60 protein-coding genes (2 of these 60 running past the window's edge) are annotated in these 54,548 nt (G+C 69.7%); 24 read left to right on the top strand and 36 right to left on the bottom strand.

Going from position 1 to position 54,548, the window contains the following annotated elements:
- From tatC to hisB, 10 genes are all read right to left on the bottom strand, one after another.
- Window positions 1-689 carry the 5' portion of a twin-arginine translocase subunit TatC gene (gene tatC / locus LWW89_RS11765; RefSeq protein ID WP_293264360.1) on the bottom strand. It extends 76 nt beyond the left edge of the window, so the window shows 689 of its 765 coding nt (coding positions 1-689); its start codon is at window positions 687-689; its stop codon lies beyond the left edge, outside the window.
- Window positions 690-743: 54 nt separating this feature from the next.
- Entirely contained in the window at window positions 744-1,313 is a 570-nt protein-coding gene (gene tatB / locus LWW89_RS11770) for a Sec-independent protein translocase protein TatB (protein ID WP_293264361.1), read from the bottom strand.
- A gap of 69 nt (window positions 1,314-1,382) precedes the next feature.
- Window positions 1,383-1,616, bottom strand: a complete 234-nt coding sequence (gene tatA, locus LWW89_RS11775) for a Sec-independent protein translocase subunit TatA (protein WP_293264362.1) — start codon at window positions 1,614-1,616, stop codon at window positions 1,383-1,385.
- A gap of 11 nt (window positions 1,617-1,627) precedes the next feature.
- Window positions 1,628-1,978, bottom strand: coding sequence for a histidine triad nucleotide-binding protein (locus LWW89_RS11780; RefSeq protein WP_293264363.1), 351 nt, complete (start codon window positions 1,976-1,978; stop codon window positions 1,628-1,630).
- Window positions 1,979-2,007: 29 nt separating this feature from the next.
- Entirely contained in the window at window positions 2,008-2,337 is a 330-nt protein-coding gene (locus LWW89_RS11785) for a phosphoribosyl-ATP diphosphatase (RefSeq protein ID WP_293264364.1), read from the bottom strand.
- The gene (gene hisI, locus LWW89_RS11790; RefSeq protein WP_293264365.1) at window positions 2,334-2,744 is read right to left on the bottom strand and encodes a phosphoribosyl-AMP cyclohydrolase; all 411 of its coding nucleotides are present in this window, start codon (window positions 2,742-2,744) and stop codon (window positions 2,334-2,336) included. Before hisI ends, LWW89_RS11785 begins: the two co-directional genes overlap by 4 nt.
- A 31-nt stretch (window positions 2,745-2,775) precedes the next feature.
- A complete protein-coding gene (hisF, locus tag LWW89_RS11795) occupies window positions 2,776-3,537 on the bottom strand; it encodes an imidazole glycerol phosphate synthase subunit HisF (protein ID WP_293264366.1) in 762 nt (253 codons plus the stop codon).
- Between the two features lie 29 nt (window positions 3,538-3,566).
- The gene (gene hisA / locus LWW89_RS11800) at window positions 3,567-4,316 is read right to left on the bottom strand and encodes a 1-(5-phosphoribosyl)-5-[(5-phosphoribosylamino)methylideneamino]imidazole-4-carboxamide isomerase (RefSeq protein ID WP_293264367.1); all 750 of its coding nucleotides are present in this window, start codon (window positions 4,314-4,316) and stop codon (window positions 3,567-3,569) included.
- An 87-nt stretch (window positions 4,317-4,403) separates the two neighbouring features.
- Window positions 4,404-5,045 (bottom strand): imidazole glycerol phosphate synthase subunit HisH, encoded by a 642-nt coding sequence (hisH, locus tag LWW89_RS11805; RefSeq protein ID WP_293264369.1) that lies wholly within the window; start codon window positions 5,043-5,045, stop codon window positions 4,404-4,406.
- Window positions 5,045-5,632, bottom strand: a complete 588-nt coding sequence (gene hisB / locus LWW89_RS11810) for an imidazoleglycerol-phosphate dehydratase HisB (RefSeq protein ID WP_293264371.1) — start codon at window positions 5,630-5,632, stop codon at window positions 5,045-5,047. The genes hisH and hisB overlap by 1 nt, the downstream gene beginning before the upstream one ends.
- Before the next feature lie 135 nt (window positions 5,633-5,767).
- Between hisB and hisC the strand changes: the two genes are divergently transcribed.
- Window positions 5,768-6,874 (top strand): histidinol-phosphate transaminase, encoded by a 1,107-nt coding sequence (hisC, locus tag LWW89_RS11815; RefSeq protein WP_293264373.1) that lies wholly within the window; start codon window positions 5,768-5,770, stop codon window positions 6,872-6,874.
- 253 nt (window positions 6,875-7,127) lie between these two features.
- On the opposite strand, the gene LWW89_RS11820 is transcribed toward hisC, so the two are convergent.
- The 17 genes from LWW89_RS11820 to LWW89_RS11900 all read right to left on the bottom strand — a co-directional run bounded on the left by LWW89_RS11820 (window position 7,128) and on the right by LWW89_RS11900 (window position 20,449).
- Complete coding sequence (locus tag LWW89_RS11820) at window positions 7,128-7,655, bottom strand: chromate transporter (RefSeq protein WP_293264375.1); 528 nt, start codon at window positions 7,653-7,655, stop codon at window positions 7,128-7,130.
- Window positions 7,652-8,272, bottom strand: coding sequence for a chromate transporter (locus LWW89_RS11825; protein WP_293264377.1), 621 nt, complete (start codon window positions 8,270-8,272; stop codon window positions 7,652-7,654). The genes LWW89_RS11820 and LWW89_RS11825 overlap by 4 nt, the downstream gene beginning before the upstream one ends.
- Before the next feature lie 22 nt (window positions 8,273-8,294).
- Window positions 8,295-9,599, bottom strand: coding sequence for a histidinol dehydrogenase (gene hisD / locus LWW89_RS11830; protein ID WP_293264379.1), 1,305 nt, complete (start codon window positions 9,597-9,599; stop codon window positions 8,295-8,297).
- Window positions 9,596-10,240 (bottom strand): ATP phosphoribosyltransferase, encoded by a 645-nt coding sequence (gene hisG, locus LWW89_RS11835; RefSeq protein ID WP_293264381.1) that lies wholly within the window; start codon window positions 10,238-10,240, stop codon window positions 9,596-9,598. The genes hisD and hisG overlap by 4 nt, the downstream gene beginning before the upstream one ends.
- A gap of 91 nt (window positions 10,241-10,331) precedes the next feature.
- Window positions 10,332-11,612: a TRAP transporter large permease gene (locus LWW89_RS11840; protein ID WP_293264383.1), complete on the bottom strand. Its 1,281-nt coding sequence runs from the start codon at window positions 11,610-11,612 to the stop codon at window positions 10,332-10,334.
- Entirely contained in the window at window positions 11,612-12,148 is a 537-nt protein-coding gene (locus LWW89_RS11845) for a TRAP transporter small permease (RefSeq protein WP_293264385.1), read from the bottom strand. Before LWW89_RS11845 ends, LWW89_RS11840 begins: the two co-directional genes overlap by 1 nt.
- A 2-nt stretch (window positions 12,149-12,150) precedes the next feature.
- A complete protein-coding gene (locus tag LWW89_RS11850) occupies window positions 12,151-13,191 on the bottom strand; it encodes a DctP family TRAP transporter solute-binding subunit (RefSeq protein ID WP_293264387.1) in 1,041 nt (346 codons plus the stop codon).
- A gap of 149 nt (window positions 13,192-13,340) precedes the next feature.
- The gene (gene murA / locus LWW89_RS11855; protein ID WP_293264389.1) at window positions 13,341-14,606 is read right to left on the bottom strand and encodes a UDP-N-acetylglucosamine 1-carboxyvinyltransferase; all 1,266 of its coding nucleotides are present in this window, start codon (window positions 14,604-14,606) and stop codon (window positions 13,341-13,343) included.
- Window positions 14,599-14,844 (bottom strand): BolA/IbaG family iron-sulfur metabolism protein, encoded by a 246-nt coding sequence (locus tag LWW89_RS11860; RefSeq protein ID WP_293264391.1) that lies wholly within the window; start codon window positions 14,842-14,844, stop codon window positions 14,599-14,601. The genes murA and LWW89_RS11860 overlap by 8 nt, the downstream gene beginning before the upstream one ends.
- Window positions 14,845-14,846: 2 nt before the next feature.
- Window positions 14,847-15,662 carry an ABC transporter permease gene (locus tag LWW89_RS11865; RefSeq protein WP_293264393.1) on the bottom strand — a complete coding sequence of 272 codons (816 nt, stop codon included), beginning with the start codon at window positions 15,660-15,662 and terminating at the stop codon, window positions 14,847-14,849.
- Window positions 15,655-16,563 carry an ABC transporter ATP-binding protein gene (locus tag LWW89_RS11870; protein ID WP_293264394.1) on the bottom strand — a complete coding sequence of 303 codons (909 nt, stop codon included), beginning with the start codon at window positions 16,561-16,563 and terminating at the stop codon, window positions 15,655-15,657. The genes LWW89_RS11865 and LWW89_RS11870 overlap by 8 nt, the downstream gene beginning before the upstream one ends.
- A 58-nt stretch (window positions 16,564-16,621) precedes the next feature.
- Complete coding sequence (locus tag LWW89_RS11875; RefSeq protein WP_293264395.1) at window positions 16,622-16,903, bottom strand: STAS domain-containing protein; 282 nt, start codon at window positions 16,901-16,903, stop codon at window positions 16,622-16,624.
- Window positions 16,900-17,529 (bottom strand): ABC transporter substrate-binding protein, encoded by a 630-nt coding sequence (locus LWW89_RS11880; RefSeq protein ID WP_293264396.1) that lies wholly within the window; start codon window positions 17,527-17,529, stop codon window positions 16,900-16,902. Before LWW89_RS11880 ends, LWW89_RS11875 begins: the two co-directional genes overlap by 4 nt.
- Window positions 17,530-17,607: 78 nt before the next feature.
- The gene (locus LWW89_RS11885) at window positions 17,608-18,321 is read right to left on the bottom strand and encodes a VacJ family lipoprotein (protein ID WP_293264397.1); all 714 of its coding nucleotides are present in this window, start codon (window positions 18,319-18,321) and stop codon (window positions 17,608-17,610) included.
- Window positions 18,322-18,388: 67 nt separating this feature from the next.
- A complete protein-coding gene (gene mlaD / locus LWW89_RS11890) occupies window positions 18,389-18,862 on the bottom strand; it encodes an outer membrane lipid asymmetry maintenance protein MlaD (RefSeq protein ID WP_293264398.1) in 474 nt (157 codons plus the stop codon).
- Window positions 18,862-19,647, bottom strand: a complete 786-nt coding sequence (gene mlaE, locus LWW89_RS11895) for a lipid asymmetry maintenance ABC transporter permease subunit MlaE (protein WP_293264400.1) — start codon at window positions 19,645-19,647, stop codon at window positions 18,862-18,864. Before mlaE ends, mlaD begins: the two co-directional genes overlap by 1 nt.
- Window positions 19,640-20,449, bottom strand: coding sequence for an ABC transporter ATP-binding protein (locus LWW89_RS11900; protein ID WP_293264402.1), 810 nt, complete (start codon window positions 20,447-20,449; stop codon window positions 19,640-19,642). The genes mlaE and LWW89_RS11900 overlap by 8 nt, the downstream gene beginning before the upstream one ends.
- Before the next feature lie 404 nt (window positions 20,450-20,853).
- Here LWW89_RS11900 and LWW89_RS11905 point away from each other — a divergent pair, with 404 nt between their 5' ends.
- The 11 genes from LWW89_RS11905 (at window position 20,854) to rfaE2 (ending at window position 33,536) form a co-directional block, all read left to right on the top strand.
- Window positions 20,854-22,647, top strand: a complete 1,794-nt coding sequence (locus tag LWW89_RS11905) for a type II and III secretion system protein (RefSeq protein WP_293264404.1) — start codon at window positions 20,854-20,856, stop codon at window positions 22,645-22,647.
- Between the two features lie 326 nt (window positions 22,648-22,973).
- Window positions 22,974-23,732, top strand: a complete 759-nt coding sequence (locus LWW89_RS11910) for a tetratricopeptide repeat protein (protein WP_293264406.1) — start codon at window positions 22,974-22,976, stop codon at window positions 23,730-23,732.
- Between the two features lie 23 nt (window positions 23,733-23,755).
- Window positions 23,756-25,477: a GspE/PulE family protein gene (locus tag LWW89_RS11915; protein ID WP_293264408.1), complete on the top strand. Its 1,722-nt coding sequence runs from the start codon at window positions 23,756-23,758 to the stop codon at window positions 25,475-25,477.
- 2 nt (window positions 25,478-25,479) lie between these two features.
- Window positions 25,480-26,697 (top strand): type II secretion system F family protein, encoded by a 1,218-nt coding sequence (locus tag LWW89_RS11920; protein WP_293264410.1) that lies wholly within the window; start codon window positions 25,480-25,482, stop codon window positions 26,695-26,697.
- A gap of 10 nt (window positions 26,698-26,707) precedes the next feature.
- Complete coding sequence (locus LWW89_RS11925) at window positions 26,708-28,273, top strand: hypothetical protein (protein WP_293264412.1); 1,566 nt, start codon at window positions 26,708-26,710, stop codon at window positions 28,271-28,273.
- Window positions 28,270-28,863 (top strand): hypothetical protein, encoded by a 594-nt coding sequence (locus LWW89_RS11930; RefSeq protein WP_293264414.1) that lies wholly within the window; start codon window positions 28,270-28,272, stop codon window positions 28,861-28,863. Before LWW89_RS11925 ends, LWW89_RS11930 begins: the two co-directional genes overlap by 4 nt.
- Entirely contained in the window at window positions 28,860-29,261 is a 402-nt protein-coding gene (locus LWW89_RS11935; protein WP_293264416.1) for a hypothetical protein, read from the top strand. Before LWW89_RS11930 ends, LWW89_RS11935 begins: the two co-directional genes overlap by 4 nt.
- A complete protein-coding gene (locus LWW89_RS11940; RefSeq protein ID WP_293264418.1) occupies window positions 29,258-30,811 on the top strand; it encodes a hypothetical protein in 1,554 nt (517 codons plus the stop codon). Before LWW89_RS11935 ends, LWW89_RS11940 begins: the two co-directional genes overlap by 4 nt.
- A complete protein-coding gene (locus LWW89_RS11945) occupies window positions 30,808-31,554 on the top strand; it encodes a type II secretion system protein (RefSeq protein WP_293264420.1) in 747 nt (248 codons plus the stop codon). The genes LWW89_RS11940 and LWW89_RS11945 overlap by 4 nt, the downstream gene beginning before the upstream one ends.
- A gap of 255 nt (window positions 31,555-31,809) precedes the next feature.
- Window positions 31,810-33,048, top strand: a complete 1,239-nt coding sequence (locus LWW89_RS11950) for a GGDEF domain-containing protein (protein ID WP_293264422.1) — start codon at window positions 31,810-31,812, stop codon at window positions 33,046-33,048.
- Window positions 33,045-33,536, top strand: coding sequence for a D-glycero-beta-D-manno-heptose 1-phosphate adenylyltransferase (rfaE2, locus tag LWW89_RS11955; RefSeq protein ID WP_293264424.1), 492 nt, complete (start codon window positions 33,045-33,047; stop codon window positions 33,534-33,536). Before LWW89_RS11950 ends, rfaE2 begins: the two co-directional genes overlap by 4 nt.
- A gap of 139 nt (window positions 33,537-33,675) precedes the next feature.
- Here rfaE2 and LWW89_RS11960 read toward each other — a convergent pair whose 3' ends face one another.
- On the bottom strand, window positions 33,676-34,701 hold the full coding sequence (locus LWW89_RS11960; RefSeq protein WP_293264426.1) for a bile acid:sodium symporter family protein: 1,026 nt from the start codon (window positions 34,699-34,701) through the stop codon (window positions 33,676-33,678).
- 140 nt (window positions 34,702-34,841) lie between these two features.
- On the opposite strand from LWW89_RS11960, the gene LWW89_RS11965 reads away from it, so the two are divergent.
- The 3 genes from LWW89_RS11965 to LWW89_RS11975 all read left to right on the top strand — a co-directional run bounded on the left by LWW89_RS11965 (window position 34,842) and on the right by LWW89_RS11975 (window position 36,959).
- On the top strand, window positions 34,842-35,603 hold the full coding sequence (locus tag LWW89_RS11965; RefSeq protein WP_293264428.1) for a helix-turn-helix transcriptional regulator: 762 nt from the start codon (window positions 34,842-34,844) through the stop codon (window positions 35,601-35,603).
- Between the two features lie 223 nt (window positions 35,604-35,826).
- Window positions 35,827-36,213 carry a CidA/LrgA family protein gene (locus tag LWW89_RS11970; protein WP_293264430.1) on the top strand — a complete coding sequence of 129 codons (387 nt, stop codon included), beginning with the start codon at window positions 35,827-35,829 and terminating at the stop codon, window positions 36,211-36,213.
- Complete coding sequence (locus tag LWW89_RS11975; protein ID WP_293264432.1) at window positions 36,213-36,959, top strand: LrgB family protein; 747 nt, start codon at window positions 36,213-36,215, stop codon at window positions 36,957-36,959. Before LWW89_RS11970 ends, LWW89_RS11975 begins: the two co-directional genes overlap by 1 nt.
- A 97-nt stretch (window positions 36,960-37,056) precedes the next feature.
- On the opposite strand, the gene LWW89_RS11980 is transcribed toward LWW89_RS11975, so the two are convergent.
- The 3 genes from LWW89_RS11980 to LWW89_RS11990 all read right to left on the bottom strand — a co-directional run bounded on the left by LWW89_RS11980 (window position 37,057) and on the right by LWW89_RS11990 (window position 39,069).
- Window positions 37,057-37,581, bottom strand: coding sequence for a cupin domain-containing protein (locus LWW89_RS11980; RefSeq protein WP_293264434.1), 525 nt, complete (start codon window positions 37,579-37,581; stop codon window positions 37,057-37,059).
- Window positions 37,582-37,631: 50 nt separating this feature from the next.
- Window positions 37,632-37,955: a YciI family protein gene (locus LWW89_RS11985; RefSeq protein ID WP_293264436.1), complete on the bottom strand. Its 324-nt coding sequence runs from the start codon at window positions 37,953-37,955 to the stop codon at window positions 37,632-37,634.
- Between the two features lie 76 nt (window positions 37,956-38,031).
- Window positions 38,032-39,069 carry a quinone oxidoreductase gene (locus LWW89_RS11990; RefSeq protein WP_293264438.1) on the bottom strand — a complete coding sequence of 346 codons (1,038 nt, stop codon included), beginning with the start codon at window positions 39,067-39,069 and terminating at the stop codon, window positions 38,032-38,034.
- A gap of 213 nt (window positions 39,070-39,282) precedes the next feature.
- Between LWW89_RS11990 and LWW89_RS11995 the strand changes: the two genes are divergently transcribed.
- Window positions 39,283-40,182 carry a LysR family transcriptional regulator gene (locus LWW89_RS11995; protein ID WP_293264440.1) on the top strand — a complete coding sequence of 300 codons (900 nt, stop codon included), beginning with the start codon at window positions 39,283-39,285 and terminating at the stop codon, window positions 40,180-40,182.
- Window positions 40,183-40,419: 237 nt separating this feature from the next.
- Here the strand turns inward: LWW89_RS11995 and leuA are convergent, their stop codons facing one another.
- Window positions 40,420-42,129: a 2-isopropylmalate synthase gene (leuA, locus tag LWW89_RS12000; protein WP_293264442.1), complete on the bottom strand. Its 1,710-nt coding sequence runs from the start codon at window positions 42,127-42,129 to the stop codon at window positions 40,420-40,422.
- 556 nt (window positions 42,130-42,685) lie between these two features.
- Between leuA and LWW89_RS12005 the strand changes: the two genes are divergently transcribed.
- From LWW89_RS12005 to LWW89_RS12035, 7 genes are all read left to right on the top strand, one after another.
- Window positions 42,686-44,308, top strand: coding sequence for a diguanylate cyclase (locus LWW89_RS12005; protein ID WP_293264444.1), 1,623 nt, complete (start codon window positions 42,686-42,688; stop codon window positions 44,306-44,308).
- A gap of 174 nt (window positions 44,309-44,482) precedes the next feature.
- Window positions 44,483-46,105, top strand: a complete 1,623-nt coding sequence (locus tag LWW89_RS12010) for an MFS transporter (RefSeq protein ID WP_293264446.1) — start codon at window positions 44,483-44,485, stop codon at window positions 46,103-46,105.
- Window positions 46,106-46,321: 216 nt separating this feature from the next.
- On the top strand, window positions 46,322-46,639 hold the full coding sequence (locus LWW89_RS12015; protein WP_293264448.1) for a hypothetical protein: 318 nt from the start codon (window positions 46,322-46,324) through the stop codon (window positions 46,637-46,639).
- 79 nt (window positions 46,640-46,718) lie between these two features.
- Entirely contained in the window at window positions 46,719-49,079 is a 2,361-nt protein-coding gene (locus LWW89_RS12020) for a TonB-dependent receptor (RefSeq protein ID WP_293264450.1), read from the top strand.
- Window positions 49,080-49,302: 223 nt separating this feature from the next.
- Window positions 49,303-49,752, top strand: coding sequence for a MotA/TolQ/ExbB proton channel family protein (locus tag LWW89_RS12025; protein WP_365781651.1), 450 nt, complete (start codon window positions 49,303-49,305; stop codon window positions 49,750-49,752).
- Window positions 49,739-50,143, top strand: coding sequence for a biopolymer transporter ExbD (locus LWW89_RS12030; protein ID WP_293264452.1), 405 nt, complete (start codon window positions 49,739-49,741; stop codon window positions 50,141-50,143). The genes LWW89_RS12025 and LWW89_RS12030 overlap by 14 nt, the downstream gene beginning before the upstream one ends.
- Window positions 50,133-50,843, top strand: a complete 711-nt coding sequence (locus tag LWW89_RS12035; RefSeq protein ID WP_293264454.1) for a TonB family protein — start codon at window positions 50,133-50,135, stop codon at window positions 50,841-50,843. The genes LWW89_RS12030 and LWW89_RS12035 overlap by 11 nt, the downstream gene beginning before the upstream one ends.
- A 21-nt stretch (window positions 50,844-50,864) precedes the next feature.
- On the opposite strand, the gene LWW89_RS12040 is transcribed toward LWW89_RS12035, so the two are convergent.
- Window positions 50,865-51,626 carry a TSUP family transporter gene (locus LWW89_RS12040; protein WP_293264456.1) on the bottom strand — a complete coding sequence of 254 codons (762 nt, stop codon included), beginning with the start codon at window positions 51,624-51,626 and terminating at the stop codon, window positions 50,865-50,867.
- Between the two features lie 112 nt (window positions 51,627-51,738).
- Here LWW89_RS12040 and LWW89_RS12045 point away from each other — a divergent pair, with 112 nt between their 5' ends.
- Window positions 51,739-52,662 carry a LysR family transcriptional regulator gene (locus LWW89_RS12045; protein ID WP_293264458.1) on the top strand — a complete coding sequence of 308 codons (924 nt, stop codon included), beginning with the start codon at window positions 51,739-51,741 and terminating at the stop codon, window positions 52,660-52,662.
- Between the two features lie 3 nt (window positions 52,663-52,665).
- On the opposite strand, the gene LWW89_RS12050 is transcribed toward LWW89_RS12045, so the two are convergent.
- The 3 genes from LWW89_RS12050 to LWW89_RS12060 all read right to left on the bottom strand — a co-directional run.
- Window positions 52,666-53,718 carry a DMT family transporter gene (locus tag LWW89_RS12050; RefSeq protein WP_293264460.1) on the bottom strand — a complete coding sequence of 351 codons (1,053 nt, stop codon included), beginning with the start codon at window positions 53,716-53,718 and terminating at the stop codon, window positions 52,666-52,668.
- 112 nt (window positions 53,719-53,830) lie between these two features.
- Window positions 53,831-54,184 carry a nucleotide pyrophosphohydrolase gene (locus LWW89_RS12055; protein WP_293264462.1) on the bottom strand — a complete coding sequence of 118 codons (354 nt, stop codon included), beginning with the start codon at window positions 54,182-54,184 and terminating at the stop codon, window positions 53,831-53,833.
- A gap of 171 nt (window positions 54,185-54,355) precedes the next feature.
- Window positions 54,356-54,548, bottom strand: the end of a protein-coding gene (locus LWW89_RS12060) for a GreA/GreB family elongation factor (RefSeq protein WP_293264464.1). The gene runs 227 nt beyond the window's last position; only the last 193 of its 420 coding nucleotides appear in the window; its start codon lies beyond the right edge, outside the window; it ends in the stop codon at window positions 54,356-54,358.

A 54,548-nucleotide genomic window follows, 5' to 3' on the forward strand; every position in this document is an offset into this window, starting at 1 on the left:
TCGTAGAGCAGGCACAGGGGCACCGCCAGCATGAACTGGGACACCACGTCCGGCGGGGTGAATACCGCCGCGACGATGAAGGCGCCGACGATCACGTAGGGGCGGATGTCCTTGAGCTTTTGCAGGTCGACCACGCCCATGCGCACCAGGACGATGACGATCACCGGCACCTCGAAGGTGACGCCGAAGGCCACGAAGGTGGTCATGACGAAGGACAGGTACTTGTCGATATCGGTCATCCACGCCACCCCTTCCGGCGCCACCTTGGCCATGAAGCCGAACACGGTGGGGAAGACCAGGAAGTAGGCGAAGGACATGCCCAGCAGGAAGAGCAGCAGGGAGGCCACCACCAGGGGCAGCACCAGGCGCTTTTCATGGGAATAGAGGCCGGGAGCGACGAAGGCCCAGATCTGGTACAGCACGTAGGGCAGCGCGATCAGGAAGGCCACCATCAGCGCCACCTTCATCGGCACCAGAAACACGCCGACCACGTCGGTGGCGATCATCTGGCCGCCCCGGGGCAGGCTGGCGATCAGGGGCTGGGCCAGGGCGGCGTAGAGCTCCTTGGCCCAGGGGAACAGGCAGACGAACACGATCACCACCGCCAGGATCGACCGGATCAGGCGGTCCCGCAGTTCCATCAGGTGGGAGATGAAGGAGTCTTCCTGGGGCTGCGACGTATCGCTCATGGGCGCTCGAAAATCAAGAAGCGGGCCGGTCGGCGCGGGCGGGCCTGGTCAGGCTCAGCCCTTGGCGACCGGAGTTTCCGTGGGGGTGGAGGGCGACGGCAGGGGAGCGCCCAGGCCGGAGTGGCCTGCGGGGGAGCCGCCATCGGCCAGGATTTTGTTCTCGTCGGCGGGAGCTGGAACCGGAGCGATGGATTCATCCTCCGCCGGCGCCGCCAATGCCGGCGATGTCGACGATGCCAACGTTTCGGCGCTGCTGGCGGCGGCGATCTCGCGACCGGCCTCGTTCACGCTGGCGGCGGTCTCGGTCAGGGCGCCGGCCACGTCGTTGCCCGCCTGCTGCACATCGGCAAAGCCGGACTTCAGCTGCTGCTCGGCGTCGCGCAGGTCGGTGGTCAGCTTTTCTTCCATCTGCCGGGCCGACTCGGCCACCTCGGCCTGGAGCTTTTTCAACTCCTCCAACTGCATCTCGCGCTGGATGTCCGACTTCACGTCGGACACGTAGCGCTGCAGGCGGCCGAGCAGATGACCGGCGGTGCGCGCCACCTTGGGCAGGCGCTCAGGGCCGATCACCACCAGGGCCACCACGGCGATGACGAGGAGTTCGGTAAAACTGATGTCGAACATAGGCAGTGCAGAGGGAAGTAAGGGGAACGAGGCGCCGCGCCCGCTAGGGGCCGGCACCTCCCTCTACGGTCAGGACTTGGTCTTTTCCTTGACCTCGCCCTCGATGGTCTGGCCGCCGGAGAGCTGCTGGGACGGCTGGGCGGGGGCGGCGGGGGCGCTGTTATCGCCTTCCTTCATGCCTTCCTTGAAGCCCTTGACCGCACCGCCCAGATCCTGGCCGATGTTGCGCAGCTTCTTGGTGCCGAAGACGAGAAGGACGATGACCAGAACGATCAGCCAGTGCCAAATGCTAAAGCTACCCATAGAAAGTCTCCTTAAAGTCGTTTGAGCATGGGGCCCACGGGCTCGGGGCCGCCAACGATGTGCATGTGCAGGTGCATCACTTCCTGCTGGCCGACGAGGCCGGTGTTGATGATGGTGCGGAAGCCGTCCGGGCTGCCGTTGTCCATGGCGAGCTGCTGGGCCACCTGGAGCATCCGGCCCAGCAGCGGCACGTCGGCCGGCGTGGCCTGGGCCAGGGAGGTGATGTGCCGCTTGGGGATCACCAGGATATGTACCGGGCGCTGCGGGTGGATGTCGTGGAAGGCCAACAGGTCGTCGTCCTCATAGGCTTTCCGGGAGGGAATCTCCCCCCGCACGATCTTGCAGAACAGGCAGTTGTCCATCGCAGTCTCTTGCTGTCTCGCCGGCCCTATTACTTGGACACCGTCCGGGCCTTTTTCTCTTCAATGCCGGAGATGCCTTCCCGGCGGCGCATTTCCACCAGCACGTCGTCGATCGACAGGCCGGCGTGCACCAGCAGGACCATCATGTGGAACAGCACGTCGGCGGATTCACGCACGATGTGCAGGCGATTGCCTTCTTTGCCGGCCATGATCAGCTCGGCGGTTTCCTCACCGATCTTCTTCAGGATCGAGTCTGGACCCTTGGCCAGCAATTGGGCGGTGTAGGACGAGGACGGATCGGCGTTGCGCCGGGAGGTCAGGGTCTCGGAGATCCGCTGCAGCACTTCGTAGTCGATCATTTGTAGATGTCCTTGGGGTTCTTCAAAACGGGATCGGCCGCAACCCAGGGGCCTTCCTGGCCTTCCAGCAGGTAGAAGAAGCAACTCTCCCGGCCGGTGTGGCAGGCGATGCCGCCTTCCTGGGTGACGCTGTAGAGGATCACGTCGCCGTCGCAGTCGGTGCGGATATCGCTGACCTGCTGCACGTGGCCGGATTCCTCGCCCTTGCGCCACAGGCGGTTGCGGGAGCGGGACCAGTACACGGCCCGGCCGGTGGCGGCGGTTTCCAGCAGCGCCTCCCGGTTGGTCCAGGCGAACATCAGCACCCGGCCGGAAGCGGCGTCCTGGGCAATAACCGGCAGCAGCCCCTGGGCATCCCAGACGAGGGCGTCCAGCCAGGGCAGGGTGGGGTCGAGGTCTTTGCTCATGGCGGTTGCAGACGCAGAGGGGTCGAAGGGCTCAGAGCCTGACTTCGATGCCCCGCTCGCGCATGTATTCCTTGGCCTGGCGAACGGTGTATTCGCCGAAGTGGAAGATGGACGCGGCCAAAACCGCGTCGGCCCGCCCCTCGGTGACGCCGTCGGCCAGGTGCTGCAGGTTGCCGACGCCGCCGGAGGCGATCACGGGGATTTTCACCGCATCGGCCACCGCCCGGGTAAGACCCAGGTCAAATCCGTTCTTCGTCCCGTCCCGGTCCATGCTGGTGAGCAGGATTTCGCCGGCTCCCAGCTCCTCGACCCGGCGCGCCCAGTCGATGGCGCTCATGCCCGTATCGTTGCGCCCACCGTGGGTGAACACGGACCAGCGGCCCGGGGCCACCTGCTTGGCGTCGATGGCGACGACGATGCACTGGGCGCCGACCTTGGCCGAGGCCTCGGCCACCAGGTCCGGGTTCTGCACGGCGGCGGTGTTCATCGACACCTTGTCGGCGCCGGCGTTGAGCAGGCGGCGCACGTCCTCGACCTTGCGCACCCCGCCGCCCACGGTGAGCGGGATGAAGACCTGCTCGGCACAGGCTTCGATGATGTGCAGGATGATGTCGCGCTGGTCGGAACTGGCGGTGATGTCGAGAAAGGTCACCTCGTCGGCACCCTGGGCGTCGTAGCGGCGGGCAATTTCGACCGGATCGCCAGCGTCGCGCAGGTCGACGAAGTTGGTGCCCTTGACCACCCGCCCGGCAGTCACGTCCAGGCAGGGGATGATGCGTTTAGCGAGCCCCATGGGGCACTCCGGTAAAGACGGTGCGCACCTCAGCGGCCCACGGTGGAAGCGGCGTCGGCGGCGGACTGGGCTTCCTTGAAGTTCAGGGAGCCGTCGTAGATGGCGCGGCCGGCGATGGAGCCGACGATGCCCTCGCCTTCCACGGCGCACAGGGCCTTCACGTCATCGACGCTGGCCAGGCCGCCGGAGGCGATCACCGGAATGCGCAGGGCCTGGGCGAGCTTCACCGTGGCCTCGATGTTCACGCCGGACAGCATGCCGTCGCGGCCGATGTCGGTGTAGATCACCGACTCGACGCCGTAGTCCTCGAATTTCTTGGCCAGGTCGACCACGTCGTGGCCGGTCAGCTTGGACCAGCCGTCGGTGGCCACCTTGCCGTCCTTGGCGTCCAGGCCGACGATGATGTGGCCGGGGAAGGCGCCGCAGGCGTCGTGCAGGAAGCCCGGGTTCTTCACCGCGGCGGTGCCGATGATGACGTAGCTGATGCCGCCGTCCAGGTAGCGCTCGATGGTGTCCAGGTCGCGGATGCCGCCGCCCAGCTGGACGGGGATGTCGTCGCCGACTTCCTTGACGATGGCCTTGATGGCCTTTTCGTTGACCGGCTTGCCGGCGAAGGCGCCGTTCAGATCCACCAAGTGCAGGCGGCGGGCGCCCTGGTCGAGCCAGTGGCGGGCCATGGCGGCGGGTTCTTCGGAGAAAACGGTGGCGTCCTCCATCACACCCTGCTTGAGGCGAACGCACTGGCCGTCTTTAAGGTCAATGGCGGGGATGATCAGCATAGATAGACGTGGACAAAGCAGTGAAACGGATGAAGAAAATGCCGGCGCGGCGGAACGATCGAACCCCGGGAGCCGGCAGCAGGAATATCAGGGCCGCCAGGCGAGGAAGTTGGCCAGCAGCTGGAGTCCGTCCCGGGCGCTTTTCTCCGGGTGGAACTGGACGGCCACGATGTTATCCCGCGCTACCGCACAGGTAAAGGGGACGCCGTAGCGGGCGCGGCCGATCTCCAGGGCGCCATCGTCGGGAACGACGAAGTAGCTGTGCACGAAATAGAAGCGGGCATTCTGGGCGATGCCCGACCAGACCGGGTGGGGCGCCTGCTCCACCTCGTTCCAGCCCATGTGCGGCACCTTCAGGCGGCTGCCGTCGGCGGCCACCATGGCGGCATCGGGAAAGCGCCGCACCTGGCCGGCCAGGATGCCCAGGCCAGGCACATCGCCCTCTTCGCTGTGTTCGAACAGCATCTGTTCGCCAATGCAGATGCCAAGGAAAGGCTTGCTCGCGGCGGCGTCGATCACCGCCTGGCGCAGGCCCCGGGCATCCAGCTCGGCCATGCAGTCGGGCATGGCGCCCTGACCGGGGAAGACCACCCGCTCGGCGGCAGTGACCACGGCCGGATCGGCGGTCACCACCACGGAACGGCCATCGGCAACGTGCTCGAGCGCCTTCGACACCGAGCGCAGGTTGCCCATGCCGTAGTCGATGACGGCGATCGTGCCAGCCGGCATCACAGCACGCCCTTGGTGGACGGGGTCACCCCGGCCATGCGCGGATCGGGGCTGGCGGCCACGCGCAGGGCCCGGCCGAAGGCCTTGAAGATGGTCTCGGCCTGGTGGTGCGAGTTGTCGCCGCGCAGGTTGTCGATGTGCAGGGTCATGCCGGCGTGGTTGACCAGGCCCTGGAAGAATTCACGGATCAGGTCCACGTCGAAGCCACCGATCATGGCCCGGGTGTAGGTCACGCCATAGGTCAGGCCGGGGCGGCCGGACAGGTCGATGACCACCCGGGACAGGGCCTCGTCCAGGGGCACGTAGGCGTGGCCGTAGCGGGTCAGCCCCTTCTTGTCGCCCCAGGCCTTGGCCAGGGCCTGACCCAGGGTGATGCCCACATCTTCCACCGTGTGGTGGGCGTCGATGTGCAGGTCGCCGTTGGCCTCGATCTCCAGGTCGATCAGGCCGTGGCGGGCGATCTGGTCCAGCATGTGGTCGAAGAAGCCCACGCCGGTGTTGAGCACGGATTTGCCCGTGCCGTCGAGATTGACCCGGACGGTGATCTGGGTTTCCAGGGTGTTGCGCGTGACGTCGGCTTGCCGCATGGGAGTCTTGAAAAGGCTGGAGCGAGGAAAACGGGAAACATGCCGAAATCGGCAGAAACGTGGGTGATGATACCATTTCAACCTTGTTTCTACTTTTTTCCGGCGGCCCTCCGCCGGGTCGCGGTGGTCCCCTGCATGAGCCAAACAAGCCGATTCTGGAGCGCCGTCACGCGCAGCCTGACGCCCTACGTTCCCGGTGAGCAGCCCAAGCTCGCCAACCTGGTCAAACTCAACACCAACGAAAACCCCTACCCGCCCTCCCCCAAGGCCCTGGCGGCCATCGGCGGCGAGAACGGGGCGGACGCGGCCCGGCTGCGCCTCTATCCGGACCCCAATGCCGATGCCCTGAAGGCGGCGGTGGCGCGTCACTTTGCCGCCCACGGCATCGCCGCCAACCAGGTGTTCGTCGGCAACGGTTCGGACGAGGTGCTGGCCCACGCCTTCCTCGCCCTGCTCAAGCACGACCGGCCGATCCGCTTTCCGGACATCACCTACAGCTTCTACCCGGTGTATTGCGGTCTGTACGGCATCGAGTTCGAGAAGGTGCCTTTGGACGGTGATTTCGCCCTCGACCCAGCGCCCTACCTGGCACCGAACTGCGGCGGCATCATCTTCCCCAACCCCAACGCCCCCACCGGCCGCCTGCTGCCCCTGGAGGCGGTGGAACGCCTGGCCGCCGGTCAGCCGGACTGCGTGGTGGTGGTGGACGAGGCCTACATCGACTTCAGCGGCGACAGCATTGCCGCCATCCCCACCGCCATTGCCCTGGTCAACCGCCACCCCAACCTGCTGGTAGTGCAGACCCTGTCCAAGTCCCGCTCCCTGGCCGGGCTGCGGGTCGGCTTCGCGGTGGGCCACCCGGACCTGATCGAAGCCCTGGAACGGGTCAAGAACAGCTTCAACTCCTACCCGCTGGACCGGCTGGCGATCGCCGGCGCGGTGGCCGCCCTGGACGACAACGCCCACTTCGACGCCACCCGCAAGGCGGTGATCGCCAGCCGGGACACACTTTCCCAGGACCTGGCCGGTCTGGGCTTCGACGTGGTGCCTTCCGCCGCCAACTTCGTCTTCGCCCGCCACCCGGGCCGCGATGCCGGCGAACTGGCGCAACGGCTGCGCGAGCGCAGCATCATCGTGCGTCACTTCAAGGCACCGCGCATCGACCAGTACCTGCGCATCACCGTCGGCACCGACGCCGAATGCCGGAGCCTCGTCCAGGCCCTGGCCGACATCCTCGGCTGATCTTCCGGCCCCGGGGCGGACGGCCGTCCGCCCCGCTTCCCCCGCCCCCCTCTACTCTCCGCACATCCCGCGCACGGATTCGCCTACAAGCGGCGAAACCGTCACGCCGCCTTGCCGCGGCCGCGCTACAACATATTAATAATTTTCATGTAACAACCCGGCGAAAAACCGAAGGTCCCCGCCAGTCGCCGACCTTGCCGAAGCACTCGGCGGAAAACATGAAAAAAATTAATATATCGCCGGCACCACCCGGTCAGACCAGCCCAAGCAAGCCGAGCAACGCGCCCCCGGCGATCAGCCACAGGGGGTGCAGCTTGGGAAAGCGCAGACAGACCAGGATGGTCGCCAGGGTCGCGGCGACGCCGCCGGGCCCCAGGCCGGCCGTCAGGCCGATCAGGGTGCCGCTGGAGAACACCAGCCCGATCGACAGGGGCGCCACCCCCACCTGCACCGCCTGCTGCCAGGGGGCGCCGCGAAAGCGCTCCCAGTGGCGGAAGATGAAGTAGATCACCACGCTCATCGGCAGGCACATGGCCACCGTGCTGACCACGGCGCCGGCCACGCCGGCCACCTGCCAGCCCACCAGGGTCACCACCAGCACGTTGGGACCGGGAGCCGCCTGGGCCACGGCGTAGAGATGGGTGAAGGTGGCGTCGTTCATCCAGTGTTGCTGGTGCACCACCACCCGGTGGATTTCCGGCAGCAGGGCGTTGGCGCCGCCGAAGGACAGGAACGACAGCAGGGCGAAGTGCAGGAACAGCTGGACCAGGATGCCGCTCATGCCCCCTCCCCCGCGTCCAGGGCCGCCATGGCCCGGCGGATGCGCCGGTAGGCGACGATGCTGCTCAGGGTCGCCAACACGCCCATCACCAGCACCAGGGGCAGGCGCAGCACGGCGATGGCAACGAAGGTGAGGACAACGAAGGGCAGGTAGACCTTTTTTTCCTTGAGGGCGCCGAGCATGCGCACCCCCAGGGAGAGGATCAGCCCCACACCCACGGCGGAGATGCCGCGCAGCATGGCCTGCACTGCGTGCAGCTCGCCGTAGAGGGAATACAGCAGGCCCAGCAGCAGCACCACTACGAAAGGCCCGACCAGCATGCCGAGCACTGCCACCACCGCCCCCAGGGCACCCTGGTAGCGGCTGCCGACGCACACCGCCAGATTCACCACGTTGGGACCGGGCAGGAACTGGCACAGGCCCAGCACCGAGTTGAACTCCTGGGGCGACAGCCAGCGCTGGCGCTCCACCAGCATGCGCCGGGCGAAGGGCAGCACGCCGCCGAAGCCGGACAGGCCGACCCGGGAAAAGCCCGAAAAAAGTGCCCCCAGAGTCACCTCGGGGGGCACTGCGTCGCTGGCGGCGCTTGGCGCCGGGGGGCGGGTTGCGTCGACCATCGCGCCGTCCGTCGCTCCGCCGTCAGTCCAGCCGGTATTCGGCGGACTTGGCGTGGGCGGGCAGGCCCTCGCCGCCGGCCAGGGTGGAGGCGATCCGCCCCAGGGTCTGGGCCCCGGCCCGGGACACCTTGATCAGGCTGGTGCGCTTCTGGAAGTCGTAGACCCCCAGGGGCGAGGAGAAGCGGGCGCTGCCCGAGGTGGGCAGCACGTGGTTGGGGCCGGCGCAGTAGTCGCCCAGGGATTCGGAGGTGTAGGGGCCGATGAAGATGGCGCCGGCGTGGTGCAGCTTGGCCACCCAGGGATCGGCGTCCACCAGGGACAGCTCCAGGTGTTCCGGGGCCACCCGGTTGGCGATGGCGCAGGCTTCGTCCATGTCGGCCACGGCGATCAGGGCACCGCGGTTTTCCAGGGCGGTGCGGATCACCTCGGCCCGGGGCATGGTGGGCAACAGCTTCTCGATGCTGGCGGCCACCTTGTCCAGGTAGGCCGCATCCGGCGAGATCAGGATCGACTGGGCCAGCTCGTCGTGCTCGGCCTGGGAAAAGAGGTCCATGGCCACCCAGTCCGGGTCGGTGGAGCCGTCGGCGATCACCAGGATCTCGGACGGGCCGGCCACCATGTCGATGCCAACGATGCCGAAGACGCGACGCTTGGCGCAGGCCACGTAGGCGTTGCCCGGACCGACGATCTTGTCCACCTGGGGCACGGTGGCGGTGCCGAAGGCCAGGGCGGCCACGGCTTGGGCGCCGCCGATGGTGAATACCCGGTCCACCCCGGCCAGGGCGGCGGCGGCCAGCACCAGGGCGTTCTTCTCGCCGCCCGGGGTGGGCACCACCATGATCAGTTCCTTGACCCCGGCCACCTTGGCGGGGATCGCGTTCATCAGCACCGACGACGGATAGGCGGCCTTGCCGCCGGGCACGTAGAGGCCCACCCGGTCCAGCGGCGTGACCATCTGGCCGAGCACCGTGCCGTCGGCCTCGGTGTAGGTCCAGCCGTCGGCCTTCTGCTTTTCGTGGAAGGTGCGGATGCGTGCGGCGGCGGTTTCCAGGGCAGCGCGGCGCTCGGCGGGCAGGCCCTCCAGGGCGGCCCGCAGCTCGGCCTGGGGCAGTTCCAGGGCGGCCATGCCGGCCACGGCCAGGCGGTCGAAGCGGTTGGTGTACTCCACCACCGCCGCGTCGCCCCGGGCCTTCACGTCGGCCAGGATCGCCGCCACGGTGGCCTCGATGCCCTCGTCCTGGGCGGATTCGAAGGCCAGGAGGGCCTTCAGCCGGGTGTCGAAGTCGGCGGTGCGGGAATCGAGTCGCTTGATGTTGACCATGGTCACTCCTTCACCGCGCCGGCGATGGCGCCGATGATCGGCTCCAGGGCCTCGCGCTTGAGCTTGAGGGCCGCCTGGTTGACCACCAGGCGCGACGAGATCGCCATGATCTCTTCCACGGCGACCAGGTTGTTGGCCTTGAGGGTGCCGCCGGAGGACACCAGGTCCACGATGGCGTCGGCCAGGCCGGCCAGGGGCGCCAGTTCCATGGAACCGTAGAGCTTGATCAGGTCCACGTGGACGCCCTTGGCGGCGAAATGCTCCCGGGCCACCTTGAGGTACTTGGTCGCCACCTTGAGGCGGGCGCCCTGGCGCACCGCGTTGTCGTAGTCGAAGCCGGCGGGCACCGCCACCATCATGCGGCACTTGGCGATGTTCAGGTCCAGGGGCTGGTAGAGGCCCTCGCCGCCGTGCTCGAACAGCACGTCCTTGCCGGCCACTCCCAGGTCGGCGGCGCCGTACTGGACGTAGGTGGGCACGTCGGAGGCGCGCACGATCACCACCCGGACGTTGTCCCGGTTGGTGGGGATGATCAGCTTGCGCGAGGTTTCCGGGTCTTCCTGCGGGACGATGCCGGCGGCAGCCAGCAGGGGCAGGGTTTCTTCGAAGATGCGGCCCTTGGACAGGGCGATGGTGATGGTGCTCACGGGCAGTCCACAAAAAGCGGGGGCGGAACCTGGTAGTTTATCAGGTTCCGCCCCCGCTCCCGGGCGCCGGCCGATCAGCGCACCGGACGGCTTACAGGTAGCCCAGGTGGCGCGGCAGCCACAGGGCGATTTCCGGCACGAAGGTGACCAGGAACATGGTGCCGGCCATGGCCACCACCATCCACAGCACCCAGGGGATGGTGGATTCCATCGACACCCCGGCCATGCGGCAGGTCACCATCAGGTTCACCCCCAGGGGCGGGTGGAACTGGCCCAGGGCCATGTTCATGGTGATGATGATGCCGAACCACACCAGGTCCCAGTGGAAGTGCTGGGCGATGGGGATGAGCAGGGGCAGGAAGATGAAGTAGATGGAGATGGCGTCGAGGAACATGCCGGCGATCAGCAGCAGCAGCTGGATCGCCAGCAGCATCCCCACCTCGGGCAGGTTGGCACCGAGCAGGGCCGCCGCCAGGTGGTCGAAGGTGCCCAGGGTGTTGCTCGCCCAGGCGAACACGCTGGCCAGGGCCACCACGGTGAGGATCACCGAAGAGATCTCGGCGGATTCCACCAGCACCTCGTAGACGTCCTTCCAGGACAGCGAGCGATAGATCACCATGCCCACCACCACGCCGTAGGCCACCGCCACCACCGCTGCTTCGGTCGGGGTGAAGAAGCCGGAGCGCATGCCGCCGAGGATGATCACCGGAGCGAGCAGGCCCCAGCCGGCTTCCTTCAAGCTCTGCCAGAAGGGCGGGCGCGGCTCGGCCGGTTCGGCTTCGAAGCCGTGGCGCACCGACAGCCACCAGGCCACCAGGATCAGGGTCAGGCCGGAGAGGATGCCCGGGATCATGCCGGCGGCGAACAGGGCCGGCACCGAGGCCTGGGGCACCAGCAGGCTGTAGATGACGAAGGCGATCGACGGCGGAATGAGGATGTCGGTGGAACCGGCGGCGGCGATCACCCCGGCGGTGAACGAGCGCGGGTAGCCGGCCTTGAGCATGGACGGGAGCATCACCGCCCCCACCGCCGCCGAATCCGCCGGGCCGGAGCCGGAAATGCCGCCCAGGATCATCGCCACCAGGATGGCGACGATGGCCAGGCTGCCGCGGCGCTGGCCGACCACCGCCGAGGCGAAGCGCACGATGGTGGCGGCCACCCCGGCCCGCTCGAAGATCAGGCCGGCGATGACGAACACCGGGATGGCCATCAGCGGGTACTTGGCGATGCCGGTATAGACGTTGGTGGGGATCGACATCACCCCCAGCCCGGTGGCGGCCACCACCACGCCGCCGGCTACGCCCATGGCCACCGCCAGGGGCACGCCGGAGAACATCAGGACGGCGAACAGGCCGAACAAGAGCCAATCCATCAGACGCCCTCCCGGCCGGCGCGCAGGGCGGCCACGATGCGTTGCACCAAGCGCACCACCACCAGGGCCGACAACAGCGGCAGCCAGACGGTGTACAGCCACTGGGGAATGTCCAAGGACGGCGAGGTGACTTCGAACTGGTAGTCGTCCCAGGCCATGCGCGCGCCCAGGCCCGTCAGGGCGGCGAAGGCCAGCAGCGAGGCGCCGTAGCCGAGCAGGCGCGTCCAGTAGCGCACCGCCGGACCGCGCCGTTCGACGAAGAAGGCGATGGCGATGTGGTGGTGGCGGACGAAGGCGTGGGACGCCCCCACCAGGGTCATCACCACCAGCAGCCAGACCGAGATTTCCTCGGTAAAGGCGAACGAGATGTCGGTGAAGTAGCGCACCACCACGTTGGCCAGGGTGATCAGGCAGAGCAGGCCCATGGTCAGCGCCATCAGGGCCCGCTCGATGCGGTCGAGCAGGGGGAGAGGAGCGGGCAGCCGCCCCCCCTCCCCGGGCGCCGTGGCGCCGGGGAGGCTTTGGGAGTCGGCCATGATTACTTCTTCTGGGAGGCGGCGATGGCGGCTGCGGCCTTCTTCACCAGGGGCTCGCCGATGGTCTTGCTCCATTTGGCGTAGACCGGGCGGGTGGCGGCCACGAACTGCTCGCGCTCGGCGGCGGTGGGCACGGTGACGGCGACGCCAGCGGCCTCGATCTGCTTGAGCAGGGCGGGGTCGGCGGCGGTCAGGCCCTTGCGCGCCTTGTCCACGTTCTCGCGGCCGGCCTGGAGCGCCGCCTGGCGCACCGCTTCCCGGTCCGACGGGGACCAGCTGGCCCAGACGTCCTTGTTGACCACGAAGATCAGGGGATCGGCCACGTAGTGCCACAGGGTCAGGTGCTTCTGCCCGACGGTGGACAGGCGGGCGGCGACGAACACCGACAGGGGGTTCTCCTGGCCGTCCACGGCGCCGGAGGCCAGGGCCGGTTGGGCGTCGGCCCAGCTCATCTGGGTCGGGTTGGCGCCCAGGGCGGAGAAGGTCTCGTTATAGAGGGGCGATCCCACCACCCGCAGCTTCATGCCCTTCAGGTCGGCCGGAGTGCGCACCGGGCGCTTGGAATTGGACAGTTCGCGGAAGCCGTTCTCGCCCCAGGCGAGAGGCACCACCTGGTGGCGTTCCAGCACCTTGAACAGCTCCTGGCCCACCTCGCCCTGGGTCAGGGCGTCCATGGCCCGGTAGTTGGGCATCAGGAAGGGCAGGGAGAACAGGTTGAGTTCCTTGACCTGGGGCGACCAGTTGATGGTCGAGCCCACGGCCAGATCGATCACCCCCTGGCGGATGGCGGTGAATTCCCGGGTCTGGTCCCCGCCCACCAGGGAGGTGCCGGGGTAGAGCTTGATGTTGATCCGGCCCTGGGTCTTTTCCTTGACCAGCTCGGCCCAGCGCTCGCCGGCCTGGCCCCAGGGGAAGGCGGTGCCGAGCACGGTGGACAGCCGGTATTCGGCCCGGTAGGACTGGGCCTGGGCGTGCGCGGCGACGCCGCCGAAGAGAATTCCGACCGCCGCCAGGGCGGCAAACAATGCCTTGGGTTTACGCATGACTCCTCCACGATTTTTTGCATGTTCTCGGTTGGCTCGCCCTGAGGGCAGGGCGAGCGCCCGATTATGGGAGGGATGCGCGCCGCCGGCAATATGACGGCGGCGGGGCCTGCGGAATGCCGCCGGCGGCTGTCGGCAGCGGCCGGCGCTTACGGAATGCGCCGGACCCGGGCGCCGAGCTTGGAGAGCTTTTCCTCGATGCGCTCGTAGCCCCGGTCCAGATGGTAGATGCGCTCGATGACGGTCTCCCCCTGGGCCGCCAGGCCGGCGATGACCAGGGAGGCAGAGGCGCGCAGGTCGGTGGCCATCACCGTGGCCCCTTGCAGGGCCGGCACGCCGGTAACCACCGCGGTGTTGCCGTCGATGCGGATGTCGGCCCCCAAGCGCATCAGCTCCACGGCGTGCATGAAGCGGTTTTCGAAGATGGTCTCGCGGATCACCCCGGCCCCGTCGGCGACGCAGTTGATGGCCATGAACTGGGCCTGCATGTCGGTGGGGAAGGCCGGGTACGGCGCGGTGCGCAGGCTCACTGCCTTGAGGCGCTTGGGTGCCTTGATCAGGATCGACTCGCGCTCGCAGGCGATGTCGCAGCCGGCGTCGAGCAGCTTGTCCACCACCACGTCCAGGTAGGCCGCCGAGGTACGGGTCAGGCGCACCTCGCCGCCGGTGGCGGCGGTGGCGCACAGGTAGGTGCCGGTCTCGATGCGGTCGGGCATGATCGAGTGGGTGGCCCCGTGCAGGCGCTCCACGCCGTGGATGCGGATCACGTCGCTGCCGGCGCCGGAGATGCGGGCGCCCATGCTGATCAGGCAGTTGGCCAGGTCCACCACCTCGGGTTCCCGGGCGGCGTTCTCGATCACCGTCTCGCCTTCGGCAAGGCAGGCGGCCATCATCAGGTTCTCGGTGCCGGTCACGGTGACCATGTCGGTGCAGATGCGGGCGCCCTTGAGGCGGCCGTTGGCGGCAGTGACCTTGGCGTGCACGTAGCCCTGCTCGACGTGGATCTCGGCGCCCATGGCTTGCAAGCCCTTGATGTGCTGGTCCACCGGCCGGGCGCCGATGGCGCAGCCGCCGGGCAGGGACACCTTAGCCTCGCCGTGCCGGGCCACCAGGGGACCGAGCACCAGCACAGAGGCGCGCATGGTCTTGACCATCTCGTAGGGCGCCACCGGGTTGTTCAGGCCGGCGCCCTCGAGCACCACCCCGTCCACACCGTCCAGGGTCACGCCCACGCCCATCTGGGCGAGCAGGCGCAGCATGGTGGCCACGTCCTTGAGGTGCGGCAGGTTGGTCAGGGTCAGGGGTTCGGCCGACAGCAGGCCGGCACAGAGGATCGGCAGGGCGGCGTTCTTGGCCCCGGAGATGGCGATTTCGCCGGCCAGGGGCAGGCCGCCTTCGATGGCAAGCTTATCCACGCTGGGCCTCCCATTCGTCGGGGGTCAGGGTCTTCAGCGCCAGGGCGTGGACCAGGTCGTCCTGCATGCTGGCGCCCAGGGCCTGGTAGACCAGTTGGTGCTGGCGCACCCGGGACAGGCCCTTGAAGGCGTCGCTGACGATGAGCGCCTGGAAATGGCGTCCGTCGCCGTCCACCGCCAGGTGCTGGCAGGGTAGTCCGGCCTTGAGGGCCGCTTCCAGGTCTTGGATTGTTACCATGGTTAAGCTCGCAGTTTGTAGCCGCGCTTGAGCAGCGCGAGGGTAAAGGCCGCGGTGAGGAGGAAGCCCCCCAGCACCACCGCCAGCGACAGCCCCGGGGCCACGTCGGACGCGCCGAAAAAGCCGTAGCGGAAGCCGTCGATCATATAAAACACCGGGTTGAAGCGCGAAATCCCCTGCCAGAAGGCCGGCAGGGAGTGGATCGAATAGAACACGCCGGACAGCATGGTGAGGGGCATCACCAGGAAGTTCTGGAACGCCGCCAACTGGTCGAACTTGTCGGCCCACATGCCGGCGATCAGGCCCAGGGCGCCCATCAGGGCGCCGCCCAGGAGGGCGAAGGCCAGCACCCAGCCCGGCGCGGCCACGGCGAAGCCGGCGTCCGGCACGGCCAGGGCCACCACGGTACCCGTCACCGCCAGCACCCCGGCCCCCACCACCAGCCCGCGCAGGGCCGCGGCCAGGACGAAGGCGGCGAAGAAATCCAGGTAGGACAGGGGCGGCAGCAGGACGAAGACGATGCTGCCGGTGACCTTGGACTGGATCAGGGACGAGGATGAGTTGGCGAAGGCGTTCTGCAACACCGACATCATCGCCAGGCCGGGGATCAGGAAGGCGGCGTAGCGCACGCCGTGGACCGCCACGTGGGAGTCCAGCACGTGGGCGAAGATGAGCAGGTAGAGCAGTGCGGTGAGCACCGGCGCCGCCACGGTCTGGAAGCCCACCTTCCAGAAGCGCAGCATTTCTTTCTTGAACAGGGTCTGGAAGCCGAGCCAGCGGTCCGGCGTGGCCGGCGGGCGGGCGTGCAGGTCAGCCATGGGCGCCCTCTCGCAGCAGGTTCACAAAGACATCCTCCAGGTCTGGCGGAAGGACGCGCAGGTCTTCGACACTACAGCCCGATTCCCGCAGCCGGGCCAGGGTCGGCTCCAGTTCGGCGGCGCCGGCCAGGGCCAGGCGCAGGCCACGCCCGTCGGCCACGGCCCGGGCCGCCAGGTCGGCGGGAAGGCGGGCCGGATCGGCCAGGCGCACCCACAGGGCGTGGCCGGAGAAACGGGCCAGAAGGTTGGCCGTGGTGTCGAGAGCCACCACCTTCCCCTGTTTCATCATGGCGATGCGCCCGCACAGGGTTTCCGCCTCTTCCAGGTAGTGGGTGGTGAGGATGATGGTGTGGCCCTGCTCATTGAGCTGGCGCACGAAGGCCCACAGCCCCTGGCGCAGCTCCACGTCCACCCCGGCGGTGGGTTCGTCGAGGACGATCACCGGCGGCTTGTGCACCAGAGCCTGGGCCACCAGCACCCGGCGCTTCATGCCTCCGGAGAGGCGGCGCATGTTGGTGTTGGCCTTGTCGGTGAGGTCCAGGGCAGCCAGGATTTCGTCGATCCAGTCGTCGTTGCGGGTCAGGCCGAAGTAGCCGGACTGGAAGCGAAGGGTTTCGCGGACGGTGAAGAAGGGGTCGAACACCAGCTCCTGGGGCACCACGCCGAGCAGGCGGCGGGCAGCCCGGTAGTCGGCCACCACGTCGCGGCCGAGCACTTGCAGGCGGCCGCTGTCGGGCCGGGCCAGGCCGGCCAGGCAGGAGATCAGGGTGGTCTTACCGGCGCCGTTGGGGCCGAGGAGGCCGAAGAACTCGCCTTCGTCGATCGACAGGCTGAGGCCGTCCAGGGCGGCCAGGGCACCGAAGCGTTTGACCACTCGGTCGATGGAAACGGCAATGGCCATGGAACAGCGGGAGAAAGGGAGCGGGAAAACGAAACGGAACCGACCGGCCGGGGCGCCGTCAGGCGGCCAGGGCCAGGCCGAGGAGGCCGTCCAGGTCGTAGAGGGCGGCCAGGGCGGACAGGGCCGGCGGCGCAGCGGTGACCGCCAGGGGGCGACCGGCGGCGCGGGCCCATTCGAGCAGCACGGCGAGGCCTGACGAATCCACCGCTTCGACCCCCGCCAGGTCCACCCCGGCGGAGGCCTGAGACAGATGGGCCAGCCCCGCCGCCAGCAAGGCGGCGGCACTGGCCATGGTCATGGGGCCGGAGACGCAGAGGCGCCCGTCCTTGAGTGCGATCATTTGCGCTCCGCCGCCTTGGCTTCCGAAGCCTTGTTCTTGGTCTGGAGGGACTTGATCAGGCCGTCCACACCACCGGCGCGCACTTCCTGGGTGAAGGTGTCGCGGTAGTTGGTGACCAGGGAGACGCCCGCCACCACCACGTCAAAGACCTTCCAGCCCTCGTCGAGCTTTTCCAGGTTGTAGTCGATCTGCACCGGCTTGCCGCCGGGCTGGTTGACCTGGGTGCGCACCAGCACCTCGGTGTCGGCCGGCTGCATCTTGAACGGCTTGTACTCGATGGTCTGATTCTTGTAGGCGGTCAGGGCATTGGAGTAGGTGCGCACCAGCAGGGTACGGAACTCGGTCACCAGCACCTTCTTCTGGTCGGGGTTGGCCTTGTTCCAGTCCCGGCCCATGGCCAGGGCGGTCATGTGGTTGAAGTTAAAGTGGGGCAGCACCTTGGCCTCGACCAGGGCGATGGCCTTCTGGGTGTTGCCGCTCTGGATGTCCTTGTCGCCGCGCACGATCTGCAGCACGTCCTCGGTGACGCGCTTGACCAGTGCGTCGGGAGCGTCGTCGGCCATGGCCGGGGCGGCGCAGGCCAGGGCAAGCAGGGTCGAGGCGAGGGAGAGAAGTCGTTTCATCATCGCGTTTCCGTCTGGCTGGGGTAAAAAAGCCACGCGGGACTGGCGTCCCGCGGCGGCGTCTCTGTCATGGGTGGACGCTTATTCGTCGTCGTCCTTGGGGCGCGGCGGATTCCCGTCGTACACCAGGTTGCGCCGGCGTTGCAGGTAAGCGTCACGCAGGTAGCTGTACTTGTCCAGGGCCGCCTCGTCGATCACCTTCTCGGCGGGCAGCAGTACGGCCCGGTTGTTCACCAGGCGCACGCCCCACAGGGAGTTGCGCACCGCCACCTGGTGGGGATAGTAAGAGAGGGGGTCGGTCAGCAGGTCCACCGCCAGGCCGCCGCTGTCGCGCACGTCGCGGGGGCCGGCGACCGGCAGGACCACGTAGGGCCCGGGTTCGGCCCCCCAGCGGCCGAGGGTCTGGCCGAAGTCTTCCTCATGCTTTTCCAGCCCCATCGGGGTAGCCACGTCGAATACGCCGAGGATGCCCACGGTGGAGTTGATCAGCAGGCGGCCGAGGTCGCTCGCTGCGTCCGCCGGCTTGCCCTGAAGCAGGTTGTTGACCCCGATCCACAGGTCGCCGATGTTGTCGAAGAAGTTGGTGACGCCGGTCTTCACCGGGGTCGGCAGCACGTAGTCGTAGCCCTGGGCGACGGGCTTGAGGGCGTACTTGTCCACGCCCTCGTTGAAGGCGAAGACGGCCCGGTTCTGGCGCTCCCAGGGGTCCTTGGGGTTTTCGCCGGTGGTGGCGCAGCCGGTCAGCACCAGACTGGCGAGAAGACTCAGGGCGGCAAGTTTGCGGATCGAAGTCACGGCGTGTCCTGAAAGGTTTGGTCGTGAGAGGGTTGGCAAGGGCGGCAGCGGCACGGCGCCGGCCGGGTCACTTCTTGTCGGCGTCGCCTTCGGACGCCTTGTTGAACATGAACTGGCTGATCAACTTTTCCAGCACCACGGCGGACTGAGTCTTGGCGATGGTGTCGCCGGGCTGGAGCTTCTTCTCCTCGCCGCCCACGTCGAGGCCGACGTAGTTCTCGCCGAGCAGGCCGGCGGTGAGGATGGAGGCGAAGGTGTCCTTGGGGAAGCGGTAGCGGGACTCGATGTTGAGGGTCACCACGGCTTCGTAGGTCTCGGGGTCGAAGCGGATGTCGGCCACCCGGCCCACCACCACGCCGGCACTCTTGACCGGGCCGCGCACCTTGAGGCCGCCGATGTTATCAAAGCGGGCCTCGAGGCGGTACGTCTCGGCGAAGTTGGCGGCGGACAGGTTGCCCACCTTGAGGGCGAGGAACAGGACGGCGGCGATGCCGACGGCGACAAAGGCGCCGACCCACAGGTCGAGCACGGTACGTTTCATCAGAGTCCCCGGAACATGAACGAGGTGAGTACGAAATCGAGCGCCAGGATGGCCAGCGCCGAGGTGACGACGGTGCGGGTGATCGCCGCCGACACGCCCTCGGCGGTCGGCGTGGCGTCGAACCCTTCGAAGACGGCGATGAACGAGACGGCGATGCCGAACACCACGCTCTTGATCACGCCGTTGAGCACGTCGGTGCGGAAATCCACGGAAGCCTGCATCTGGGACCAGAAGGCGCCGTCGTCGACGCCGATGAACTGGACGCCGATCAGCCAGCCACCGAAGATGCCCATGGCCGAGAACAGGGCGGCCAGGAGGGGCATGGAGATGACCCCGCCCCAGAAGCGCGGCGCCACCACCCGGGCGATCGGGTTGACCGCCATCATGTCCATGGCCTTGAGCTGCTCCGAGGCTTTCATGATGCCCACCTCGGCGGTGATCGACGACCCGGCCCGGGAGGCGAACAGCAATGCCGCCACCACCGGCCCCAGCTCCCGCACCAGGGAGAGGGCCACCAGGATGCCCAGGGCCTCGGAAGAGCCGTAGCGCTGCAAGGTGTCGTAGCCCTGGAGGCCCAGCACCAGGCCGACGAACAGGCCCGAGACCAGGATGATCACCAGGGACATCACGCCGGAGAAGAACACTTCCCGGATGGTCAGGTTGAAGCGCACCAGGGCGGTACCGGAATGGGTCAGGATGGCCCAGAAGAAGCGGGCGGCAAAACCGAGCCGCCACAGCGAATCGACCACGGACGCCCCCAGGCGGGACAGCAGGCGCTTAAGCACGACGGGGCTCCAGCAGGGAGGCGATGGGCGGCGCCGGGTAGTGGAAGGGCACGGGCCCGTCGGCCTCGGCATGGACGAACTGGTGCACGAACGGGTCGGTGGAATTGCGGATCTGGTCCGGCGTGCCTTCGGCCACCACGCGGCCGTTGGACATGAAGTAGATGTAATCCACGATCTGCAGGGATTCCTGGATGTCGTGGGTCACCATGATCGAGGTCGCCCCCAAGGCGTCGGTGAGCTTGCGGATCAACTGGCCGATGATGCCCAGGGAGATGGGGTCCAGGCCGGTGAACGGCTCGTCGTACATCACCAGCATCGGGTCCAGGGCCACCGCCCGGGCCAGGGCCACCCGGCGCGCCATGCCGCCGGACAGCTCCCGGGGCGCCAGCCGGGCCGCGCCGCGCAGGCCCACGGCCTGGAGCTTCATGGCCACCAGGTCGGCTACCAGGGATTCGGGCAGGTCGGTGTGCTCGCGGATCGGGAAGGCCACGTTGTCGAACACCGACATGTCGGTGAACAGGGCGCCGAACTGGAACAGCATGCCCATGCGCCGGCGCAGGGCGTACAACTCGGCCTCGTCCATGGCCGCCACCTCGCGGCCGTCCACCCGCACCTCGCCCGAGGACGGCCGCAGCTGGCCGCCGATCAGGTTGAGCAGGGTGGTCTTGCCGCAGCCGGACCCGCCCATGATGGCCACCACCTTGCCCCGGGGGAAACGCATGTTGATCCCGGACAGGATGGGGCGATCCGCATCGTAGGCGAAGTGCAGGTCGCGGATTTCGACGAGACTCTCGGAAGTCACGGCTGGCAAAAAAGTCCTGGAGAAATAACGGCCTGGGCATCGGCGGCAACACTGCCACCAGCACATTGGAATGGGCAGCCGAACGGCGCCCGGAGGCCTGACAAAGGTGCGCATTGTAGCAGAAGCGCCTTTCCGCCCAGCCCCGGAATTCTCTGCGCCCCAGGTACGTGACATTTCCGCGACAGTCTGGCTACAATCCAGAAACAATTCCAACATCATAAAAAAAACCCAGCAGCATTCTTCCAGGGGAGGTTGCTGTGCCAGACGGTTCGTTCATCCATCCACCGCCACCTCGCGGACTGCCATGGCGCCGCCGCATCCGTGGGGCCATGCCTTGGCTGGCCCTGGCATTTCTGGCGACCGCCTGTTCCGCACCCGCCCCCCGGCCTCCCTCGTCAGCCCACTTGACTGAAACGGACACCCTTCGGCCCACGCCGGGCACCCCGCCCCCGCTGGTGACCCAGCCCCTGTTCCTTCCGCCGCCCAAGCCCGGCGCGGCACCCCGCACCGAGGTCTACTCGGTAGTCGTTAACAACGTAAAGGTCCACGACCTGCTGTTCGCCCTGGCCCGGGACACCAAGGTCAACGTGGACATCCACCCCGGCATCGCCGGCACGGTCACCCTCAACGCCATCGACCAGACCCTGCCCCAGATCCTCGCCCGCATCGCCCGGCAGGTGGATCTGCGCTGGGAGCTGGACGGCCCGAATCTGGCGGTGATGCCCGACACGCCCTTCCTGCGCCACTACAAGGTGGACTACGTCAACATGAGCCGGGACACCAGCGCCACCGTGTCCCTGGCCACCCAGCTGGCCACTGGCGCGGCGGTGGCGGGCACCGCCACCGGAACCACCGCCCCAGCACCGGGCGCCACCAGCAACAATTCCCTGACCCGCATCGAGAACAAGGCCCAGAACCGTTTCTGGGAGACCCTGATCGCCAACGTCCGCGACATCCTGCGCGAAACCGACAAGCTGCTGCCCGAGGGGTCCAGCGAGACCGTGGTGGAGCAGGCCGCCAGCCAGACCACCACCGGCACCGGTGCCACACCCCACGCCGGCACCGGCCGGTCCCTGTCCGCCGCCGCCAATGCCGCCGCGGCCGGCAGCATCGCGGCCAGCCCCAACCCGGCCTCGCTCCAGGGCAATGGCACCACGGTGGTGCGGCGCTCCACCTTCCGCGAAGCGGCCTCGGTGATCGCCCATCCGGAAAGCGGCGTGGTCACGGTGCGGGCCACCTCCCGCCAGCACGAGCGCATCCGGGAATTTCTCGACCGGGTGCTGGCTTCGGCCCGCCGCCAGGTGCTGATCGAGGCCACCATCGCCGAGGTCCATCTGACCGAGAACTTCCGCCAGGGCATCGACTGGAGCCGCCTGCCCCTGGGCAGCAAGGGCTTCACCCTGCAAACGCCGAGCGCCACCGGCTTCTTCGCTGCCGGCAGCCGCCTGGCCGAACTGGCCTATCGCAACCCAGACTCGCGCCTGGGCGGCATCGCCGCATCGATCAGCCTGCTGGAGAGCTTCGGCACAGTGAAGGTGCTGTCCAGCCCGAAGATGAGCGTTCTCAATAACCAGAGCGCCATCCTCAAGGTGGTGGACAACCAGGTGTTCTTCACCATCAAGGCCGACACCACCCAAAACCAGACCAGCACCGTCACCACCTTCACCACCACGCCCAATTCGGTGCCGGTGGGCATCGTCATGAACGTCACGCCCCAGATCGGCGATGGCGACACGGTGATCCTCAACATCCGCCCCAGCATCTCGCGCATCATCGGCCAGGTGCGGGACCCCAACCCGGCCCTGAAGAAGAGCGCCAGCAACGGCTTCGCCGAGGACATCGTCAGCCAGATCCCGGTGATCCGCACCCGGGAGATGGAATCGGTACTGCGCATCGAGAACGGCAACATCGCCGTCCTGGGCGGGCTGATGGAAGACAGCGTGGACAACCAGGACGAGGGCATCCCCGGCCTGCACCGGCTGCCCGGCCTCGGCGCCCTGTTCACCAACCGCAACGACGCCACGGCCAAGGGCGAGCTGGTGATCTTCCTGCGCCCGACCATCGTCCGCGACGCCAGCCTGGCGGGGGACTACGCCGCCCTGCGCGAACAATTGCCCGGCCCCGCCTTCCTCCAGGGCGATACGCCCCGCTGGCAGCTGGCGCCGGCCACGCCGCTGGATGGAGGCCAGCGCCCATGACCTGGGGCCACCACCCGGCCGTCGATGGGTATCCCACCCCGGCCACCGCGGCACTCTCCCTGGCGGAAGCGGAGCCGCCCCGACACCGCGAACCGACCAAACCGACCGCCCGGTGCGACGCCCCGTGGGGGGAAGCCCCCCCAGAGGCCGGGTCAGCACCGGCAACCCCGCGCCCCTATTGGCTTTGGGGTGCGGGAGCGCTCACCACGGCGCTCCTGGTCGCTGCCGTCCTGGCCTGGCACCCACCGTTCGGTGCCGCCCCGGCAAACGCATCTGCCAGCGCCGCACCGCTGCACCTTGCCCCGGCCGCCACAGCCGACAGCCCCGTGCCCCCCACCAACTTGGCCGCCCCGGCAGACCCCGAGGCGGTAACGACCCCCTCGACCCAAACACCCCGCAACGCCCCCACTACGCCACCAGACCGCAAACGGGTGCCAAACAACGCCACGGCTATCGATGCCACCGACACCCCCATCTTCCGCCGCCATGCCCCTGACACAGGAACCAACCCCCTCGACCGCCCCCATGCCCTGCTCCAGGCCGGTCGGCTCGACGAGGCGGAGCAGGCCTACCGGGCCATAGTGCATACCGATCCGCACAACCCGGACGCCCTGACGGCCCTGGGCCTGCTGGCCGCCCGGCGCGGGGAGATGGAACGGGCCGCGGCGCTCTACGGCCGCGCCCTCGTCGCCGATCCCCGCCACGGCCCTGCCCTGGCCGGGCTGACGGGGCTCCAGGGCGAGCACGCAGCCACCGGCGAGAGCCGGCTGAAGGCCCTGCTGACCGGCGATCCGGGCAACGCCGCCCTGCACTTCGCCCTGGGCAACCTGCTGGCCGGACAGCAACGCTGGAGCGAGGCCCAGCAGGCTTTCTTCGCCGCCCACAGCGCCGCCCCCGACAACCCGGACGCGCTCTACAACCTAGCGGTGGCCCTGGACCGTCTGCACCGACCGCCCCTGGCCGCCCGCTACTACCGCCTCGCCCTGGACGCGGCCCACGAGCGACCGGCGGGGTTCGACACCCGGCTCGCCCAGGCCCGCCTGGAAGCGCTGGCCCCGGCAGTCCCCGGGGCCGCCACGCCCTGAGCCGTATTCCCCTGGACCCCGCCATGGCGCCCCACCCCCAACTCCACCACACCCTCGGCGACATCCTCATCGCCCGGGGCCTGGTCAGCGCGGACCAGATGCACATCGCCCAGCGGGAGCGGGCCAAGACCGGCCAGCCGATCGGCCGCCTGCTGGTTGAACTGGGCTTCATCGCCGAGGCCGCCCTGCGCCAGGCCCAGAGCGAAAGCCAGGGCCGGGAGGGCGTGGACCTGGCCCATGCCCTGCCCGACCCCCAGGCCCTGGCCCTGCTGCCCCGCCACCTGGCCGAACGGCACCGGGCCTTGCCCCTGGCCTTCGACGCCGAAACCCGGTGCCTCACCCTGGCAATGGCCGACGCCGACGACATCATGGCCCTGGACCGGCTCCGCGCCCATCTGGGCGACGACGTGGCGGAAGTGCGCCTCCTGGTGGCCGGCGAGGCCGAGATCGAGCGGGCCATCGACGCCCACTACGGTCACGAGCTGTCCATCGACGGCATCCTGCACGAACTCGAAACCGGCAGCGCCGAGCCTCGCCCGCCGTGGCCGGCAACCGGGCACCACGGCCCGGAGGATTACGGCCAGCCGGTGGTACGCCTGATCGACGCCCTGTTGGCGGATGCCGCCCGGCAGGGCGCCTCGGACATCCATTTCGAGCCGGAAGCCACCTTCCTGCGCATCCGCTACCGCATCGACGGCCTGCTGCGCCAGGTGCGGATGCTGCACAAGAGCCACTGGCCGGCCATGGCGGTACGGCTCAAGGTCATCGCCGGCATGGACATCGCCGAGAGCCGGGCACCCCAGGACGGCCGCGCCACCCTCACCCTGGGCGGTCGCCCGGTGGATTTTCGCGCCTCCAGCCAGCCCACCCTACACGGCGAGAACCTGGTGCTGCGCATCCTCGACCGGCACAAGGGCATCGTCCCCCTGGACGGTCTGGGCATGAGCGGGGACCAGCTCGCCCAGCTCGACACCATGATCGCCCGCCCGGAAGGGCTGATCCTGTTCACCGGCCCCACCGGCAGCGGCAAGACCACCACCCTGTACTCGATCCTCAGCCACCTCAACCGGCCCGAGATCAGCATCATGACCCTGGAAGATCCGGTGGAATATCCCCTTCCCCTGGTGCGCCAGACCTCGGTGGCCGAAAGCGGCCTGGACTTCGCCACGGGCATCCGCACCATGATGCGCCAGGACCCGGACGTGATCCTGGTGGGCGAAATCCGTGACGGCGAGGGCGCCGCCATGGCCTTCCGCGCCGCCATGACCGGCCACCAGGTGTATTCCACCCTGCACGCCAACTCGGCCCTGGGCGCCTTTCCCCGCCTGCTCGACATCGGCGTCTCGCCGGACCTGCTGGCCGGCAACGTGATCGGCGTGGTCAGCCAGCGCCTGGTGCGTCGCCTCTGCCCCCACTGCAAGACCGGCCGCCCCGCCGATGCCCGGGAACGGCGCCTGCTCGGCCTGGCCCCGGAATCTCCCGCCCCCCTGCTGTACCGCCCCGGCGGCTGCGCCCACTGCAACCGGCAGGGCTACCGGGGCCGCCTGGCGGTGATGGAGGTCCTGCGTATGAACGCCGAGCTGGAGGAACTGGTCGCATCCCGCGCCCGCCAGCGGGCCCTGGGCGAGGCCGCCCGGAGCGCCGGATTCCGCTCCCTGGCCGAGGACGGCACCGCCCGGGTCCTGGCCGGCGACACCGCCCTGGAGGAGTTGGCCCGGGTGGTGGACCTGACCGGGCGGCTGTAGCCATGCGCTTCGCCTACCGCGCCATCGACGCCGACGGCCGCCGGGTACGGGGCCAGATCGACGCCGCGGGCCTGGCCGACCTGGAGGCGCGCCTGGGCCGCCTCGGCCTGGACCTGGTGAGCGGCGCACCGTTCCACACCAACAGTTTCAGCCTGGGTCTCGGCCTTGGCCCGGATCGCCTCCTGCCGCGGCGCGAACTGATCGACCTGTGCTTTCACCTCGAACAGCTGTACCGGGCCGGCGTGCCCCTCCAGGACGGCCTGACCGACCTGCGCGACACCCTGGACAGGCCCCGCAGCCGCCGGGCCGCCGCCGCCCTGGCCGAAGCAGTGGCCGGCGGCCAATCCCTGTCCCAGACCATGGCCGCCCAGGGCCGGACCTTTCCGCCCCTGGCGGTGAACCTGGTGCGGGCAGGGGAAGCCAGCGGCCGCCTGGCCGAGGTACTGGCCAGCCTGGGGGACACCCTGAAATGGGAGGATGAACTGGCCGCCCACACCCGCCGCGCCCTGACCTACCCGGCCTTCGTGGCGGTGGTGGTGCTGGCTGCCACCGGCTTCCTGATGGTCTACCTGGTGCCCCAGCTCAAGCAGTTCGTGCGCGGCATGGGCCAGGCGCTGCCGTTGCAGACCCGGGCCCTGTTCGCCGTCTCCGACCTGCTGGCGCGGCACTGGCCGACACTGCTGCTCCTGCCCCCGCTCCTGCTGGCCCTGGGCACAGCCCTCTGGCGCACCAGCCCCCGGCTGCGCCTCGCCACCGACGGCGCACTGCTGCGCCTGCCCTTGATCGGCGGGTTACTGCTGAAACTCGCCCTGTCGCGCTTCGCCGCCACCTTCGCCCTGCTCTACGGCGCCGGCATCCCGGTGCTGGAAGGACTGGGCATCACCCGGCAGGTGGTCGGCAACCGGGCCGTCCGCCAGGCCCTGGCCCGGGCCGAAACCCAGATCGCCCAGGGCAGCGGCATCGCCGCCGCCTTCGCCCACACCGGCCTGTTCCCGCCCCTGGTGCTGCGCATGCTGCGGATCGGCGAGCAGACCGGCGGACTGGACCGGACCCTGGCCAACGTCGGCTATTTCTACACCCGGGACGTGCGGGACGGCGCCGCCCGGCTCCAGTCCCTGGTGGAACCGGCCCTGACCCTGATCCTCGGCGCCCTGCTCGGCTGGGTGATGCTCGCGGTGCTGGGGCCGGTGTACGACACCCTCGGGCACATCAAGGCGTAGCACGGCCCCCATGCCCCACCTCATCCTCTACCTGAACGCCCAGGGCCTGACCCTCTACCGAGCGGGGCCAACGGGCTTGCGCGCCGCCGCACGGTTTTCCGCCGACGACGCAGGCCACGCCGCCTTCCGTCATCACCTGGATGGCGAAACGGACGCCAGCCCCTGCCTGGTGCTCGCCGACCTGGCCGAGGAGGACTTCCAGGAAATCACCGTGCCCCGCCTGTCCGCCCCGGAACGCCGCACGGTGATCGCCCGCCGCCTGGAACGGACCTTCCCCGCCACGCCCTACGCCACGGTGCTGTCCCGCGCCCCCATCCCCGGCGGCCGCCGCCGCGAGGAGCGCCTGCTGCTGGCCGCCCTGACCGCCCCGCGACTGCTGGCGCCCTGGCTGGATGCCCTGGCCGACGCGGGCCGCCCCGTGGCCGGGCTCCACTCCGCCGCCCAACTGGCGGCGCCCCTGGCCGCCCGCCTGGGGCTGCACCGGCTTGACGCCTGCCTGCTGCTGACGTTCCAGGACGGCCACCTGCGGCAGACCTACCTGGTCCGGGGCTCCTTGCGACTGAGCCGCCTGAGCCCGCTGACCGTGCCTGCCGCCCAGGCTTCCGATCCAAACGCCGTGTTCCAGGCGGCGCACCGGGAAGCCGAACTGCTGGCCCGCTACCTGCGCAGCCAGGGCCTGTGGCAGCCCAAGGAAAGCGCTCCCCTGGCGGCCTGCCTGATTGCACCCGGCACGACCCAGGCCCCCGAAAGCCCATCGGCAAAACCGCTGCACGAGGACGTCCCCCACCCCACGCTCTTGGTCCAACTCCGCTGGCTCGACCCGGCCCTCGCCCTCCCGTGCCCTAACGGCTCGACCCCTACCGCCGACCTGCCCGCAGCGCTGCCGACCTTGCTGGCACGGCATCCCCCGGCAGCCCAATTCGCCCCGCCGCTCCTGCGCCGCCGCTATCGCCTCTGGCAAGCCGGCCGCCTGCTGCCTCGCCTGGGCGCCCTCACCCTGCTGCTCTGCCTGTCGATCGGCCTGTGGCAATGGCACCGGGCCGCCATTCTGGAACGGGAGGGCCAGCAACTGGCCCGGCAAGCCGCGGCGGCGGAAGAACGCTACCGGACCGGGCTGGCCGCCCTGCCGCCCGCCCCCGCCGACCGGGATACCCTGCGGGCCGTGGTCGGCCGCTACCAGGCGCTGGAACGCCAAAGCCCGTCGTTCGAGCCTCTCCTGCACGCCCTCGGCCGGGCCCTGGCCGCCGCCCCGGAAATCGAACTGACCCGCCTGGAATGGTCCCGGGAGGTCCAGACCGGCGACGGGGGCGATACCCCACCCCGGCAAACGGATGCAGCGGGAACGCTGCGGGCCGAACTGCACGGCACCCTGCGCCCGGCCGGCGATCCCTCGCCCCGCGCCGCCATGGCCGCGTTCACCGCCTTCACCCGGCGGCTGGCCGAGGCGACCGGCACGCCGCCAACGGTGCTGCAAGCGCCCTACGACCTGTCACCGGGCGCGACGCTGCGCAGTGGAAGCCATGGCGAAAGCGCCGCCCCGGCCTTTACCTTCGGCCTGGAGGTTTCCGCGCCATGACCTGGTTCCTGCCCACCCGCACCGAGCTGGCCGGCCTGCGCCGTCCCTTGGCGTTCACCCTGGCACTGATGGCCCTGGGCGCATTGGCCCTGGCCGGGGGCGGCTACGCCCTCACCCAGGCGGAACGGGGCCGGACCGCCGCCGATGCCCGCCTCCGGGACGCCGCCAGCCGGCTGTCCCGCATCGAGGACGAAGCGCAGGACATCCGCCACCACGCCGAGCAGTTCGCCCGCCTGCAACGCCGCGGCATCCTGGACGGCGGGCGGCTGGAGTGGGTCGAAACCCTGGCCGGCCTCGGCCGGCACCTGGCGCCGGCCGCCCTGGAGTATGAGTTCGCCCCGCGCCAGCCCCTGGGCGACGCCGGCGGCTACGTCTTCCACCGCACCCCCATGGCCCTGCGCCTGCGGCTGGCCCACGAGGGGAAATTGTTCGCCCTGCTCGGCGCCCTGGAGCAGGAGGCCCGGGCCCGGGTGGTGGTGCGCCGCTGCCGGCTGCAACGCCTTGCCCCCGACGGCACCGCCACCGCTGCAACGTTGGAGGCCGACTGCGCCCTGGACTGGATCGCCGCCGAGAAAGCGCCCCGGCCATGAAGCCCGCCTTCGCCCCCCTCATCGTTCCCCTCATGGCCCTGCTCCTGTCCCTGGCCCCCTGGCCGGCAACCGGCCAGGGGGCTCCGGAGCGCCTGTTCTTCACCGCCGAAGAGCGCCGGCAACTGGATGCGCGCCGCCACGACGGCCTCGTCGGCGCCGCGGCAGACACCGCCCTGCGCCTGGACGGCCTGGTGGTACGCGGCGACGGCCAGCGCGTCCTGTGGCTGAACGGCCATCCCCACTCGCGCCCCTGGCCGGACGGTTTCGCCCCAACCCAACGAGGAGCCCATCAGGGCGACCAGGAACTGCGTCCCGGCGACGGCCTGGATGGCGCCGGACATCACCATCCGCTGCTTCCCGCCGGCGCCATCACCATACGCCGCAGCACGACGCCATGAGCCGATCCGCCCGCAAACTCGCCGGCCCCCCCCGGGCGCACGCCCAGCAACGCGGCGCCGCCCTGTTCCTCCTGCTGGCCCTGGTCGGGGTGGCCGCCGCCGGACTCCTGGTCACCGGCCTGGCCCGCCTCGACCTCACCGGGGAACGTCGCCGCTTCAACGCCCAGGTACTGCAACAGGCCCGGGAGGCCTTGATCGCCTACGCCATCACCTACCCGGAAAGCAGCGGCAAGTCCTACGTGCCCGGCCACCTGCCCTGCCCCGACCTGGGCACCGGCAGCGAAGGCGTTGCCGCCTCCACCTGCGGCGGCCGGGGCGTGAGCGCTCTCGGCCGACTGCCCTGGCAGACCCTGGGCCTGCCGCCCCTCAAGGACTACGACGGCCACTGCCTGTGGTACGCCGTGTCCGGCAGCTTCAAGACCGGTACCAAACCCTACCTGCTCAACTGGGATTCCCCCGGCCAGTTCGCCATCCGGGCCAGCAGCGGCAGCGCCTGGCTGGCCGGCCCCGCCCCCAGCGATCTGGCCGCCGTGGTGGTGTTCGCCCCCGGGCCGGCCCTGGCGGGCCAGAATCGCCTCGCCTCAGGCAGCGGCGAATGCGGCCAGGACAGCGATCCTAGCCATTTTCTCGACCGGGTCGTCCTGGCCGACGGTAGCGCGGTCGACAACGCCTTCCTCAACCCGGCCATCGATGGCGTCACCCTCCTCGCCCAACCCGACGCCGGCCGGGATGCCAACGACCAGCTCGCCTGGTTACAGCCCCGGGATCTGTTCGGCACCGCCCAAGCTCCCCGGGGGATCGCCCGGCGCGGCGATTTTGCCGCCGCCCTGTACGACCCGGCCTATCTGCGCAACGGCCCATCTCCGGCCCTGGCGCAGCGGATCGCCGACTGCCTGACATCCTTCGCCGCCGGCAACGCCTACCGGCGCCTGCCCTGGGCCAGCCCCCTGGCTCTGACCGGCACCGCCCCCAACACCTTCGACAACGACGCCTTCAAGGACGCCGCCGGCCTGCTGGCCGGCCGGGTACCCTTCCACGTCTGGCTGAGCCACCAGGCCACCGGCAAGAGCAACGCCAGCCCGGGCCTGGCGGCCTGCAACGGCAGCGCCAGCGCTTCCTGCCGCCTGCTGCGCACCGACAACTGCCCCGCCGGTTGGGACCGGGTGGCGGGCAGCCCCACCGCCGCCAATAGCCCAGATGGCTGGTGGGATAAGTGGAAGGACCACTTCTTCTACGCCGTCGCCCCGGACTTCCAGCCGGCCCAGGCCGGCAACGGCACCTGCGCCGGCAACTGCCTCTACGTGGACGGCGCCGGCCCCTACGCGGCCCTGGTGATCTTCGCCGGCCGCGCCACCGCCGGCCAACGCCGCCAGACCCAGGCCGAACGCAACGACCCAGCCAACTACCTGGGCGGCACCAATGCCGCTGCCCTGCTCAACGCCCAGCCCGGCAGCGCCGGTTTCGGCCGCTACAGCCAAGCCAGCGGCAACGACCGCATCGTCTGCATCCGCCGCGACCTCAGCCTGGACCTGGCCTGCACCACGCCATGACGCGCCATTCCCCGCTCCTCCCGCGAGGCTTCACCCTGGCCGAACTGGCGGTGGTGCTGGTCATCGCCGCCTTCCTGATCGGCGGCCTCGCCATCCCACTGAGCGGCCAGCTCGAACTGCGCAGCCGCCAGGAAACCCGGGCCACCCTGGACACTGTCCGGGAGGCCCTGCTCGGCTTTGCCGCCGTCCACGGCCGGCTGCCCTGCCCGGCCAGCGCCACCAGCAACGGCATCGAATCGCCCGACGGCGGCGGTGCCTGCAGCAACCCCTACGACGGCTTCCTGCCCGCCGCCACCCTGGGCGTCGGCCCGGTGGATGGGGCCGGGTTCGCGCTGGACAGCTGGGGCAACCGACTGCGCTACGCCGTGGCCACCGCCCAGTCCGGCGCCTTCACCACCAGCGGCGGCCTCCAGGCCAACTGGCCGGACGTGTTCGCCCAATCCGGCAAGCTGCGTCTGTGCAGCGCCGGCCCGGCCAGCGGCAGCGGCGCGACGGCGAACTGCCCCGCCGGCAGCACCGCCCTGGCCCGGGATGCGGTGGCGGTGGTGCTCTCCCTCGGGCGGGACGCCACGGCCAACGGCACCGACCAGACAGAGAACCAGGACAGTCCGGGCAACCCGGTCTTCGTCAGCCACGACCCGGCCCCCGCCGGCAGCCCCGGCGGCGAATTCGACGACCTGGTGTTATGGATTTCCCCCGGCGTGCTGGGCAGCCGGCTGCTTGCCGCCGGGCGCCTGCCTTGATGCCTGGAAGCCTGGACCGGCCGAGCGGTAAAATGCGCATTACTGCCGTTTTGCCACCGGCCATTCGGCTTATCCTAGGCCCGTATTCCGGCATCCCGTGTTCCGGCCCACTCCCTGCACTCCCTGCACTCCCTGCACTCCCTGCACTCCCGCATCGCCATCCCATGCCGCACCGACCGCTCCAGCCCGCCATCCCAGAGGGAATGCCGCTCCGGCCTCCCCAGGGGCACGGCTGCGCCGGCAGCGCCTGAACCGATGCCCGCCTCCCCCCACTTCACCCTCGACCTGCGCACCCTGCATCTGGTCATCTTGCTGGTCGGGATGGTGTCTGCCGGCGCCCTGTGGCTCACCGGGCGGCGCCACGCGGCCATGCCCGGGGTCCGGGACTGGGCCTGGAGCACGGCCCTGATGGCTCTGGGCGGCCTGGGGATTTCCCTGCGCGGCATCGTGTGGGCGCCGATTTCCATCGTCGCCGCCAACGCCTGCATCATCGCCGGCAACGCCCTGCTGTGGCGGGGGATGAATACCTTCCGCGGGCTGCCGGTGCATTTCGGCCAGGTGCTGTTTCCCACTGTGCTGACCGTCCTTTTCCAGTCCATTGCCCTGGGGCTTGGGCCGGACTGGCTGAGCGGCCGCATCGTCTTCACCTCGATCATGGTCGGCGGCCTGGAACTGCTGATCGCCCATGCCCTGCTGCGCCCGGCGGCCCAGCCGACCACCATCGTCCACCGCCTGATGGCGGCCCTGGCCCTGGTGGAAGCGGCCAACCACGGCACCCGCATCCTCGTCACCCTGGCCGAGGCGCCCACCGGCGACTACCTGGGGGGCGACCTCTACCAGAGCCTCTTCATCCTGATCGCCCTGGTGCTGGGCATCGCCAAAATCCTGGGACTGCTGACCCTGATCGGCGACCGCCTCCAGAGCGAGCTCAATCGGGCCGCCAGCCACGACTTCCTCACCCAGCTGCCCAACCGCCGCGCCTTCACCGAGCAGGCCGGCCACGAGGTCGCGCGCATCGCCCGCAACGGCCGGCCGGCCACCCTGCTGCTGATCGACTTGGATCACTTCAAGGACCTCAACGACAGCCGCGGCCACGCCACCGGCGACGCCGCCCTGCAAGCCTTCAGCCGGCTCCTGGTCGGCTGCCTACGCCAGCATGACCTGGGCTGCCGCTATGGCGGCGAGGAATTCTGCGTGCTGCTGCCCGATACCGGCCACAGCGAGGGCCATGCCGTGGCCGAACGCATCCGCCAGGCGGCCGAAATCATGGCAGCCCAGGGCCAGGGCACCACCGTCAGCATCGGCCTGACCGCCATCGCCCCCGGCCAGGGCCTGGAAGACGCCATCAACCGAGCCGACCAGGCCCTCTACGCCGCCAAGCACGCCGGACGCAACCGCGTGGAGGAAGCGGGGATGGCCGTCGCTGGCCATGACGCCCCACACCTGTACTCCCACTCCACTCCCCAACAATCCCAACCCATTTCCACCCCATGACCGCCTACCCCGCTCCCGACTTCGAAGCCAAGATCTGCCCGCCCGACCAACTGGCCACTCGCGCCGCCACCCTGCCCCGCCCCCTGGTGTTCACCAACGGCTGCTTCGACATCCTGCACCGGGGCCACGTCACCTACCTGGCCCAGGCCCGGGCCCTGGGCGCGGCCATGATCGTGGCCCTCAACTCGGACGCCTCGGTGAAGCGCCAGGGCAAGGGCGACGACCGGCCCATCAACATCCTGGAAGACCGCCTGGCGGTGATGGCCTCCCTCGGCTGCGTGGACCTGGTGACCTGGTTCGACGAGGACACCCCCATCGCCCGCATCCTGGACGCCCGCCCCACCGTGCTGGTGAAGGGCGGCGACTGGCCCGTGGAGCGCATCGTCGGCGCCCCGGAAGTGCTCGGCTGGGGCGGCACGGTCCATTCCATCCCCTTCCGCCACGAGCGTTCCACCACCGCGCTGGTGAACAAGATCCGCGCGCTGTAACGATTCGGGGTAGGCATCCTCCGTCATCCATCCCTGAACCGTCCCGTTCCCTCGCGCCCCGTCCCCTCGCCATAAAAGCAAAACCGCCGGCCCAAAGGGCCGGCGGCTCACGGGAAACACACCCAGGCAACCGCGCCCCTCACCCCTCCCGCGCGCCGTAGCGGGAGGCGAGCACCGAGCAGACGAACAGTTGCAGCTGGTGGTAGAGCATGATCGGCAGCACGATCAGCCCCAGGGCCGGGTGGGCGCCGAACAGCAGTTTGGCCATGGGTACGCCGGAAGCCAGGGTCTTTTTCGAGCCGCAGAATACGGCGGTGATCTCGTCCTCGGTGGCAAAGCCCAGGCGCCGGGCAGTCCAGGTGGTGAGAGCGAGGACGATGGCGAGCAGCACCGCCACGCCGGCCAGGGTCTGGGCCAGCACCTCCAGCCCCTGGTCGCGCCACACCCCGGAAGCCACCCAGTCGCAGAAGGCGCCGAACACCAGCAGCAGGATGACGAAGCGGTCGAGCAGGTTGGTGTAGCGCTTGAAGCGCACATGCCACTTGTGCAGCACCGGCCGCAGCGCCATGCCCACCACCAGGGGCAGCAGCAGCAGGCGGGCGATGGCCAGGGACGCTCCGGCCAGGGACTGGGTGTGACCGCCGCTGCCGCCCATGGTCACGCTGCCCAGTAGCAGGGCGATGAGCAGGGGGGTCATGACGATGCCGAGCAGGGTGGACAAGGTGGCGTTGAAGATCGCCGCCGGCACGTTGCCCCGGGCCAGGCCGGTCATGGCCACCGACGACGAGATGGTGGACGGCAGGGCGCACAGGTAGCAAAAGCCCAGCACCAGGCCCGGGGACACCCGGTCGCCCAGGGCGGCATTGGCGAGCCACCACAGAAGCGGGAAGACAGCGAAAGTGAACAGCTGCACCAGCACGTGCACCCGCCAGCGCATCAGGCCGTCGCGCAGGCTGGTCAGAGACAGCCCCAGGCCGTGCAGGAAGAACACCAGGGCGATGCCCACGTCGGTGACCTGGTCGATGTGCAGCAGGCCGCCGCTCTTGCCCAGGCCGGGGAATTGGCTGGCCAGGGCCACGGCGCCGAGCATGCCGACCAGGAACCAGTCCCGGATGACCCGGTTGAAGGTGCGCCAGAGGGTCTGGCCGAGGGAGAAGGCGGGCATGGGGAGCGCTCCGGAAAAGGCCGCAGCCGATGCGGGCGGCGGCGATTGCGCGGACACCCGCGCGGGAGGAAACTCTACGCCCATCCCGTCTGTCCGACTTTCGACGGTCCGCCAACCGCCATCGCCAACCAGACAAGCCCATGAAACGCGCCGTTCCCGCCCTCGCCGCCCTGCCCCGGCCCCTCTACAACCGCAGCGAATCCCTGCCCGACGGGTCGTGGACCGAGGTGCACCGCCACCCCTGGTGCCAGTTCTCCTACGCCATCAGCGGCGTGCTCGGGGTGCGCACCCCCACCGGCAACCACGTGGCCCTGCCTCGCTACGGGGTGTGGATTCCCCCCGGGGTGGACCACCAGGTGGAATCCCACCGCCCCACCGAGATGCGCAGCCTGTACCTGGCCCCCGAGGCCGCCGCCCGGATGCCGGCCGAGTGCCGGGTGCTGGAGGTGACGCCCCTGGCCCGGGAGCTGATCCGCGCCGTGGCGGCGCTGCCGGTGGAATACGACCCGGACGGCGAGGACGGCCGCCTGGTGCAGGTGCTGATCGACCAGCTGGCCCGTCTGCCCGCCGCCGCCTTCACCCTGCCCCTGCCGGCGGACGATCGGCTGGCAGCGCTGTGCGCGGCGCTCCAGGCCGACCCGGACGACCGCCGCACCCTGGCCGACTGGGCCGCCGAGGCCGGCGCCTCGGAGCGCACCCTGGCGCGGCGCTTCGCCCAGGACACCGGGCTGACCTTCCGCGAATGGCGCCAGCGCCTGCGCCTGCTCATGTCCCTGGCCGCCCTGGAGGCGGGCGAGAGCGTCACTGCCGTGGCCCTGTCCCACGGCTACGATTCGCCCTCGGCGTTCACTGCCGCCTTCCGCGCCTTCTTCGGCACCACACCCGGGGAATTGCGCGGCTGAACCGCCGCCGGGGCTGAACTTCCGGACGGATCGCCCCCCATCTCCCGGTCCAGACCGGAGCGCCCGGAAGCGAAACCAAAAAAACCCGGTCACGGCAGATGTGACCCCAGGTATGCAATCGCCGCTCCGGTTCGGATTATTATTGCAAGCCAGTACCAACGACCCACCGCCGCCCCTCGCCCTCCGGGACCGAGGCGTGGCGGTCATTGCTTTTGGAGGCCCCATGCTCGCTGCCCTGACCCAACTCCTCATCTTCCAGCTGATCGGCGAGGTGATCGCCCGCTGGCTCGACCTGCCGGTGCCGGGCCCGGTGATCGGCATGCTGCTGCTGTTCGCCACCCTGGTGCTCGGCGACGGCCCCAGCCACGAACTGCAATCCACCTCCCAGGGCATCCTGCAACACTTGTCCCTCCTGTTCGTGCCCGCCGGCACCGGGGTGATGGTGCACTTCCACCGCCTGGAGGCGGAATGGCTGCCCATCGTCCTGTCCCTGGTGGTCAGCACCCTGCTCACCCTGGCCGTCACCGCCCTGGTGATGAAGGCCGTGGCGGCGCGGCGCGGCCCCGGAGCGCCGGCCGCGCCCACCGCTCCGGCCGGGGAGGGTGCGTAATGAGCCCCCTGATCACCCCTCAGCCCCTTTCCGCCATCTGGGTCTACCTGTCGGCCTCGCCCCTGATGGGCCTGACCGTCACCCTGCTCGCCTACCAGGGTGCCTTCTGGGTGTACAAGCGGGCCGGCTTCCACCCCCTGGCCAACCCGGTGCTGCTCGCCGTGGTCACCCTGGTGACCCTGCTCACCGTCACCGGCGTGCCCTACCAGCGCTACTTCGACGGCGCCCAGTTCGTGCACTTCCTGCTCGGCCCGGCCACCGTGGCCCTGGCCCTGCCGCTGCACGCCCAGCTGAAGAAGGTGTGGTCGATGATCGTCCCGGTGCTGGTGGCCCTGGTGGTGGGCTGCCTGGTGGCGGCCCTGTCGGCCATCGCCATCGGCCACCTGCTCGGCGCCAGCACCGCCACCCTGATGTCCCTGGCCCCCAAGTCGGTGACCATGCCCATCGCCATGGGCATCGCCGAGCGCAACGGCGGCCTGCCCTCCCTGGCGGCAGTGCTGGTGATGGTCACCGGCATCCTCGGTGCGGTGACCGCCCCCTACCTGTTCAACGCCATGGGCCTCAAGGACCCGGCGGTGCGCGGCTTCGCCATTGGCGTGGCGGCCCACGGCATCGGTACCGCCCGGGCCTTCCAGTCCAGCGAGCAGGCCGGCGCTTTCTCGGCTCTGGCCATGGGCCTCAACGGCGCCCTCACCGCCCTGCTGCTGCCGGTGATCCTGCCCTGGGTGCGCATCTGGACAGGCTGAACGGGCCGACGACGTACCGGCGCATATAGGCATAGGCCGGGCGGCGGGCGGGCCGGAACAGCGCTCCTTCGCCCCCCCGACCTCCCGGTGCCCGGGATCACGCCTCCGGGCCGTCCTCTCCATCCCAATACCCGGCCGCCGGCCCGAGGCGGCCCACGTACTCCAGGGTCCGGGCCGCCTTGGCGCCCCCCGGGGGGGCACCGGCGAAGATCGCCACCTTGCCCGAATCGGGATAGCCCATCACGTCCGGAGCGTGCATGGTGCTGACCACCAGGTAGCGCAGCGGGACGTCCGAATCGTTTTCCAGCTGGTGGGCCGTTTCCGGCCCGCCCGCCGGGGCCCCGAGCACATCCCCGGCCGCCACCGGACGGCGCTGGGAACCGAAGCGCCAGGTGCCGCGCCCTTCCAGGATCACCACCAGCTCCTCGTTGGCGTAGTGGTGGTGGCGCGGCCAAGCGCGCTTGCCCGGCGGCAGCTCCACCAGCCGGGCGCCCAGCCCCCGCAGGCCGAGCAAGGGGCCGAGCTGGGCGGCGCGGGCCTGGAAGTGTGCACCGTTGCCATGCTCGGCCAGCGGGAGGTCGGCCAGGGTAACGGCGGGGATTGCCGTCTCGGATGCGGACATTCTCGCTCCTTTCATGAGTGGTGCCGGGGCCCCGGCCGGTTAAGGGCAAATCACGCGCCCAGGCGCGGCAGGGCCACGCTGTCCGGCGCCAGGTCGACGGGCAGCTCCGACGCCCGCAGCGTCGGCTGGAAGGCCAGTACCTCGAAGGCGGCCACGCCGGCCTGGTGGAACGGATCTTCCGCCAGCCAATCGAGCAGCGTATCCCGGGAGGGCGCCCGGGCGAGGAGGATGCCGCCCTGGCGCGGCTCTTGGGGGCCGGAGGCGAGGAAGCGGCCGGCGGCATAGCCCCGGTACAGGTAATCGCGGTGGGCCGCCAGGTGGGCGTCCACGTCCTCCAGAGGACGAATGTAGCGCAGTACGACGACATACAGCATGGTCGGAATCTCCAGATAAGGATGGGGCGATGGGCGGACCGGGCCCGGCCCGCCGGTGCATCGTGGGGAGGGCGGCTCAGGGCAGGAGCAACAATGACCCGGAGGTCTCGCCCGCCTCCAGCCGGCGATGGGCCTCGGCGGCCTGTTCCAGGGGCAGGGTGCCCCCCACTTCCACCTTGAGGCCCGCGGCCAGACGCTCCAGGGTGGCTGCCGCCCCTTCCCGGTAGCGCGCCAGGTCGGTCATGAAGCGGAATACCCCGGGGCGGGACAGGGCGATGGAGCGGGCCGGGCCGAGCAGGGCCGGATCGACGAGGCCGATGTCACCGGCCACCTGGCCGATGGACGCCGCCGTGCCGTAGGGGCGGACCGCCTCCAGGGTGCGGGCCAGGGTGGCGCCGCCGATGCCGTCGATGGCGTAATGCACGCCCTGGCCGTCGGTCAGCTCCTTCACCGCCGCGACGAAGTCCTCGTCCTTGTAGAGGATGGCGTGATCCAGGCCGTAGGCAGCCGCCAGCTCGGCCTTGGCGGCGCTGCCCACGGTGCCGATCACCGTGGCCCCCAGGGCCTTGGCCCACTGGGTCAGCACCAGCCCCAGCCCGCCGGCGGCGGCATGGACCAGCACCGTGTCGCCGGGCCGCAGGGGGCGGACGTGGGCGAACAGCATGTGGGCGGTGATGCCGCGCAGCATGGCGCCGGCGGCGCTGGCGTCGGACACCCCGTCGGGCAGGGGCACCGCCCGGGCGGCGGGGAAGTTGCGCGCGCTGGCGTAGCTGCCCGCCGGCGGCCCGGCGTAGGCCACCCGCTGGCCCAGGGCCAGGCCGTACTGCTCGGCGGCACCGGCCCCCAGGGCGACGATTTCTCCCACCCCTTCCACCCCCAGGGTGGCGGGCAGGGACGGCAGGGCGTAAAGGCCGGTGCGGTGGTAGATATCGACGAAATTGACGCCGATGGCGCGGTGGCGGATCTGCACTTCCCCGGGACCGGGAGCGGGCAGGGGGCGATGTTCAACCTGGAGAGCAGCGGCGTCGCCGTAGCGGTGCAGGCGGACTTCGGTGGCGTGGGTCAGGGGCGCGCGGGGCGCCGCAACGGCGGCGGACGGGGCAAGGGATGACATGGCGACCTCTCGAAACGGATGACGTGAAAAATGACGCCCCCAGGGCGGGCCGCTGGAAAGCCTCGGAAAAACCTCCAGAAACCCCGGGCCTCGCACCGTGTTGCTGGCGCAGCGCTATTGCCCCGGGAGCGCATTGCCGGGCCACTGTAATCCGTTCAAAATCGCCCGAAAATTCCCAACAAATACACATTCACTGTGCAAAATTCACCAGATATGAACGTCCCCCTGCAATGGGACGACGTGCGCCACTTTCTCGCCCTGGCCCGGGAAGGCAGCCTGTCCGGCGCCGCCCGCGCTCTCAAGGTGGAGCACTCCACCGTGGCCCGGCGCGTCGATGCCCTGGAGCAGGCCCTCCGGCTGCGCCTGTTCGACCGGCTGCCCCGGGGCTGGCACCTCACCCCGGAAGGGGAGGCCCTGGCCCAGCACGCCCTGCGCATGGAGGACGAGGCCCTGGCCTTCGGCCGCGCCGCTCTGGGCGTGGCCACCCTGTCCGGCACAGTGCGCCTCTCCGCCCCGCCGGTGGTGGCCAGCCACTTTCTCGTCCCGCGCCTGGGGCCTCTGCGCCGGCGCTGGCCGGACATCCGCCTGGAAGTGGTGGGCGAGGCCCGGGAGGCCAACCTGACCCGGCGCGAGGCCGACCTGGCCCTGCGCCTCTCCCGCCCCAGCGCTCCCGGCCTGGTGGCCCGGCCCCTGGCGGAAATGGGCTACGGCCTGTTCGCCACGCCGGAATGGGCGGCCCGGCCGGCGACAGAGTGGGAATTCGTCGGCTACGACGAGAGCCTGCGCCAGGTGCCTCAGCAGCAATGGCTCGACAGCCTCACCGCCGGGCGCCCCACGGTGCTGCGCAGCAACGACCTGGCCGGCCTCTATCAGGCAGCCCGGGCCGGCCTGGGGGTGACCGCCCTGCCCTACTTCCTCGGCAACCGGGACGATGTACTGGTGCGCCTGCCCGCTTACGACTGCCCGACCCGACGCAAGCTGTGGCTGGTGCTGCACCCGGACCTGCGCCGCTCGCCCCGGGTACGGGCGGTGGCCGACGCCATCGCCGAACTGGTGATGGGGGAAGCCGCCCTGCTGGCGGGACGGCAGGCAGCGGCGGGGGACCCCGGCTGAAGCCGGGGCCGGGCGGATGCGCCAGCCGTCCCGGGACCATCGGGCAGGGCGCCCCATTCCGCCCCATTACATCCCTTCCGCACACGCCCCCGGAGGGCGGCCCGAGCCTTCGGCATTTCCGAAGGCTGACCGCACCGGCGCAGCAAGCCCCGCGCCAGTACTTGCGCTTGGGGCAGTCAAAAAAACAGCCATCGGATTTTCCGATGGCTGTGGCCATTTGGCACTGGGACAGAAGGGTCAGGCCGCCTGAACGCCAGTCTCCGCCGACACGCCAACGCCAGCCTGGCTGCGGTTGATGCCGGAGACCACGGCCAGCACCGAGGCGGTGATGATGTTGCCGTGCACACCGACGCCGAAGGTGGCGCCGGGGCGGCCGGGCACGGTCATCTCCACGTAGGCCACGGCCCGGGCGTCGGCGCCCTTGCCGAGGGAGTGCTCCTCGTAGTGCTGTACGGCAGCCGAAAAGCCGGCCTGGCGCAGGGCGTCCACCGTGGCGTCGATGGGGCCGTTGCCTTCGCCGCGCAACTCCCGGGTGTCACCGCCGATGTCCACGGTGAGGGCGATGCCCTGGCGCTCCTGGGCGGCCTCGAACAGGTGGTGGCCGACGTAGCGCACCGGGGCGGCGGCTTCCAGGTATTCGCGGCTGAACACCTGCCAGAGGGCGCTGGCGGTCATCTCGCCGCCGGTGGCGTCGGTGACCCGCTGCACGGCGCCGGAGAATTCCACCTGGAGGCGGCGCGGCATGACGAGGCCCACCTCGGTTTCGAGCAGGTAGGCGATGCCGCCCTTGCCGGACTGGCTGTTGACCCGAATGATCGAATCGTAGGTGCGGCCCACGTCGGCCGGGTCGATGGGCAGGTAGGGCACTTCCCAGACGGCGTCCGGCCGCTGGACGGCCAGGCCCTTCTTGATGGCGTCCTGGTGGGAGCCGGAGAAGGCGGTGAACACGAGGTCGCCGACATAGGGGTGGCGCGGGTGGATCGGCAACTGGGTGCAGTGCTCGACGGTGCGGGCCACGTCGTTGATGCGGGAGAAGTCGAGGCCCGGGTCCACGCCCTGGGAGTAGAGGTTGAGGGCGAGGGTCACCACGTCCACGTTGCCGGTGCGCTCGCCGTTGCCGAACAGGCAGCCTTCGACCCGGTCGGCGCCGGCCATCACCGCCAGTTCGGCGGCGGCCACGGCGCAGCCCCGGTCGTTGTGGGGGTGCACCGAGAGGATGATCGAATCGCGCCGGGCGAGGCGGGTGTGCATCCACTCGATCTGGTCGGCGTAGTAGTTGGGGGTGCCCATCTCTACCGTGGCCGGCAAATTGATGATGCACTTGCGTTCCGGGGTGGGCTGCCAGACCTCGGTGACGGCGTCGCAGACCTCCCGGGCGAAGTCGAGCTCGGTGCCGGTGAACACCTCGGGGCTGTACTGGAACACCCACTCGGTGTCGGGCTGGGCGGCGGCGCAGTCCCGGATCAGGCGGGCGTGCTCGATGGCGATGGCCTTGACCCCCGCCTGGTCGGTGTCGAAGACGATGCGGCGGAAGTTGGGGGCCGTGGCGTTGTAGAGATGCACGATGGCGCGGCGGGCGCCCTGCAACGATTCGAAGGTGCGGCGAATGAGGTGATCCCGGGCCTGGGTGAGGACCTCGATGGTCACATCGTCCGGGATGTGGCCGCCTTCGATCAATTCGCGGACGAAGTCGAAGTCGGTCTGGGAGGCGGAGGGGAAGGCGACCTCGATTTCCTTGAAACCGATGGCCACGAGGGTCTTGAACATGCGCATCTTGCGCTCGGCATCCATGGGCTCGAAGAGCGCCTGGTTGCCGTCCCGCAGATCGGTGCTCATCCAGATCGGCGGGCGGGCGATCACCTGGTTGGGCCAGGTCCGCGCGAAGGTGGGGTCGGTGACGTGCACCGGGGTGAAGGGACGGTATTTGGCGGCGGGGTTCTTCAACATGATGATCTACTCCAATGCGGTCGATAACGGAAAGAAGGGGCACGCATGGGGCTGCCAGGCTGTCCGGCGGTGTCGCGGACATGGTTCGCGGCCTGGCAACCGGACGGCAGTCGCAGGATGGAGAAGGCGGGCAGTAGCAGCAGTTGCGGGGAGGTCATGACAGTCTCCGGAGGAGAAAAACGACGACGAAAGGGGAATCGAGGATGGCGCGAAGCCGCGAGGCTCGCGCATTCCGCCCTTGCCGGCCCGGAGGCTGGCGGAGGCGGTTTCAACAGGAGGGGGGAGAGTATGTGCGCGCTAGACGCGCAGCAGCAGACCCAGGTCCAGGAGCTGGGCCAGGGAGAGGGAAGCGATCGGAGCGTTGCGCTCGATCATGGGGGTCTGCTGGGAAGTCATGACGGCAACCGTAACCGAAGGCGCGGCGGCAGGTCAACCCCGCCCGGCGGGCGGGCACGGAACGCGGGGTGCGGATTTTTCCGCCCTTCCGTGCCGAATCACGCACCGACCACGCCAGCCCGCTCCCATTCGGTCATACCCAGGGATTATCATCGGCGGCATGATGTTCCGCCTGAACCGCCGTATCCGCCCCTTCGACAGCCTCATCTCCCGATTAATGCTGCTCGGGCTGTGCCTCGTCACGATCGGCATCGCCGCCCGCTACTACGCCATCAGCCATTTCCTGCGCGAGGACCTGGCGACGGTGGTGGAGGCCCAGCAACTGGCGCTGGCCACCTATGTGGCCCGGGACATCGACGAACGCATCGTGCACCGTCGCAACCTGTTGGAACGCATCGGCGCGGCCCTGCCGCCGGACCTGCTGCGCCGCCCGGCGGCGCTGCGCGCCTGGCTCAAGGAACACTACGAGTTCCAGCCCCTGTTTTCCGCCGGCCTGTTCGTCACCGACACCCGAGGCGTGGCGCTGGCCGACTACCCGGTGCTGCCCGACCGGGAGCATGGCGACTATGCCGACCGGGATTACATCAAGGACGCCCTGGCCGGCCGCACCACCATCGGCCGGCCGGTGATGGGCCGGGCCGCCAAGGAGCCGGTGCTGCCCATGGCGGTGCCGCTCCTGGACGGCCGGGGCGAGGTGCGGGGCGCGCTGGTGGGTATCACCGCCCTGGCCACGCCGGGCTTTCTCGACCTGCTACAGCAGAGCCACATCGGCAAGGGCACTGGCGGCTTCCTGCTCGTCTCGCCCCAGGACAGGCTGTTCGTCGCCGCCTCGGAACCCGACATGGTGTTCACCCCCACCCCGCCCTCCGGGGTGAACGCCCTGCACGACCGGGCCATGGCGGGCTACCGGGGCACCGGCATCACGGTCAACGCCAAGGGTGTGGAAGAAGTCTCGGCCATGGTCACGGTGCCCAGCACCGGCTGGTTCCTGGTGGCCCGCCTGCCCAGCCGGGAGGCCTTCGCCACCGTGGCCCGCACCCAGTCCTTCCTGCTGCGCAACGGCGTGCTCGCCTTCATGGTGTTCGCCGCCCTCGCCTCCACTGGCATGTACGTTCTGCTGCGCCCCCTGTCCCGCGCCGCCGACCACGCCGAGCGCATGACCCGGGGCGAGATTCCCCTGGAGCCCCTGCCGGTGGTGCGCCAAGACGAGGTGGGCCACCTGATCGGGGCTTTCAACCGGTTGCTGAAGAAGCTCGACGAGCAGCAGGCGGAACTGGCCCGCATCGCCCACCACGACTCCCTCACCGGCCTGCCCAACCGGGCCCTGCTGGCGGACCGGCTGCACCAGGCCCTGGCCCGCGCCCAGCGCACCGGCAGCCGGGTGGCCCTGCTGTTCATGGACCTGGACGGCTTCAAGCTGATCAACGATTCCCTCGGCCACGAAGCCGGCGACGACGCCCTGCGCCAGGTGGCCCAGCGCCTTGGCAAGATCGTGCGCCAGAGCGACACCCTGGCCCGGGTCGGCGGCGATGAGTTCGTGCTGTTGCTCTGCGATCTGGGCGAGGACGCCGAAGCCGCCGCCGGCATCGTCGCCCAAAAGTGCATCGAGACGCTGCTCCCGCCCTTCACTGTCGCCGATATCCCCTGTGCTATCGGCGTGTCGATCGGCATTGCCACGGGCAGCGGCGATACCGCCGCCGGAGCCCTGCTGCAAGCGGCGGACCGTGGCATGTACCGGGCCAAGAAGGCCGGCCGGGGACGCTACGTCGCCTGCCCGGTGTAAGCCGGCGCAGGCCGCCCCGGGCCGGCGGCGCCCCTTCCTGTCCCTCGTCGCCCCCCCTACACGGCCTGCCGTGGGCAAGGCCGCCGGCATCGCCGATAATGGCGCGCCGCGGCCGCCGCCGGCGCCGCATTCCCCGATCCCCACACTCCACGCCTCGACGTCCCCGACGCCGCCATGCCCGATACCCGCGCCACTCCGCCGTCCGCCGCTGCCTCCGTCAATTCCGCCCAGAAATCCCCGAACCTGCAACGCCAGGTGGCGGTGGCGGCCTGCTTCGGCACCTTCCTGGAGTGGTACGACTTCCTCACCTTCGCCACCCTGGCCACCTACTTCGGGCCCCTCTTCTTCCCGCCGGACAACCCGGTGGCCGGGCTGCTGGCCAGCCTGGCCACCTTCGGTGCGGGCATGGTGGTGCGGCCCCTGGGGGCGGCCCTGTTCGGCTCCCTGGGCGACCGCATCGGCCGGCGCCGGGTGTTCATCGTCACCATCGTGCTGATGGGCATCGCCACGGTGGGGGTGGGCCTGCTGCCCACCTACGCCCAGGTCGGCCTGCTCGCCCCGGGCCTGCTGCTGGCCCTGCGCCTGTTGCAGGGCCTGTCGGTGGGCGGCGAGATCGGCGGCTCGGCGGTGTATTTGACCGAGCACGCTCCGGAAGGCCGGCGCGGCCTGTTCACCAGCGTGCTGCAACTGATGGGCCCCCTGGGCATGATGGCTTCCGCCGCCCAATTGGTGCTGCTGCAATCCTGGCTGACCGAAGCGGACTTCGCCGCCTGGGGCTGGCGCGTGCCCTTTCTGGTGTCGGCGCTGCTGCTGGCGGTGTCGCTGAAGAGCCGGGTGGCCCTGCACGAGTCGCCGGTATTCCGCCAGTTGCAGGCGAAAAAGGCCCTGTCGGCCACGCCGCTGCGCGACTGCTTCCGCGACCGCACCACCCTGGCGCGCATGGGGGTGCTGGCCCTGTGCATCTCCGCCGGCGGCTCGCTGCTGTTTTTCTCCGCCCAGGTCTACACCACGGTCTTTCTCAAGAGCGTGGTCAAGCTGGAGGCCAAAACCGCCAGCCAGCTGGTGATGGTGGCGACCGTCGCCCTGTTCCCCTTGACCCTGGCCGCCGGCGCCCTGTCGGACCGCATCGGCCGGCGCCCGGTGCTGTTGGCCGGACTCTTGGTGGGCGCGCTCACCCTGCTGCCGGTGTTCCAGGCCTTCATCCCCGCCGGCAACCCGGCCATGGCCCGCTTCCAGCGCGACGTGCCGGTGGTGCTGGCGGGCAGCGACTGTTCCTATTCGCCCTTCGCCGCCCCGGCCAGCGACTGCGCCCGGGCCCAGGAATGGCTGGTCAAGCAGGGAGTGACCTATACCCGCGACGACCTGCCGGCCGGCAGCCCCACCACCGTGCGGATCGGCACCGCCGAGCCGGTGGCAGCCCACGACGCCGCCGCCCTGGCCCCGCTGCTGGAAGCCGCCGGCTGGCCCGGCCGGGCCGACCCGGCCCAGGTGGACGGCCTGACCCTGGTGCTGCTGCTGTTGGTGCCGATCGTCGCCGTGGCGCTGATCACCGGCCCCCAGACGGCGGTGCTGGCCGAACTCTTTCCGGCCCGCACCCGCTACTCGGCGGTGGCCCTGCCCCACAACCTGGCAGCGGGCTGGATCGGCGGGCTGTCGCCCTTCGTCGTCACCCTGCTCAACGTGCGCTACGGCGACGGCACCGCCGGCCTGTGGTACCCGGTGGTCCTGCTCGGCCTGGCCTTTCTGGTGGGGCTGCGCTTCCTGCCGGAGACGAAGCAGGCGCGGCTGGAGGAGTGACGAGCACCGCCCCGGGCAACGCTCGACACTCCGCCGGCATGAGCGGTCCTCCCGCCGAGGAGGCCGGGCAACGCGGACAACAGTAACAATTGCAACAATGTTGCATTAAAAGAGACGCGGCGCTTACCATGACGCCATGGTCGCCATCGCCCTTCGCCCATTCGCCAAGCCCGCCATGGGAGCGGAAGGGAAAGCCTTGCCGCCCGGGGTGAGGTCATGACCGGCCGGGCGCCCGCGGCGCGCCGCCCCTGGCAGAACTGGCGGCTGGCGCTGCTGCTGGTCCTGCTCGCCTGTTTCGTCGGCCTGGTAGCGGCCGAAGCCTTCCACCGCCACGACTCCGTCGCCGCCGGGGACGCCTGCGTTCTGTGCCAGGCGGCGGCCCATCCCCCTCTCGACGCGACGCTGTCGGGCAGCGAACTCGCCCCGCCCCTGCTCGTCGCCCTCTATTTCATCGCCCGCCTGCGGGAGCGGATTCGTTTCGCCTCGCCCAGCCGCGTCCCCTATCGCTCCCGCGCACCGCCACTCGCTTTCTAGTTTCGCCTGCATTGCCGCAGTACTAGAACCGCCTCGACCCCGTCGAGGCGACGTGCATCCGTCTCGTGGGAGTGGTTCCATGCCATCGATCAAGAAAGGTGCGGGCGCCGTCTGGGCGCCCGCCGGCTTCGCCTTCGCCCTTGCCGTCCATGCGGCCCCCGCCGCCGCAGCCGACATCCGGGGGACCGTCGCGGACGCCCTGGGGCAGCCCCTGGCCGCAGCGGCCCTCACCCTGAAAACGCCGGACGGCCAGGTGGCCGGGCAGGCCCGCAGCGACGCATCCGGGCAGTTCGCCTTTTCCGGGGCCGCGCCGGGCACCTACGCCATCCTCGCCAACAAGCCGGGGTTCCAGACCGGCACCGCCATCGTCAACCTCACCGCCCAGGGCGCCGCCCCGGTGAAGATCACCCTGGCCTCGAAGGAGGCCCTGGAAATCAGCGTGGCGGCGGAACGCCTCAACAAGGCCCGCAGCGGCCTGTCGCCCCAGACCGGAGGCAGCGTCTACCGGCTGGCGGACCAGGACATCCAGGCTTTGCCCGAAGGCGCCAACACCTCCTTCAACCAGGTGCTGCTGCAGGCGCCCGGCGTGGCCAACGATTCCTTCGGCCAGCTGCACGTGCGTGGCGACCACGGCAACCTGCAGTACCGCATCAACGGCGTGATCCTGCCGGAAGGAATCAGCGGTTTCGGCCAGGCGCTGGACAGCCGCTTCGCCCAGCGCATCGACCTGCTCACCGGCGCCCTGCCGGCCCAGTACGGCTACCGCACCGCCGGAGTCGTCGAGATCGAGACCAAGACCCGATTCGACCAGGGCGGGCGCCTCGACCTCTACGGCGGCAGCCGGGGCACGGTCAATCCGAGCGTCGAGTACGGCAATACCCAGGGCAACCTGAGCTACTACGTGACCGGCTCGTTCCTGACCAACAACGCCGGCATCGAGAATCCGACCTCCAGTTCATCGCCGATCCACGACCGCACCGAGCAGAGCAAGGGATTCGGCTACCTGTCCTACCTGATCGACCCGACCACGCGCTTGACCGCCATGTTCGGCACCTACGACGGCAAGTTCCAGATACCCAACAACCCTGGGCAAACGGCAACCCCAGCCTACCTGGCCGGGGCAGGCGTGGCCGGCTTCGACTCGTCCAAGCTCGACGAGCGCCAGCGGGAAAGCAACCGCTACGGCATCCTCGCCCTGCAAAGCTCCATCGGCGCCAACTTCGACTACCAGGTGGCCCTGTTCACCCGCTACACCAGCGTGCGTTTCAACCCCGACCCGGTGGGCGACCTGGTGTTCAACGGGGTTGCCTCCCAGGTATTCCGCAGCAGTTCCAGCACCGGCCTCCAGGGCGACGGAACCTACCGCCTGAACGACAGCCACACCCTGCGCATGGGCCTCTTCGCCAGCACCGAGAACATCCGCTCCGACAACAGTTCGACGGTCTTCCCGGTGGACGCCGGCGGCACGGTCACCGGCGCGCCCTACACCATCGTCGACAACAACGCCAAGAACGGCAACACGCTGATGGGGCTCTACCTCCAGGACGAATGGCGGGCCACCGACAAGCTGACCGTCAATTACGGCCTGCGGGCCGACCAGATGGACGCCTTCGTCAAGGCCGGCCAACTGAGCCCGCGACTGGGGCTGGTGTACAAGGCGACGCCCGAGACCACCTTCCACGCCTCTTACGCCCGCTATTTCACCCCGCCCCCCACCGAACTGGTATCGCCCCGCACCCTGGCCCTGTTCTCCGGCACCTCCAACGCGGCGTCGAACATGCAGAACGACCCGGTGCAGCCGGAACGCTCCCACTACTTCGACCTGGGGATGTCCCACCAGCTGACGCCTGCGTTCAACGTCGGCGTGGACGCCTTCTACAAGCAGGTGACGAACCTCCTGGACGAGGGGCAGTTCGGCCAGGCCCTGATCTTTTCGCCCTTCAACTACGCCCAGGGCAAGATCTACGGCATCGAGCTGACGGCCAGCTACAAGACCGACAGCTTCTCGGCCTACGCCAACCTGGCGCGCACCACCAGCCTGGCCAAGCAGATCACCTCGGCCCAGTTCAACTTCAGCCAGGACGAGCTGGACTACATCGCCAGCCACTGGATCCACACCGACCACGACCAGAAATACACCGCCTCGGCCGGCGTCGCCTACACCTGGCTCGGCACCCAGTACTCCGCCGACGCCATCTACGGCAGCGGCCTGCGCCGGGGCTTTGCCAATACCGAGCACCTGCCGTCCTACGTCCAGGTCAACCTGGGGGCCAACCGCAAGTTCCAGGCCGGCGAGCTGGGCACCCTGGAAGGCCGGGTGGCGGTCATCAACGTCTTCGACCGGGTCTACGAGCTGCGCGACGGCAGCGGCGTGGGCGTCGGCGCCCCCCAGTTCGGCCCACGGCGCGGGCTGTTCCTGGGCTTGAGCAAACTTTTCTGAGGAGAGCCGGACATGCAGGACATCCACGAGGCCCTCGCGGCCCTCAAATTCGGCGGCGCGATGGTCTACCCGCTCCTGGCACTGGCGGTGCTGGCGCTGCTCATCACCCTGGACAAGCTGTTCGTCTACTGGCGCTACGTGCGCCTGCCGACGGCCTTGCTCGACCTGGCCGAAACCTACGGCTTCCGCTGGCAGGAGTTGGAAGGACGGACAGCTCGACGCCCTGGGGCCGCGCAACTACTTCGGCCGCTTCTTCCGCGTCATCGTCGCCAACCGCGGCCAGCCCGCCTGGTGGGTCGAGTCCCGGGCCGGCGACGAAGCCCAGATCATCGAGAAGACCCTGAGCCGGGGGCTGTGGGTGCTGGAGACCATCGTCACCGCCGCCCCCCTGCTGGGGCTGCTCGGCACCATCACCGGCATGATGCATTCCTTCAACCTGATCGGCGCCGGAGGGCTGGTGGACCCCACCGGGGTCACCGGCGGCGTCGCCCAGGCGCTGATCGCCACCGCCCTGGGCTTGTTCATCGCCATCCTGGCCCTCTTCGCCTTCAACTTCTTCTCGCGCCGGCAATCCCAGGCCCTGGACGAGATGGAGCGCCTGGGCACCCGGCTGGTGGACAACATCCGCCTCGGGCAGGACCGGGGGGAAGGCGGCGGCCATGAAGCTGCGTAGAACCCGGCAGGCCAAGCGCGGCCGCATCGAGATCATCCCCATGATCGACGTCATGTTCTTCCTGCTGGCCACCTTCATGCTGGCCTCGCTGTCGATGCAGAACCTGCATTCCCTGGCGGTGGACCTACCCCAGGGCCATGCCGCGCCGATGCACACGCAGACCCCGGTGACCCTGACGGTGACATCGGACAGCCGGCTCTTCCTGGACAAGACGCCGGTGACCCTGGACACCCTGGCCCCGACCCTGAAGGCCATGCTGGCCGGCCCCGAGGCCAGCGTCATCGTCGCCGCAGACAGCGCCGCCCCCAACGGCACCACCGTGCGGGCCATGCTGCGTGCCCGGGAGGCCGGGGCCCGGCATTTCCAGATCGCGGTCAAGCATGTCGACTGACGCCTCCGCCCTACCCCGCCCGCGGGAATTCGACAATCCCTGGCGGCGGCTGCCCTGGACCCTGCCCCTGTCGCTGCTGATCTGGGCAGCGGTGCTGTGGGCCTTCGCGCTGTTCACCGAGGGTCCCCGGCAACGCCTGCCCGAGCCGCCCCCCATCGAGGCCCAGTTGATCGAGCTGCCGCCGGAGCCCGCCAGCCCGTCCCCGCCCACGCCCAAGGCGCCCCCCCGGCCCGCCCTGGAGCCGACCAGGACGCCGCCGCAACGAACGCCGCCCCCCAAGGCGGCCCCCCTTTCCGCCCACGCCCCGTCACTGCCGGCCGCCGCGCCCACACCTTCCGCACCTCCCGCCCCGGCCGCCGCCCAGGAGGCGCCGGCCCGCCCACCGCCGCCCCCGTCCGCCGCGGCCCCATCCACCGGCGGCAAACTGTCCGCCAGCGGCGGCGCCCAGGCCATCGTCAAGCCGATGCCCCGGATTCCGGACGAACTGCGCGAGGAGGCCCTTCACGTGGTGGTCACGGCCCGCTTCCACGTCGCCGCCGACGGCAGCGCCACCGTGGAACTGGTCAAACCCACGCCCAATCTCCGGCTCAACCGACTGCTGCTGGACACCCTCCGGCAATGGAAATTCTTCCCGGCGCTGCGGGACGGCCAGCCGACCGCCTCCACCGAGGAGATCGCGATCCACATCGACGTGAAATGACCCGCCTCCGGCCTTGTCCCGCTACTTGAGGATGTCGTAGGCCAGCTTGACGATCAGGGCCACCAGCAGGACCAGGAACAGGCCGCGCACGAAGCCGGCACCGCGCTTGATCGCCAGGCGGGAGCCGACCACGGCACCAGCCATGTTGAAGACGGCCATCGGCAGCGCGACGGCGTAGATCACCTTGCCGGCGCCAATGAAGAAGATCAGGGCCGCCGCGTTGGTGGCCAGGTTCACCACCTTGGCGCAGGCCGACGCCACCAGAAAATCCAGGGCGTAGCAGCGGATGAAGAGAAAGATCAGGAAGCTGCCGGTGCCCGGGCCGAACAGGCCGTCGTAAAAGCCGATGGCGCCGCCGATCAGGAGCGCCAGCAGGCGTTCGCGGCGGCCGATGGACAGGGGCTTGCGGATCGCCCCGAAGTCCTTCTTGACGAAGGTGTAGATCGCCATCGCCACGATCAGGAACAGCACCAGGGGGCGCATGGCGGCGGTGGGCACCGCCGACACGGCCATGGCACCGCAGAACGACATGACGAAGGCGGTGGCCGCCGCCGGCAGCGCCAGTGACCAGGGCACCCGCACCCGGCTGACCCAGGACTTGGCAGCCAGGGCCGTGCCGCAGGCCGAGGTGAGCTTGTTGCTGCCGAGCAGGGTGGCCGGGGCCACACCGGGCATGAAGTTGAACAGGGCCGGCACCTGGATCAGGCCGCCGCCACCCACGGCGGCATCGATCAGGCCCGCGCAGAAGGCGAAGCAGCAGAGTAGCAGCGTGGTTTCGATCATGACGTAGCGGAGTGGCGGGGAAAAAAACAGGGGCCATCCTAGCGGCCGCCGATTGCCGCTGGTTGCAATATCATGTTGCAAAAAACGCAACGTGAGATGTGAGGCACACGCCATGGCCATGCTCTGGGAACTACAGGCCTTCTGCGCGGTGGTGGAGCGCAAGAGCTTCGTCGTCGCCGCGCGCATGCTGGGGCGCTCCCCCAGCGCCGTGACCCGGGCGGTGCAATCCCTGGAACAGCAGCTCGGCCAGGAACTGCTCAGGCGCTCCCATAAAGAGGTGGGGGTCACCGAGGCCGGCGGCACCTACTACGCCTACGCTTCGGAGATGATCGCGTTGCAGGACGAGGCCGAGGAAAAGCTGGCCGGGGTGGCCGCCAAGCCCCAGGGCTGGATTCGCTTCTCGGCGCCGGAAAGCCTGGCCCTGCGCCTGATGCCGGAGATGATCGCCCGCTTCGGCACCGCCTATCCGGACGTGCAGATCGACGTGCGCTACGCCGACGGCCTGCTCGACCCGATCAAGGAAAGCCTGGACTTCGCCATCCGCGGCGCCTTTCCCCAGTCCAGCGAACTGCGCGCCTTTCCCCTGTGGAGCTACCGGCGCTACCTCTACGCCAGCCCGGACTACGTGGCCCGGCGCGGCCTGCCGCAGACCCCGGAGGCCCTGGCCGGCCACGACTTCGTCATCCACACCGCGCCCCGGGTCCTGCGCGACTGGTTCCTGCGCAGGGGCGGCGACAGCTACCGCCTCAACCCCCAGCCGCGCCACCGCTTCAGCTCCGGCATCGCCGTCTACCAGGCGGCCCTGCACGGCATGGGCATCGTGCGTCTGGCGGACTGGCTGTGCCGCCCGGCGGAAGCGGCCGGCCAGCTGGTGCGGATCTGCCCGGACTGGCACCTGACCTCATCCACCGGGGTGGAGCCGCGCATGCACGCGGTCTACGCCGGCGAGCGCATGCCGCGCCGGGTGCGCCTGTTCCTCCAGGCCCTGCGTGAAGCCGGGGAGGCGGAGGCCAGGGCGGCGCGGGCCAGTGCTTAGTGGCTAGTGGCGGTGGTCCCGATGGTGGGCATCGGGGAAGTGGGGGTGGGAATGGACCATGGGCTTGTGCCGGTGGGCGTGGACATGGCGGGTCCCCGGGGCGACGGGATAAGGATGGTCGTGCTGGTGATGGGCGTCGTGGGTGTGGGCGTGGGAATGCTCCAGCCCCCCGTGGCGGTGCTCATGGTCGTGGCGCTCGGTCAGGTGCAGCCACACGCCCCAGGCCATCAGCGCCCCGGCCAGTACCAGCCGGACGGTGAGGGGCTCGCCGGAAGCCAGCGCGATCAGGGTGCCGAAGAACGGCGCCACCGAAAAATAGGCCCCGGTCCGCGCCGTGCCCAGATGGCGCAGGCCGACCACGAACAGGACCAGGCTCACCCCGTAGGCCAGCAGCCCGACCACCATGGCCAGCGCCATGGCCGGCCAGGGTGGCAGCCGGTCCCCCAGGGCGAAGGCCAGGGCCAGGTTCACCGTGCCCGCCGCCAACCCCTTGACCATGGCGATCCAGGTGGCGTCGCTGAGGGACACCTTGCGCGTCAGGTTGTTGTCGATGCCCCAGGCCAGACAGGCCCCGAGCACCGCCAGCGCCGGCCAGGCGCCGGCGAAGCGGGCGTCACCGGGCCAGCTGACGAGCACGGTGCCGGCGACGATGGCGACCATGCCGGCAGCAATGCGCCGGTCCACGCCTTCCTTGAAGGCGATCCAGGCCAGCAGGGCGGTAAACACGCCCTCGGCATTGAGCAACAGGGCCGCGCCGGAGGCAGGCATCCCGGCCAGCCCGAACATCAGCAGCACCGGGCCGACCAGGCCCCCGGCGCACACCGCGCCGGCGAACCAGCCGGCCTCGCCGGCCGAGAGCCGCACCGGGGCGGCCCGGACCAGCAGGCGGTAGGCGGCCAGGCCGAGGCCCGAGCCCAGGTAGAACAGGCCGGCCAGCAGCCACGGTCCGGCATCGCGCAGCAGGAACTTGGCGAGGGGGGCGCTGGCGCCGAAGAGCAGCGCGGCGCCTAGGGCGGCGGCAATGCCGGGGTTGAACGAGCGCTGGAGAAAAGACATGGGCAATGGTTCCGGTTCCCTGGTCGCCCCTGACCACGCCCCCGAAGCGGAACGGCCATTCGAGCGGCCGCTCCCGGGGAGCGCTGGACGGCACCGGTCTATCGGGATCGGGCTACAGCTCGGTGTACTTGAGCGCCTTGCCCCGGGCCTTTTCCACCGGGTACTTGGCCCGGTTGAGGACCATCTTGTCGCGGAAGGCCTGGGCCAGGTCCACGTCGAGCCGGTCGGCCAGGCGGGTCAGCACCAGCAGCACGTCGGCCAGCTCGTGGGCCACCGCCTCGCGCTTCCCTTCCGGCAGGGCGGCGCTTTCCTCCGGGGTCAGCCAGAGAAAGTGCTCCAGCACCTCGGCGGCCTCCACCGACAGGGTCATGGCCAGGTTCTTGGGAGTGTGGAAGGGCGTCCACTCGCGCTCTTCGACGAAATCGCGCACCTGGGCGCGCAGCTCTTCCAGGGTCATGGACGGCATGGGTCCGGCTCGCAAAAAATCACCAGGGCGGATGATCCCCCAACCCGGCCCGGGATGCATCAGTTCCCGCCCCGGTCGGCATGGCCCATTGCCGGCGACCATGGCAAAACCCCGCGCCTGGCGCGGGGTTTGGACGGGCGCCAGCGGCGCCGGGAGGGGGCGAGAGGGGGCTTACAGGGCCGCCCAGCCCTTGGACTCGGGTTGGAACGGCAGGGCGGCCACGGTCCATTCCTGCACCGCGCCGTCGGCGCCCGGCACCTCGATGCGCTCGCCGACGCGCACGCCGAACAGGGCAGCACCCACCGGGTGCAGGATCGACCAGCATTCCTCGTCCGGATCGTGGTCTTCCGGATAGACCAGGGTC

This window comes from Oryzomicrobium sp. (assembly GCF_021287045.1).
Lineage (GTDB): Bacteria > Pseudomonadota > Gammaproteobacteria > Burkholderiales > Rhodocyclaceae > Oryzomicrobium.

Bases quoted from the DNA above. Each gene is read 5' to 3' on its own strand.
- tatB (WP_293264361.1), bottom strand. From the start codon at position 1,313: ATGTTCGACATCAGTTTTACCGAACTCCTCGTCATCGCCGTGGTGGCC.
- tatA (WP_293264362.1), bottom strand. From the start codon at position 1,616: ATGGGTAGCTTTAGCATTTGGCACTGGCTGATCGTTCTGGTCATCGTC.
- LWW89_RS11780 (WP_293264363.1), bottom strand. From the start codon at position 1,978: ATGGACAACTGCCTGTTCTGCAAGATCGTGCGGGGGGAGATTCCCTCC.
- LWW89_RS11785 (WP_293264364.1), bottom strand. From the start codon at position 2,337: ATGATCGACTACGAAGTGCTGCAGCGGATCTCCGAGACCCTGACCTCC.
- hisI (WP_293264365.1), bottom strand. From the start codon at position 2,744: ATGAGCAAAGACCTCGACCCCACCCTGCCCTGGCTGGACGCCCTCGTC.
- hisF (WP_293264366.1), bottom strand. From the start codon at position 3,537: ATGGGGCTCGCTAAACGCATCATCCCCTGCCTGGACGTGACTGCCGGG.
- hisA (WP_293264367.1), bottom strand. From the start codon at position 4,316: ATGCTGATCATCCCCGCCATTGACCTTAAAGACGGCCAGTGCGTTCGC.
- hisH (WP_293264369.1), bottom strand. From the start codon at position 5,045: ATGCCGGCTGGCACGATCGCCGTCATCGACTACGGCATGGGCAACCTG.
- hisB (WP_293264371.1), bottom strand. From the start codon at position 5,632: ATGCGGCAAGCCGACGTCACGCGCAACACCCTGGAAACCCAGATCACC.
- hisC (WP_293264373.1), top strand. From the start codon at position 5,768: ATGAGCCAAACAAGCCGATTCTGGAGCGCCGTCACGCGCAGCCTGACG.
- LWW89_RS11820 (WP_293264375.1), bottom strand. From the start codon at position 7,655: ATGAGCGGCATCCTGGTCCAGCTGTTCCTGCACTTCGCCCTGCTGTCG.
- LWW89_RS11825 (WP_293264377.1), bottom strand. From the start codon at position 8,272: ATGGTCGACGCAACCCGCCCCCCGGCGCCAAGCGCCGCCAGCGACGCA.
- LWW89_RS11840 (WP_293264383.1), bottom strand. From the start codon at position 11,612: ATGGATTGGCTCTTGTTCGGCCTGTTCGCCGTCCTGATGTTCTCCGGC.
- LWW89_RS11845 (WP_293264385.1), bottom strand. From the start codon at position 12,148: ATGGCCGACTCCCAAAGCCTCCCCGGCGCCACGGCGCCCGGGGAGGGG.
- LWW89_RS11850 (WP_293264387.1), bottom strand. From the start codon at position 13,191: ATGCGTAAACCCAAGGCATTGTTTGCCGCCCTGGCGGCGGTCGGAATT.
- LWW89_RS11860 (WP_293264391.1), bottom strand. From the start codon at position 14,844: ATGGTAACAATCCAAGACCTGGAAGCGGCCCTCAAGGCCGGACTACCC.
- LWW89_RS11865 (WP_293264393.1), bottom strand. From the start codon at position 15,662: ATGGCTGACCTGCACGCCCGCCCGCCGGCCACGCCGGACCGCTGGCTC.
- LWW89_RS11870 (WP_293264394.1), bottom strand. From the start codon at position 16,563: ATGGCCATTGCCGTTTCCATCGACCGAGTGGTCAAACGCTTCGGTGCC.
- LWW89_RS11875 (WP_293264395.1), bottom strand. From the start codon at position 16,903: ATGATCGCACTCAAGGACGGGCGCCTCTGCGTCTCCGGCCCCATGACC.
- LWW89_RS11880 (WP_293264396.1), bottom strand. From the start codon at position 17,529: ATGATGAAACGACTTCTCTCCCTCGCCTCGACCCTGCTTGCCCTGGCC.
- mlaD (WP_293264398.1), bottom strand. From the start codon at position 18,862: ATGAAACGTACCGTGCTCGACCTGTGGGTCGGCGCCTTTGTCGCCGTC.
- LWW89_RS11915 (WP_293264408.1), top strand. From the start codon at position 23,756: ATGGCGCCCCACCCCCAACTCCACCACACCCTCGGCGACATCCTCATC.
- LWW89_RS11920 (WP_293264410.1), top strand. From the start codon at position 25,480: ATGCGCTTCGCCTACCGCGCCATCGACGCCGACGGCCGCCGGGTACGG.
- LWW89_RS11925 (WP_293264412.1), top strand. From the start codon at position 26,708: ATGCCCCACCTCATCCTCTACCTGAACGCCCAGGGCCTGACCCTCTAC.
- LWW89_RS11930 (WP_293264414.1), top strand. From the start codon at position 28,270: ATGACCTGGTTCCTGCCCACCCGCACCGAGCTGGCCGGCCTGCGCCGT.
- LWW89_RS11935 (WP_293264416.1), top strand. From the start codon at position 28,860: ATGAAGCCCGCCTTCGCCCCCCTCATCGTTCCCCTCATGGCCCTGCTC.
- LWW89_RS11940 (WP_293264418.1), top strand. From the start codon at position 29,258: ATGAGCCGATCCGCCCGCAAACTCGCCGGCCCCCCCCGGGCGCACGCC.
- LWW89_RS11945 (WP_293264420.1), top strand. From the start codon at position 30,808: ATGACGCGCCATTCCCCGCTCCTCCCGCGAGGCTTCACCCTGGCCGAA.
- LWW89_RS11950 (WP_293264422.1), top strand. From the start codon at position 31,810: ATGCCCGCCTCCCCCCACTTCACCCTCGACCTGCGCACCCTGCATCTG.
- rfaE2 (WP_293264424.1), top strand. From the start codon at position 33,045: ATGACCGCCTACCCCGCTCCCGACTTCGAAGCCAAGATCTGCCCGCCC.
- LWW89_RS11960 (WP_293264426.1), bottom strand. From the start codon at position 34,701: ATGCCCGCCTTCTCCCTCGGCCAGACCCTCTGGCGCACCTTCAACCGG.
- LWW89_RS11965 (WP_293264428.1), top strand. From the start codon at position 34,842: ATGAAACGCGCCGTTCCCGCCCTCGCCGCCCTGCCCCGGCCCCTCTAC.
- LWW89_RS11970 (WP_293264430.1), top strand. From the start codon at position 35,827: ATGCTCGCTGCCCTGACCCAACTCCTCATCTTCCAGCTGATCGGCGAG.
- LWW89_RS11975 (WP_293264432.1), top strand. From the start codon at position 36,213: ATGAGCCCCCTGATCACCCCTCAGCCCCTTTCCGCCATCTGGGTCTAC.
- LWW89_RS11980 (WP_293264434.1), bottom strand. From the start codon at position 37,581: ATGTCCGCATCCGAGACGGCAATCCCCGCCGTTACCCTGGCCGACCTC.
- LWW89_RS11985 (WP_293264436.1), bottom strand. From the start codon at position 37,955: ATGCTGTATGTCGTCGTACTGCGCTACATTCGTCCTCTGGAGGACGTG.
- LWW89_RS11990 (WP_293264438.1), bottom strand. From the start codon at position 39,069: ATGTCATCCCTTGCCCCGTCCGCCGCCGTTGCGGCGCCCCGCGCGCCC.
- LWW89_RS11995 (WP_293264440.1), top strand. From the start codon at position 39,283: ATGAACGTCCCCCTGCAATGGGACGACGTGCGCCACTTTCTCGCCCTG.
- leuA (WP_293264442.1), bottom strand. From the start codon at position 42,129: ATGTTGAAGAACCCCGCCGCCAAATACCGTCCCTTCACCCCGGTGCAC.
- LWW89_RS12005 (WP_293264444.1), top strand. From the start codon at position 42,686: ATGATGTTCCGCCTGAACCGCCGTATCCGCCCCTTCGACAGCCTCATC.
- LWW89_RS12010 (WP_293264446.1), top strand. From the start codon at position 44,483: ATGCCCGATACCCGCGCCACTCCGCCGTCCGCCGCTGCCTCCGTCAAT.
- LWW89_RS12015 (WP_293264448.1), top strand. From the start codon at position 46,322: ATGACCGGCCGGGCGCCCGCGGCGCGCCGCCCCTGGCAGAACTGGCGG.
- LWW89_RS12020 (WP_293264450.1), top strand. From the start codon at position 46,719: ATGCCATCGATCAAGAAAGGTGCGGGCGCCGTCTGGGCGCCCGCCGGC.
- LWW89_RS12030 (WP_293264452.1), top strand. From the start codon at position 49,739: ATGAAGCTGCGTAGAACCCGGCAGGCCAAGCGCGGCCGCATCGAGATC.
- LWW89_RS12035 (WP_293264454.1), top strand. From the start codon at position 50,133: ATGTCGACTGACGCCTCCGCCCTACCCCGCCCGCGGGAATTCGACAAT.
- LWW89_RS12040 (WP_293264456.1), bottom strand. From the start codon at position 51,626: ATGATCGAAACCACGCTGCTACTCTGCTGCTTCGCCTTCTGCGCGGGC.
- LWW89_RS12045 (WP_293264458.1), top strand. From the start codon at position 51,739: ATGGCCATGCTCTGGGAACTACAGGCCTTCTGCGCGGTGGTGGAGCGC.
- LWW89_RS12050 (WP_293264460.1), bottom strand. From the start codon at position 53,718: ATGTCTTTTCTCCAGCGCTCGTTCAACCCCGGCATTGCCGCCGCCCTA.
- LWW89_RS12055 (WP_293264462.1), bottom strand. From the start codon at position 54,184: ATGCCGTCCATGACCCTGGAAGAGCTGCGCGCCCAGGTGCGCGATTTC.